Annotated in this window: 50 protein-coding genes, 1 tRNA gene and 1 pseudogene (2 of these 52 running past the window's edge); 32 read left to right on the top strand and 20 right to left on the bottom strand. The window is 69.8% G+C overall.

Features of this window, described 5'->3' with window-relative positions; translation table 11 throughout:
• The 11 genes in view from ACZ4S3_RS33365 to ACZ4S3_RS33315 are tightly spaced (at most 49 nt apart) and all read left to right on the top strand, a layout consistent with a single transcriptional unit that may run on beyond the window.
• Positions 1-433, top strand: partial view of a ketosynthase gene (locus ACZ4S3_RS33365; protein WP_467941128.1) — the 3' portion only. Its footprint begins 365 nt before the window's first position; 433 of the gene's 798 nt are visible here — the last part of the coding sequence; the start codon falls outside the window, past its left edge; the stop codon is at positions 431-433.
• Positions 434-456: 23 nt separating this feature from the next.
• A complete protein-coding gene (locus ACZ4S3_RS33360) occupies positions 457-2,004 on the top strand; it encodes an amino acid adenylation domain-containing protein (RefSeq protein WP_467941126.1) in 1,548 nt (515 codons plus the stop codon).
• Positions 2,001-3,188 (top strand): acyl-CoA dehydrogenase family protein, encoded by a 1,188-nt coding sequence (locus ACZ4S3_RS33355; RefSeq protein WP_467941123.1) that lies wholly within the window; start codon positions 2,001-2,003, stop codon positions 3,186-3,188. The genes ACZ4S3_RS33360 and ACZ4S3_RS33355 overlap by 4 nt, the downstream gene beginning before the upstream one ends.
• A 22-nt stretch (positions 3,189-3,210) precedes the next feature.
• Positions 3,211-3,636 (top strand): acyl-CoA thioesterase, encoded by a 426-nt coding sequence (locus ACZ4S3_RS33350; protein ID WP_467941120.1) that lies wholly within the window; start codon positions 3,211-3,213, stop codon positions 3,634-3,636.
• Between the two features lie 37 nt (positions 3,637-3,673).
• Positions 3,674-4,378 (top strand): 3-oxoacyl-ACP reductase FabG, encoded by a 705-nt coding sequence (gene fabG / locus ACZ4S3_RS33345; RefSeq protein ID WP_467941116.1) that lies wholly within the window; start codon positions 3,674-3,676, stop codon positions 4,376-4,378.
• A 15-nt stretch (positions 4,379-4,393) separates the two neighbouring features.
• Positions 4,394-5,173: an enoyl-ACP reductase FabI gene (gene fabI / locus ACZ4S3_RS33340; protein ID WP_467941112.1), complete on the top strand. Its 780-nt coding sequence runs from the start codon at positions 4,394-4,396 to the stop codon at positions 5,171-5,173.
• A 34-nt stretch (positions 5,174-5,207) separates the two neighbouring features.
• Positions 5,208-5,450 (top strand): acyl carrier protein, encoded by a 243-nt coding sequence (locus tag ACZ4S3_RS33335; protein WP_467941109.1) that lies wholly within the window; start codon positions 5,208-5,210, stop codon positions 5,448-5,450.
• Positions 5,447-6,673 carry a beta-ketoacyl-[acyl-carrier-protein] synthase family protein gene (locus ACZ4S3_RS33330; protein ID WP_467941105.1) on the top strand — a complete coding sequence of 409 codons (1,227 nt, stop codon included), beginning with the start codon at positions 5,447-5,449 and terminating at the stop codon, positions 6,671-6,673. The genes ACZ4S3_RS33335 and ACZ4S3_RS33330 overlap by 4 nt, the downstream gene beginning before the upstream one ends.
• A complete protein-coding gene (locus ACZ4S3_RS33325) occupies positions 6,670-7,650 on the top strand; it encodes a beta-ketoacyl synthase N-terminal-like domain-containing protein (RefSeq protein WP_467941102.1) in 981 nt (326 codons plus the stop codon). The genes ACZ4S3_RS33330 and ACZ4S3_RS33325 overlap by 4 nt, the downstream gene beginning before the upstream one ends.
• A complete protein-coding gene (locus ACZ4S3_RS33320; RefSeq protein WP_467941098.1) occupies positions 7,640-8,452 on the top strand; it encodes an acyl-CoA thioesterase domain-containing protein in 813 nt (270 codons plus the stop codon). The genes ACZ4S3_RS33325 and ACZ4S3_RS33320 overlap by 11 nt, the downstream gene beginning before the upstream one ends.
• A gap of 49 nt (positions 8,453-8,501) precedes the next feature.
• Positions 8,502-9,401 carry a TIGR03854 family LLM class F420-dependent oxidoreductase gene (locus tag ACZ4S3_RS33315; protein WP_467941094.1) on the top strand — a complete coding sequence of 300 codons (900 nt, stop codon included), beginning with the start codon at positions 8,502-8,504 and terminating at the stop codon, positions 9,399-9,401.
• Positions 9,402-9,509: 108 nt separating this feature from the next.
• On the opposite strand, the gene ACZ4S3_RS33310 is transcribed toward ACZ4S3_RS33315, so the two are convergent.
• The 3 genes from ACZ4S3_RS33310 to ACZ4S3_RS33300 form a co-directional block, all read right to left on the bottom strand.
• The gene (locus tag ACZ4S3_RS33310; RefSeq protein WP_467941091.1) at positions 9,510-10,637 is read right to left on the bottom strand and encodes an aminotransferase class V-fold PLP-dependent enzyme; all 1,128 of its coding nucleotides are present in this window, start codon (positions 10,635-10,637) and stop codon (positions 9,510-9,512) included.
• Between the two features lie 120 nt (positions 10,638-10,757).
• The gene (locus ACZ4S3_RS33305; protein ID WP_467941088.1) at positions 10,758-11,756 is read right to left on the bottom strand and encodes a proline dehydrogenase family protein; all 999 of its coding nucleotides are present in this window, start codon (positions 11,754-11,756) and stop codon (positions 10,758-10,760) included.
• Positions 11,757-11,815: 59 nt separating this feature from the next.
• A complete protein-coding gene (locus tag ACZ4S3_RS33300) occupies positions 11,816-12,931 on the bottom strand; it encodes a fatty acid desaturase (RefSeq protein ID WP_467941085.1) in 1,116 nt (371 codons plus the stop codon).
• A 670-nt stretch (positions 12,932-13,601) separates the two neighbouring features.
• Between ACZ4S3_RS33300 and ACZ4S3_RS33295 the strand changes: the two genes are divergently transcribed.
• The 4 genes from ACZ4S3_RS33295 (at position 13,602) to ACZ4S3_RS33280 (ending at position 17,791) form a co-directional block, all read left to right on the top strand.
• Positions 13,602-14,489 (top strand): LysR family transcriptional regulator, encoded by an 888-nt coding sequence (locus ACZ4S3_RS33295; RefSeq protein ID WP_467941082.1) that lies wholly within the window; start codon positions 13,602-13,604, stop codon positions 14,487-14,489.
• 512 nt (positions 14,490-15,001) lie between these two features.
• Positions 15,002-16,246 (top strand): ATP-grasp domain-containing protein, encoded by a 1,245-nt coding sequence (locus ACZ4S3_RS33290; RefSeq protein WP_467941077.1) that lies wholly within the window; start codon positions 15,002-15,004, stop codon positions 16,244-16,246.
• Complete coding sequence (locus ACZ4S3_RS33285) at positions 16,243-17,490, top strand: MFS transporter (protein ID WP_467941073.1); 1,248 nt, start codon at positions 16,243-16,245, stop codon at positions 17,488-17,490. The genes ACZ4S3_RS33290 and ACZ4S3_RS33285 overlap by 4 nt, the downstream gene beginning before the upstream one ends.
• A gap of 228 nt (positions 17,491-17,718) precedes the next feature.
• Positions 17,719-17,791: transfer RNA gene (locus ACZ4S3_RS33280), tRNA-Arg, on the top strand.
• A gap of 268 nt (positions 17,792-18,059) precedes the next feature.
• Here ACZ4S3_RS33280 and ACZ4S3_RS33275 read toward each other — a convergent pair.
• Positions 18,060-19,052 (bottom strand): GlxA family transcriptional regulator, encoded by a 993-nt coding sequence (locus ACZ4S3_RS33275; RefSeq protein ID WP_467941069.1) that lies wholly within the window; start codon positions 19,050-19,052, stop codon positions 18,060-18,062.
• Positions 19,053-19,217: 165 nt separating this feature from the next.
• Here ACZ4S3_RS33275 and ACZ4S3_RS33270 point away from each other — a divergent pair, with 165 nt between their 5' ends.
• Together ACZ4S3_RS33270 and ACZ4S3_RS33265 are read left to right on the top strand one after the other, a co-directional pair.
• Entirely contained in the window at positions 19,218-19,808 is a 591-nt protein-coding gene (locus tag ACZ4S3_RS33270) for a cysteine hydrolase family protein (protein ID WP_467941065.1), read from the top strand.
• A gap of 118 nt (positions 19,809-19,926) precedes the next feature.
• On the top strand, positions 19,927-20,187 hold the full coding sequence (locus tag ACZ4S3_RS33265) for a DUF7683 domain-containing protein (RefSeq protein WP_467941061.1): 261 nt from the start codon (positions 19,927-19,929) through the stop codon (positions 20,185-20,187).
• An 83-nt stretch (positions 20,188-20,270) separates the two neighbouring features.
• Here ACZ4S3_RS33265 and ACZ4S3_RS33260 read toward each other — a convergent pair whose 3' ends face one another.
• The 3 genes and pseudogenes from ACZ4S3_RS33260 to ACZ4S3_RS33250 form a co-directional block, all read right to left on the bottom strand.
• Entirely contained in the window at positions 20,271-20,432 is a 162-nt protein-coding gene (locus ACZ4S3_RS33260; protein WP_467941057.1) for a hypothetical protein, read from the bottom strand.
• Positions 20,433-20,554: 122 nt separating this feature from the next.
• Positions 20,555-21,046 (bottom strand): annotated as a pseudogene (locus ACZ4S3_RS33255) (M24 family metallopeptidase); the annotation flags it as partial.
• Positions 21,047-21,064: 18 nt separating this feature from the next.
• Positions 21,065-21,499 (bottom strand): pyrophosphohydrolase domain-containing protein, encoded by a 435-nt coding sequence (locus tag ACZ4S3_RS33250; protein WP_467941053.1) that lies wholly within the window; start codon positions 21,497-21,499, stop codon positions 21,065-21,067.
• A 137-nt stretch (positions 21,500-21,636) separates the two neighbouring features.
• On the opposite strand from ACZ4S3_RS33250, the gene recQ reads away from it, so the two are divergent.
• The gene (gene recQ / locus ACZ4S3_RS33245) at positions 21,637-23,643 is read left to right on the top strand and encodes a DNA helicase RecQ (protein ID WP_467941051.1); all 2,007 of its coding nucleotides are present in this window, start codon (positions 21,637-21,639) and stop codon (positions 23,641-23,643) included.
• A gap of 125 nt (positions 23,644-23,768) precedes the next feature.
• Here recQ and ACZ4S3_RS33240 read toward each other — a convergent pair whose 3' ends face one another.
• Positions 23,769-25,190: a sensor histidine kinase gene (locus tag ACZ4S3_RS33240; RefSeq protein WP_467941047.1), complete on the bottom strand. Its 1,422-nt coding sequence runs from the start codon at positions 25,188-25,190 to the stop codon at positions 23,769-23,771.
• Entirely contained in the window at positions 25,187-25,912 is a 726-nt protein-coding gene (locus ACZ4S3_RS33235; RefSeq protein ID WP_467941043.1) for a hypothetical protein, read from the bottom strand. The genes ACZ4S3_RS33240 and ACZ4S3_RS33235 overlap by 4 nt, the downstream gene beginning before the upstream one ends.
• Before the next feature lie 277 nt (positions 25,913-26,189).
• On the opposite strand from ACZ4S3_RS33235, the gene ACZ4S3_RS33230 reads away from it, so the two are divergent.
• Positions 26,190-26,510: a hypothetical protein gene (locus tag ACZ4S3_RS33230; RefSeq protein WP_467941041.1), complete on the top strand. Its 321-nt coding sequence runs from the start codon at positions 26,190-26,192 to the stop codon at positions 26,508-26,510.
• Between the two features lie 76 nt (positions 26,511-26,586).
• Here the strand turns inward: ACZ4S3_RS33230 and ACZ4S3_RS33225 are convergent, their stop codons facing one another.
• On the bottom strand, positions 26,587-27,429 hold the full coding sequence (locus ACZ4S3_RS33225) for an isocitrate lyase/PEP mutase family protein (protein WP_467941037.1): 843 nt from the start codon (positions 27,427-27,429) through the stop codon (positions 26,587-26,589).
• A 64-nt stretch (positions 27,430-27,493) separates the two neighbouring features.
• Between ACZ4S3_RS33225 and ACZ4S3_RS33220 the strand changes: the two genes are divergently transcribed.
• The 3 genes from ACZ4S3_RS33220 to ACZ4S3_RS33210 are packed head-to-tail and all read left to right on the top strand — an operon-like array spanning position 27,494 to position 29,572.
• The gene (locus ACZ4S3_RS33220; protein WP_467941034.1) at positions 27,494-28,249 is read left to right on the top strand and encodes an ArsR/SmtB family transcription factor; all 756 of its coding nucleotides are present in this window, start codon (positions 27,494-27,496) and stop codon (positions 28,247-28,249) included.
• 43 nt (positions 28,250-28,292) lie between these two features.
• The gene (locus tag ACZ4S3_RS33215; protein WP_467941033.1) at positions 28,293-28,748 is read left to right on the top strand and encodes an ADP-ribosylation/crystallin J1; all 456 of its coding nucleotides are present in this window, start codon (positions 28,293-28,295) and stop codon (positions 28,746-28,748) included.
• Complete coding sequence (locus ACZ4S3_RS33210; protein WP_467941029.1) at positions 28,745-29,572, top strand: ATP-grasp domain-containing protein; 828 nt, start codon at positions 28,745-28,747, stop codon at positions 29,570-29,572. The genes ACZ4S3_RS33215 and ACZ4S3_RS33210 overlap by 4 nt, the downstream gene beginning before the upstream one ends.
• Here the strand turns inward: ACZ4S3_RS33210 and ACZ4S3_RS33205 are convergent.
• Together ACZ4S3_RS33205 and ACZ4S3_RS33200 are read right to left on the bottom strand one after the other, a co-directional pair.
• Positions 29,489-31,126, bottom strand: coding sequence for a glycosyltransferase family 39 protein (locus ACZ4S3_RS33205; RefSeq protein WP_467941025.1), 1,638 nt, complete (start codon positions 31,124-31,126; stop codon positions 29,489-29,491). The genes ACZ4S3_RS33210 and ACZ4S3_RS33205 overlap by 84 nt on opposite strands.
• Before the next feature lie 149 nt (positions 31,127-31,275).
• Complete coding sequence (locus tag ACZ4S3_RS33200; protein WP_467941021.1) at positions 31,276-34,134, bottom strand: D-alanyl-D-alanine carboxypeptidase family protein; 2,859 nt, start codon at positions 34,132-34,134, stop codon at positions 31,276-31,278.
• A 190-nt stretch (positions 34,135-34,324) separates the two neighbouring features.
• Here ACZ4S3_RS33200 and ACZ4S3_RS33195 point away from each other — a divergent pair, with 190 nt between their 5' ends.
• From ACZ4S3_RS33195 to ACZ4S3_RS33185, 3 genes are all read left to right on the top strand, one after another.
• Positions 34,325-35,065 (top strand): GOLPH3/VPS74 family protein, encoded by a 741-nt coding sequence (locus tag ACZ4S3_RS33195; protein ID WP_467941017.1) that lies wholly within the window; start codon positions 34,325-34,327, stop codon positions 35,063-35,065.
• A 269-nt stretch (positions 35,066-35,334) separates the two neighbouring features.
• Positions 35,335-36,201 (top strand): helix-turn-helix domain-containing protein, encoded by an 867-nt coding sequence (locus tag ACZ4S3_RS33190; RefSeq protein ID WP_467941013.1) that lies wholly within the window; start codon positions 35,335-35,337, stop codon positions 36,199-36,201.
• A 217-nt stretch (positions 36,202-36,418) separates the two neighbouring features.
• Complete coding sequence (locus ACZ4S3_RS33185; protein WP_467941010.1) at positions 36,419-36,628, top strand: DUF397 domain-containing protein; 210 nt, start codon at positions 36,419-36,421, stop codon at positions 36,626-36,628.
• Positions 36,629-36,820: 192 nt separating this feature from the next.
• On the opposite strand, the gene ACZ4S3_RS33180 is transcribed toward ACZ4S3_RS33185, so the two are convergent.
• Positions 36,821-37,645 carry a hypothetical protein gene (locus ACZ4S3_RS33180; protein ID WP_467941176.1) on the bottom strand — a complete coding sequence of 275 codons (825 nt, stop codon included), beginning with the start codon at positions 37,643-37,645 and terminating at the stop codon, positions 36,821-36,823.
• Positions 37,646-37,930: 285 nt separating this feature from the next.
• Between ACZ4S3_RS33180 and ACZ4S3_RS33175 the strand changes: the two genes are divergently transcribed.
• The 3 genes from ACZ4S3_RS33175 (at position 37,931) to ACZ4S3_RS33165 (ending at position 42,015) form a co-directional block, all read left to right on the top strand.
• Entirely contained in the window at positions 37,931-39,154 is a 1,224-nt protein-coding gene (locus ACZ4S3_RS33175) for an aminotransferase-like domain-containing protein (protein ID WP_467941006.1), read from the top strand.
• Between the two features lie 124 nt (positions 39,155-39,278).
• Positions 39,279-40,064, top strand: a complete 786-nt coding sequence (locus ACZ4S3_RS33170; protein WP_467941001.1) for an SDR family oxidoreductase — start codon at positions 39,279-39,281, stop codon at positions 40,062-40,064.
• A gap of 370 nt (positions 40,065-40,434) precedes the next feature.
• Positions 40,435-42,015 carry a sodium:solute symporter family protein gene (locus ACZ4S3_RS33165; protein ID WP_467940999.1) on the top strand — a complete coding sequence of 527 codons (1,581 nt, stop codon included), beginning with the start codon at positions 40,435-40,437 and terminating at the stop codon, positions 42,013-42,015.
• A gap of 58 nt (positions 42,016-42,073) precedes the next feature.
• Here ACZ4S3_RS33165 and ACZ4S3_RS33160 read toward each other — a convergent pair whose 3' ends face one another.
• Complete coding sequence (locus tag ACZ4S3_RS33160; protein WP_467940996.1) at positions 42,074-43,195, bottom strand: ADP-ribosylglycohydrolase family protein; 1,122 nt, start codon at positions 43,193-43,195, stop codon at positions 42,074-42,076.
• Positions 43,196-43,492: 297 nt separating this feature from the next.
• Between ACZ4S3_RS33160 and ACZ4S3_RS33155 the strand changes: the two genes are divergently transcribed.
• Both ACZ4S3_RS33155 and ACZ4S3_RS33150 read left to right on the top strand, forming a co-directional pair.
• Positions 43,493-44,452: a D-2-hydroxyacid dehydrogenase family protein gene (locus tag ACZ4S3_RS33155; RefSeq protein ID WP_467940991.1), complete on the top strand. Its 960-nt coding sequence runs from the start codon at positions 43,493-43,495 to the stop codon at positions 44,450-44,452.
• A 70-nt stretch (positions 44,453-44,522) separates the two neighbouring features.
• Entirely contained in the window at positions 44,523-44,780 is a 258-nt protein-coding gene (locus ACZ4S3_RS33150; RefSeq protein ID WP_467940988.1) for a hypothetical protein, read from the top strand.
• A 15-nt stretch (positions 44,781-44,795) separates the two neighbouring features.
• Here the strand turns inward: ACZ4S3_RS33150 and ACZ4S3_RS33145 are convergent, their stop codons facing one another.
• From ACZ4S3_RS33145 to ACZ4S3_RS33135, 3 genes are all read right to left on the bottom strand, one after another.
• Positions 44,796-47,504 (bottom strand): bifunctional FO biosynthesis protein CofGH, encoded by a 2,709-nt coding sequence (locus tag ACZ4S3_RS33145; RefSeq protein WP_467940984.1) that lies wholly within the window; start codon positions 47,502-47,504, stop codon positions 44,796-44,798.
• 102 nt (positions 47,505-47,606) lie between these two features.
• Positions 47,607-48,008, bottom strand: a complete 402-nt coding sequence (locus ACZ4S3_RS33140) for a VOC family protein (protein WP_467940982.1) — start codon at positions 48,006-48,008, stop codon at positions 47,607-47,609.
• Between the two features lie 248 nt (positions 48,009-48,256).
• On the bottom strand, positions 48,257-49,081 hold the full coding sequence (locus ACZ4S3_RS33135; protein WP_467940980.1) for a TIGR03619 family F420-dependent LLM class oxidoreductase: 825 nt from the start codon (positions 49,079-49,081) through the stop codon (positions 48,257-48,259).
• Positions 49,082-49,298: 217 nt separating this feature from the next.
• Here ACZ4S3_RS33135 and ACZ4S3_RS33130 point away from each other — a divergent pair, with 217 nt between their 5' ends.
• Together ACZ4S3_RS33130 and ACZ4S3_RS33125 are read left to right on the top strand one after the other, a co-directional pair.
• Positions 49,299-50,855, top strand: a complete 1,557-nt coding sequence (locus ACZ4S3_RS33130) for a CehA/McbA family metallohydrolase (protein ID WP_467940978.1) — start codon at positions 49,299-49,301, stop codon at positions 50,853-50,855.
• Positions 50,856-51,003: 148 nt separating this feature from the next.
• Positions 51,004-51,909: a zinc-binding dehydrogenase gene (locus ACZ4S3_RS33125; protein WP_467940976.1), complete on the top strand. Its 906-nt coding sequence runs from the start codon at positions 51,004-51,006 to the stop codon at positions 51,907-51,909.
• Between the two features lie 391 nt (positions 51,910-52,300).
• On the opposite strand, the gene ACZ4S3_RS33120 is transcribed toward ACZ4S3_RS33125, so the two are convergent.
• The 3 genes from ACZ4S3_RS33120 to ACZ4S3_RS33110 all read right to left on the bottom strand — a co-directional run.
• Positions 52,301-53,866: an APC family permease gene (locus tag ACZ4S3_RS33120; protein WP_467940975.1), complete on the bottom strand. Its 1,566-nt coding sequence runs from the start codon at positions 53,864-53,866 to the stop codon at positions 52,301-52,303.
• 301 nt (positions 53,867-54,167) lie between these two features.
• The gene (locus ACZ4S3_RS33115) at positions 54,168-55,646 is read right to left on the bottom strand and encodes an aldehyde dehydrogenase family protein (RefSeq protein WP_467940973.1); all 1,479 of its coding nucleotides are present in this window, start codon (positions 55,644-55,646) and stop codon (positions 54,168-54,170) included.
• Positions 55,643-56,202 carry the 3' end of an N-acyl-D-amino-acid deacylase family protein gene (locus ACZ4S3_RS33110; RefSeq protein ID WP_467940971.1) on the bottom strand. 1,180 nt of this gene lie beyond the right edge of the window, so the window shows 560 of its 1,740 coding nt (coding positions 1,181-1,740); the start codon falls outside the window, past its right edge — the gene reads right to left on this strand; its stop codon occupies positions 55,643-55,645. The genes ACZ4S3_RS33115 and ACZ4S3_RS33110 overlap by 4 nt, the downstream gene beginning before the upstream one ends.

Below are 56,202 nucleotides of genomic sequence, written 5' to 3'. Positions count from 1 at the left end.
CACCGGACCGACGACCTGCGTCGCTCTCCGCGGCGACCTGCGCTCCGAGGCCCTCGACCTCGTCGACACGATCCTCGACGATGACATGGACCAGGTGCTGCTCCTCGGCATCGACCTGGCGGCCGAGAGCAGGTCGCTCAGCGCCCACGCGGAGCTGACAGACGGCGGGCCGCACGTCGGCGCGGCACAGGTCGACGCCGCCGTCGCGTTCTTCGTACGCCGTGCCGGCTCCTCGTCCGAGACGGCGGAGGTCTCCGTGGCTCCCGTCGCCGACGAGCACCTGTCGCCCTTCGGGAGCCTGGCCGGTCTCGTTCAGCTCTACTTCACGGTCCGCGCGCGCCGTACGGCGGCCGCCCCCGGCACGGTCGCCGTCGACGTGGGTTCCGCACTGGGTGAGCGTCGGCTGCAGCTGCAACTGAGCGAGTCCGGATGACCGGATCAGCTGAGCTTGCGACGGTGAACACAGAAGAACGGCTGGACGGGCTCCTCGCCTGCGCGGCCGGCAGGTACCCGGATCGGCCGGCTCTCGTGGACGGCAACCGCGCCTGGACGTACCGGGAACTCGACGATGCGGTCAGCCGCCTGGCCGGACGACTGGCCGAACACGGAGTGAAGCCCGGCGACCGGGCCGGGGTCTTCATCTCCAAGTCGGCCGAAGCCGTCATCGCGGTCTATGCGGGGCTGCGAGCCGGGGCGGTCGTGGCACCACTCGACATCCGGAATCCGGTCGTCCGCACCAGCCACATGGTGCGTCAGGGCGGCCTGACCTGGTTGCTCACCGTTGCCGCGTCCGAGAACCTCGCTCGGCAGGCAGCGCGGGGCGATGAGATTCCCGAGGTCCGCGCCCTCGAAGGCGGCATCGGTCTGCTGCACACGCGGGAGACGACTCCTGTGGAGCCGCTTCCCGAACCCGCGCGCGACGGCGGCTATGTGCTGTTCACCTCGGGCAGCACGGGTGTGCCGAAGGGCGTGCTGCTGTCGCACTCCAACGTCGCGCACTTCGCCGTCTGGGCCGCCGCGGAAACGGGACTGCGTCCTGTTGACCGCATCGGGTCGCAGGCCGCCCTGACCTTCGACCTGAGCACGTTCGACCTGTTCGCCGCCGCTGTCGCCGGCGCGTGCACGGTGTTGATGCCGGAACGGCTGAAGGCGTTCCCCGCCGATGTCGTCGACTGGCTCACCGAACAGCGGATCAGCGTCCTGTACGCGGTGCCGTCCCTGTACGTCAACATGCTTGAACGGGGCGGCATCAGCGACGCATTCCCGTCCACCTTGCGGACGCTGCTGTATGCGGGAGAGCCGTTCCCCCCGCGTGCGCTGGAGGCGTGTCTGCGGCTCGCCGCCGACCGGCCGGTCTACAACTTCTACGGACCGACGGAGACGAACGTCTGTACGTTCACGCGTCTCCCGGCAACGTGGACGGCGGCGCAGGAGGCCACGATCGGTTCGGCTGTTCCCGGCGATGTCGTGGACGTCTTCGACGAGACCGGGGAGCTCACGTCCGATAGGGGCGAGATCCACGTCGCGGGCGCGACGGTCTTCCTGGGCTACCTGGTGGACGGCGCACTCCACGATCCGACCCGGCGGGTGCGCTTCCGTGACGGGGTCGTCCGCCGCGCCTATCCGACCGGAGACCTCGGCAGGCGCACGGGCGGCGGCGAGATCGTGCTGTTCGGCCGGAAGGATTCCCAGATCAAGCGGCACGGCTACCGCATCGACATCGGAGAGATCGAGAACGTGCTGCTCGACTCGCCCAAGATCCAGGCGGCCGCCGTCGTCGCCAAGACCGGCGCGCACGAAGGCGAGCTCTGGGCGTACGCGCAGGGCACGGCGAACGAACGGGAGATTCTCGGGCTGCTGCGCACGCAACTCCCGCTGTACATGGTGCCCGACCGGGCGGTTGTGGTCTCGGCCTTCCCGCTCAACGCCCGCGGAAAGACCGACCGCCTGACGCTCGCGGCGGAGGCGACGTCGAAGCCCTCGCCGCTGAAGGAGACACGATGACGCTCCCCGACGATTTCGACAAGATCCTCGACGCCGCGCACCAGGCCGGACGGGAGCTGGAGCCGCTGGCCACCGGCGTGGACGCCCGGACCGGCGACCTCCAGGAGCCTTACCGGATCCTCGCCGAGGCCGGTTTCCTGACGCTGCTGGTACCGCGCAGGGCGGGCGGTGCCGGTCTCGGGTTCGCCGACTACTGGCGGGTGTTGTCCGCCGTCGGGTTCCACAATGGTGCGGCGGCACTCGGGTTGAACATGCACAACGCCGTCATCGGACCGTTGTGCGAATCAGCGGACACGCCCTTGCCACCGATGGCCGAGGAGTTCCGCACCTGGCTCTTCGACGAGGTCGTCAACGGTCACAAGATCTTCGCGTCCGCCGCGTCCGAACCCGTGAGCGGAGCGAAGCTGCGCGGACTGCGGACCCGCTACCGGAGAACCGAGGACGGCAAAGGGTTCGTGATCACGGGCGAGAAGTCGTTCGTTTCGCTGGCCGGCATCGCGGACTACTACGCGGTCCCCGCCCGGCCCGAGGATTCCGACGATCCCGGACGCATCTCGCACTTCCTGGTGAGCAAGAACGACCCCGGGGTCTCGTTCGGGGACATCCACAACCTGACGGCGATGTACGGGACGAGCACCGCCAACATGACCCTGGATTCCGTCACCGTGCCCCGGTTCCGGCTGTTCCTCGGCATCGAAGGCCTGTCACTGCCCAAGGTGGTCCGCGAACCGCACTGGATGGTCGCCGGTTACACCGGTGCGTACCTGGGAATCGCCGAAGCCCTGCAGCAGGCCGTCGTGGACTACCTGTCGGCCTCGCCCCAGCGGACGGAATCGGCCGTCGTCCAGCGCAACGTCGGGCTGCTCGCCGCCCGCCTGCACGCGGCCCGCGCACTGGTCGAACGCGCGGGTGAAGCCGTCGATCTCGGACGCGGTGGTGTCAGGGCCAACACCCTGATCCACGCCGCCAAGTACACCGTGGGCGACCTCGGCGCGGAGCTCTCCCGCATCGTCGTCTCGATCTGCGGTTCAGCGGCCGTCAGCCGCTCCAGGCCGATCGAGCGGCTGCTGCGCGAACTCCAGTACGGGGCGGTGATGCCCGCCAAACCAGAAGAATGTCTGGAATACCTCGGCAAGGCCGCCTTTGGTGTCGACCTCCGCGACGAAAAATCATTCTCCTGGTGAAACAAACGAAGGCAGAGACTTCATGACACAGGACGACGCGGTGTTCGCGCACGCCGTCACGCCTCGCTTCTACGAGATCGACCGCCAGGGCGTCATGTTCAACATGTGGTACCTGGCACACGTCGACGAGGCGGTGGACGGCTTCTTCCTCGCGCGTGACCTGCCGTACGCCGCATGGTCCGAACTGGGCGTCGACGTACACGTCGCCCATGTCGAGATCGACTGGAAGGCGGCCATCAGGTACACCGATCGGCCGGAGGTGCTGGTCAGCACCGCACGGGTCGGGAAGAAGAGCTTCACACTCGATTTCGCCTTCCGCAGCGACGGTGCGGTCACCGCGACCGGCTGCATCGTCTATGTCGCGGTGGCCACTGATGGATCGGGCAGTACTCCGCTGCCCCCTCGGCTGATCGAGGCGCTGGACGGCGCATCGGTCGGCGGGAAATGAACCCGGCGGAAAATCAACCTCGTACTCAGGGGCAGGGATGACTAGATCGGTATTGGTGACCGGCGGGAACCGGGGCATCGGCCTCGCCATCGCCCGAGAAATGGCCGCCACCGGCGACGCCGTGGCTGTGACCTATCGGTCGGACAAGGCACCGGACGGACTGTTCGGCGTGAAGTGTGATGTCACGAAGACCACGGACGTGGACGCCGCCTTCGCCAAGGTCGAAGCGGAGCAGGGGCCCGTTGAGGTACTGGTCTCCAACGCCGGAATCACTCGGGACAAGCTCTTCGCGATGATGCGCGAAGAGGACTTCGACGCGGTGCTCGACACGAACCTGACGGGCGCATACCGAGTCGCGAAGCGTGCGGCGAAGAACATGATCCGCGCACGCGCCGGGAGGATCATCTTCATCTCCTCGGTGGTCGCGTTCTCCGGACAGATGGGTCAGGCCAATTACGCCGCGTCGAAGTCAGGACTGGTCGGACTGGCTCGCTCGCTCGCCCGTGAACTGGGTCCGCGGAACATCACCGTCAACGTGGTCGCACCCGGGTTCGTCGACACGGAGATGACTGCGGGACTCAGCGACCAGATCAAGGCGGCCGCCAAGGAGCGCACACCACTCGGCCGCATCGCCTCCCCGACGGAAGTCGCCAGGACCGTGCGGTTCCTGGCGAGCGCGGACGCCGGCTACGTCACCGGAGCCGTCATCCCGGTCGACGGCGGCCTGGCCATGGGACTTTGAGAGAGGAAGCCGCTCATGGGAATCCTTGAGGGGAAGAACATTCTGGTCACCGGAGTGCTCACCCAGCACTCCATAGCCTTCCACGTCGCGAAAATCGCGCAGGAAGAAGGGGCGCACGTCCTCCTTACCGCCTATCCCCGCCGCACGCTGACCGAGCGCATCGCCAAGCGGCTTCCGTCGGGACCGGACGCCTCGTTGCCCGTCATCGAACTCGACGTGACGAACGCGACGCAGTTGGAGGCACTGCCGGACCGGATACGCGAATTCGTACCCGGACTGGACGGCGTCGTGCACGCGATCGGAGCCGCTCCGCAGACGGCACTCGGCGGCAATTTCCTCAACGCCTCCTGGGAGGACGTGGGAGCGGCGATGCATGCCTCGACCTACTCCCTGAAGTCTCTGTCCGTGGCCTGCCTCCCCCTGATGAAGGACGGCGGCGGTTCCATCGTGGGCCTGGACTTCGACGCGTCCCAGGCGTGGCCGCTCTATGACTGGATGGGCGTCGCCAAGGCGGGACTCGAATCCTGCTCCCGCTACCTGGCGAGGTATGTCGGACCGCAGGGTGTCCGCGTCAACCTGGTGGCGGCCGGGCCACTGGACACTCCGGCCGCCCAGGGCATTCCCGGATTCCACGATGTGGCCGACGTCTGGGCCGAACGCGCCCCGCTGGGCTGGAACACCTCCGATCCCACTCCGGCGGCCAAGGCATGCGTAGCGCTCTTGTCGGACTGGTTTCCCGCGACCACCGGGGAAATCGTTCACGTCGACGGCGGCGTCAACGTGATCGGCGCTTGATTCATCGTCACGCAATACGAATAAGGAGATCGACATGGCAGAGATCACTGATGATGTTCGGGAACAGGTAGAGAAGATCGTCTACGACGTTCTGGAGGCCGAGCCCGGAGAACTGACGGAAAAGACGTTGTTCACCGAGGAGTTCGGCGCCGACTCGCTGGCGATCATCGAGATCATGACGGCCATCGAGGACAGTTGCGGCATCGCCATCGACCAGGCCGAGACCAAGCGCATGGTGAGCCTCGCCACCATCTACGAAGTCCTGGCCGAAGCATGACCGGTAGGCTCGAGCGGGTTGTCGTCACGGGCCGTGGCGTGGTGTCGAGCATCGGCATCGGCGTGGCGGAGTTCGCCGCGGGGCTGCGGGCCGGTCGAAACGAGGTCGCGCCCATCTCCGCGTTCGACACTGCGGGATTCGCCTACGCGAACGGATCCGAAGTCACGGGGTTCGATCCCGCTGACTGGATCACCCGGACCCCGGTGGAGACACTCGGCCGCGCGAGCGCCTTCGCCGTCGCCGCCGCCGGAATGGCCTTGGCCGACGCCGGACTGGCCGGCGAGGAGCTGCGGGACCGGCCGGGCCACATCGCCGTTGGCACCGCCGACGGCGAATCACAGGACATCGACACGCTCGCCGCCGAGACGGTCGCGCAGGGAGCGGATGCGGTGGACCCGGCGCTCGTCGAACGCGCCGGGACCCATCGGCTGTCCGCCTCCATCGCATGGGAGTTGGGGCTTGAGGACGTGGCCCCGATGACGTTCGCGACAGCCTGCTCGGCGGGCAACTATGCGATCGGAGACGGGTGCGACGCCATCCGGCTCGGCGACGCCGACTACGCCCTGGTCGGCGGCGCGGACGCCATCTGCCGCCGCTCGTTCGCCTCGTTCTACCGGCTGGGCATCATGTCCCCCGACCGGTGCCGCCCGTTCGACGCCGACCGCCAGGGCATCCTCAGCGGCGAAGGAGCGGGGATCCTGCTCCTGGAAAGCCTGACCTCGGCACGGGCGCGGGGAGCGCCCATCTACGCGGAGGTGCTCGGCTACGGGTTGAACTGCGACGCTCACCACGCGTTCGCTCCCGAGGAGAAGAGCATCCAGGCGTGTATGGAGAGCGCACTTCACGACGCCGGTGTGCGGCCCGGCGATGTGGACCTGATCTCGGCGCACGGGACCGGCACCAAGACCAACGATGTGACGGAGATTCGCGCGATCAAATCCGTCTATGGTGACCGGCCGCCACCCGTCATCTCACTGAAATCGATGCTCGGTCACACCATGGGCGCATCCAGCGCGCTCGGCGCGATCGCCTCTTCGATCGCCATTACCGAGGGCTTCATACCACCGACGGTCAACCACCGGACGCCGGACACGGAATGCGACATCAACTGCGTCCCCAATCAGTCGGTCTCCGCTGACCTGAGGATCGTGCAGAACAACGGCTTCGCCTTCAGCGGCAACAACGCCATCGTCCTGCTGGGCCGCTACGAGGAATCCCGATGATCATTACCGCTTGGTCGGCCATCTCTCCGCACGGCACGAACGACCGGGACTTCGCGCAGGGCACCGTGTCGGGCCGTCCGCTTCCCGACGGCCCCCGGCCGGTGCCGGACTTCGAACCGCGAGAGTTCCTTGGGCGTCAGGGCACCCGGACCATGAGCCGCGCCACGGCGCTCGCCGTAGCAACCGCCGCCCGTCTGCTCACCGATGACGACGATCCCGTACGTACAGGGCTGGTGCTGGGTACGACGCACGGCAGTGCGCAGAGCATTCTGGACGTCAACCGGGCCTCGCTGCTCCGCGGGAAGCCGTATCACATCCAGCCGTCCTCCATCCAGAACGCGGCCATGAACAGCATCGCCGGCCAAACCGCGATCTGGCACGGATTCCGGGGGCCGAACGCCACGCTCGCCGGGGGCAGGACAACCGGATTGCTGGCCCTCGGCTACTGCCGGCGCCTGCTGCTGACGGGCCGCGCGGACACCCTTCTCGCCGGTGCCGTCGAGGAGCTCACCGAAGCGCGTTCCTGGGTTCGTGACGACACCGCCCCGCTGGCGGAAGGCTGCGCCATGCTCCGTTTGGAGCGGAGTGCTCCCCACAGCTTGGCCAAAGTACTTGCCGTCACCTCATTGGTGGTGACGGACGGCGACACCGGTTCGGCGGTGCGCAAGGCAGCGAACAGGGTTCTGACCCGCACCTCGCCCGATCGCGTGTGGGCCGCTGTCAGCTCGGGAACGACGGATGACGTGGAGTCCAAGGCGCTGGCCACCGTGTGCCCGGAGGCGACGTTGCTGCCGCCGATCACGGAATCTCTTGGCCAGGTCCATTCCGCGTCAGGCTCCTTCCAGTTGGCGAGCGTCTTGAGCCATGCCGCCGCCTCAGGCCCCGCCGAACGCATCGCCTTGCTGACCTCGGTCGAACCCCAGGGCATCGCGGTCGCCGCTGTCCTTCGAATCAAGGGAGAAACCATTGTCACTTGAGACCGCCTTCGCCGTCACGCCGTCGAGCTCGGGCTTCCGAGGAACGGTCAGCGAAACATGGATATTCGCGGGTCGCGTCTTCGGCGGCTGCATAGCGGCGTTCGCGAGCGAGGTGGCCAGGGCCACCGCACCGCATCTCGTGCTGGCCGGAATCCAGGGCTCATATCCCCGAGCGGCATCACCCGGCCCCATCGAAGGCCGTGTCGAAACCGTCAGGAAGGGCAAGAGCAGCCAGCTGCTCCGCGTTGACCTGATCCAAGGGGACGAGCTGGTCTTCACTGCTGACGCCTGGATGCTCGACAGCCGGCTGGTACCGACGACCGACCAGACCGCCGGCGGCGCGGAACCCCCGGCATCGGCGCCCCTTGTGACGTGGCTGGAAGACGAGGTCGCCTTCTTCAAGAATCTTGAGGTCCGAGCGATCGACTACCCGCTCACCCCGGCCGGGCTGGGGGACGGTGTCCCCCGGTGCGAGGTCTGGGTAAGAGGCCGCCCGGACCTTATCGGTGAAGCGACGCACGGGGCCGCCGTCGACCTGCTGCTCTTTGACAGCTTCTTGCTGGAATGCGTGTTCCGCAGCGAAGGACTCGGCACCGTTCAGCCGATCACCCTGGATCTGGGAGTGCGCTGGACGCGGCACGTCCCCATACAGACGTGGCGTCGCCTCACCACGAAGGCGACCCTCACCGAGGGCCTCGCGCTGGCCGAGGGGACCAACCAGGCCGCCGACGGCACCGTTCTTTCGACGGCCACCACTCTGGGCAGGCTGCTCCGGCGAGCCGGCACCGAGGTGCCGTCATGACACCGTGGAGAACAGGGAATCTGATGCCGGTATGAAGGTGCGCATCGGTGTGGGGAACGTACCCGAGCGTGATGCGCCGCGCGGTGATGGCGATCTGGCCCGTCTGGTGACGGACCTGGAGACGCACGGGGTCGACTCGGTGTGGTTCTCGGACCTGGTCTCAGCGCCGGGCGTGATCGATCCGCTGGTCGGTGTCGCGTACGCGGCGGGTCTCACCGAGCGGCTGAAGCTGGGTATGAGCGTGCTGATCCTGCCCGGACGCAACCCGGCCGTGCTCGCGGCGCAACTCGCGAGCCTGGCAGCGCTCGCCCCGCGCCGCGTGCTGCCGGTCTTCGGCGTCCGCCCCGCCCGGCGCACCGACCGGACGATGTTCCCCGTGCCGGGTGGGCACCGTGCCGAGGTGTTCGAGGAGGCACTGTGCGTGGTACGGGCGCTGTTGACCGCGCCGGCCGTCACCCACCACGGCCGGTTCTTCCACCTGGACCAGGCCTCGGTCGAGCCGCTGCCCGCCAAGCCCCTGGACCTGTGGCTGAGCGGCCGGGTCCCTGCCGCCCTGGACCGGATCGGGCGGCTCGGTGACGGCTGGCTCGGCAGCAACATCACCCCGGCCGAGGCCGGGGACTGCCGCGCCTCGATCGTCCGCGCCGCCGACCGCGCGGACCGGACGATCGAGGAGGACCACTACGGCACCTACCTGACGATCGTCCAGGACGACGCCGACGAGCACGCCGTGGACGCCCTGCTGACCCGTCTGCGCCAGGACCGTCCCGACGTGGACGACCCGCGCGCCCTGCTCTGCTGGGGCTGGGACGACGCCCGCGACCACCTGCGCCGGTTCACCGACGCCGGCCTGTCGAAGTTCGTGGTGCGCCCGGCCGGCCCGGTCACATCCCGCCGCGCCTTCCTCGAAGCGTTCACGACCGAACTGATGCCACTCGAAAACCGGTGACACCGAACGGCGGCAGACACCCCGGATACCGGGCGGCGATCCCGTTCATGCCCCGTCGCCCGGCCCGACCACGCCCCTCGCGATCATCGACCGGACCGGACCGGACGGTCACTGCAGGACGTCGCGCAGAGCGTGGGCGAACGCTTCCACGTCGGCCGGGGAGTTGTAGTAGTGCGGAGAAACGCGCACGGCATGCTCAACGCCGACGGTGCGCATGTACAGGGGTGTGTGGTTGCCCTGGGCGATCCAGACGTTCACTCCCCGCTCGGCGAGCCCGGCGCGGATCTTGTCGGCGGGGACCCGTTCGTGGCAGAAGGTGATGATCCCGGCGCGTTCCTTCCCGGGGTCGACCAGCCGGGTTCCCGGCACCGTCTCGATGGCGGCGCGGACGGCCTCCCGCAGCGGCCGCGGGTCGGCGTCGTCGTCGCGCGCCAGGTGGTGGACGAGCGCGGCGTGCAGGCCGTAGAACGTCGCGTTGGAGCGCTCGGCCAGTTCGAAGCGGCGCGCACCCTCGGTCCGTACCTCGTAAGCGTCGTCGGACACCATGTCGGCGATGTGCAGGTCGTGGAAGGGCAGTTCGACGGCCGAGCGCAGCCGGGCGCCGATGGCGGCGAACCCGGTGCCGCGCGGCCCCCGCAGAAACTTGCGCCCCGCGCCGGTGAGCAGGTCGCAGCCGATGCCGGAGACGGAGACGGGCAGCTGCCCCACCGACTGGCAGGCGTCGACGGCGTAGAAGCACGGCCAAGGGGCGAGGATCTCGCCGATCGCGGCCACGGGATTGACGATGCCGCACCCGGAGGGCATGTGGGTCACCGACACCAGGGCGACGTCCTCGTCGATGGACCGGGACATCCAGTCGAGGTCGAGGTCACCGTCCGCCAGGGCCGGGACGACCTCGATCCGCAGGCCGTGGCGGCGGCGCAGCTCGGTGAGCATGATGAGGTTGCCGGCGTATTCGTACGGTGTGACCCAGACGCGTGCCCCGGGGCGGAACGGGAGGTTGGCGACGACCGAGGTCCAGGCGCGGGTGGCGCTGTCGAAGAGCGCCATGTCGTCCACAGGCGCGTCGAAGGTCCGGGCCAGGGCGGCGTACACACCGCTTTCGAGGACATCGGCGTGCCGCTGCTCGGTCTCGTACGCCCCGCCGCGCGCTTCTTCCTCCAGGTAGCCGGTCACCGCCTCCACCACCGGGGGTGGCATGAGACCGCTGCCTGCGGTGTTCAGGTGCACGGGCATGGAACGTTGCTCCTTCCGATTCTTCGTCACCGCGCCACGGGCGTGCCGCGAGGGTCCGTCGGCCGGGGCGGTCGCGGGGCCCGAGGGTGGGCCGGGCCCCGCGACCTTGACCGCGAAGGGTCAGTACTCCACGCCGAACCGGACGCGGTCCGGCTGGTGGAGGTCGGCGAGCGCCGTCAGGATCACGGGCGGGTATTCGGCGATCCGGTGCAGCACGTGCAGCCACCAGTTCACTCCGTACACGGTCGCCACACGGCACGCGATACCGCGGTCCTTGTACGACTTCAGGAGCGGGGGCTGGACCCCGTGGAGCATCTCTATCTCGTCCGCCCGCTCCAACAGGCCTCGCTGGTCGAGGAGTTCGAGGAGCGAGGGGTCCTGGCTCGCGACGGCCACCGGGTTGCCGTGGTCCAGGATGCGCTCGAGGAGGTGGGCGTAGCGCTCGTTGAGTTCCGGGCCGCGCGGCAGGGCGACGTCCGCGGCCTCGTTGTACACGCCCTTCACGAGGCGGACCTTCCGGCCGAGCGGCAGGATCCGGGCCAGGTCGCTCTCGGTGCGGTGGAGGTGGGCCTGGAGCGTCAGCGCCACGTTGTCGTGCTCCCGGGCCAGGCCCTCGAACACATCGAGGATGCCGTCGACCAACGACGAGCGCTCCATGCTGATGAGGATGCCGATGTTCTGGGGCCGGGCGGCGCGCAGCAGCGCGGCGGTGTTGTCGGCGGCCGTCTGCGCGGAGATGAGGGAGCCGACGTTCGACAGGTCGAAGCCGAGCTGCACGGGCTGCTGGGGGGCGGCCTTCTCGTGCCGGTCGATGAGCTGGAGGTACTCGTCGACGACCTCTTGCACCTCGGACGCGTCGCGGGCCTCCTCGCCGACGAACTCGGCGCCGGTCCGGTAGCCCTTGCCCTCCAGTACGGCGAGCCGTTCGAAGAGCTGATCCCGGTCGGGGGCCACGATGTAGCGGTTCGCGGCGGGGGCGAGCACGGAGGCCAGCAGCGGGTCGTCGACGAAGGCCGAGCGGAGCCGGGGGTCGGCGGCGAGCTGCTTGAGCCCGTTGGTGGCCTGCCGCAGGAGGTGCGGGTCCAGGGCGGCGGCTTGCGGATCGAGCGTGGATGTCATCCCGGTGAAGTCCTCTCAGGGAAGGTCACGTCAAAGGGTCGGTGCAGAAGGGGTGTTGCTCACATGGCGCGGGCCAGCGCGGCCGCCTCGGCGAAGGTGCCGCCGCCGTCGATCTGGGACGGGTCGCTGCCGCTGCGGCGCCATTCGCGGTACTTGGAGGCGTAGCTGATCAGCGTCTCCTGGTTCTGCCGGCCGCGGGTGCGGGTGAGGACACCGGCCCACAGCGCGTCCCAGCGGGCGTACGCGGAGTCCGTGAGCAGGACCTTGTGGGCGCGCTTCATGTTCCAGAAGGGAACCCCGGTGTTGAGGTGGTGCACCAGGTGGTAGTTGTCGTGGTGGCGGCCCAGCAGGTAGCGCTCGATGCCCCAGCCATGGCGGTTGCGGGTCATGAGGATCTGCTTGCTCTCGCTCTCCGGGAGCGGGTAGTGCTCGGCGAGTTCGGAGAGCCAGCCGATGGCGATGGCCACCGTGAACAGCGGCACGAACCAGAAGAGGAGCAGTTCGGGCAGCCAGCCGAACCAGGCGCACACGCCGATGATGGCGGCCCACTGCGCGGCCATGACGACCCGCTCGGTGGTGAGGCGGATGGGCATGGACACCGTGACGTCCTGCGGCTTGAAGAGGATGCGGTCCCGTATCACGTACCCGACGTACTCAAGGGTCCGGAACCCCAGCAGGGCCAGGGCGATGTTCTTCAGGAAGAACTTCTTGTCCGAGACCTCGTGGTCGTAGATCCCGATGCCCACGTGGAAGTTGTAGTCGGGGTCCTTCTCCGGATCACCGAGGAAGCGGTGGTGGAACCCTATGTGTGAGTTCCGGTAGGGGTTGTACATGTGCAGGACCAGGTATCCGGAGAAGAAGGTCCCGAGTGTCACGTTCAGGCGGCCGCTCTTGGTGAGCACCTTGTGCGAGGACTCATGGAGCAGATTGACGAACGCCCGCTGGGTCGACCCGATGAGGACAAGGGCGACCGGGTAGAACAGGTATGAGACGCCGACGCACAGGTATATGGACAGGGCCACGACGGCGTAGTCCGCCAGAATGGCGACCGGAGCGTGGTAGTTGTCGAGCTTGCACAGCTCTCTCAGTCGCTTGCGGACCTCGCGGTCCAATTTGGCGAAATCGAGCGTGGCGTTCTTCTCGATATTTCCTTCGGCGTACGCGGAAACAGACATGGTTCACCCATTTCAGTAGGGCTGTCCAATGAATTCTGAGCCGTACACGAAAGAGGACATGCGGATTCCGCAAAGGCGGACCATGAGGCGCGGAGACGCGCCTGCATGCACTCTGATAATGATCAATTACTTTTTGGCAGCCAGTCGATGAATGACGACATGCGAGAAGTGATCAATTCTCTTGGGCTGCCTTCCTAAGCCCTCCCCCGTTCGATCGAATGCAGTCAAACATGACCCATGGCCCCGATCAAGGGGAAATGAAACTGGCCAATGTCATCCCCGGCGAGGTGTGGCCAAATCTATCTTCCGGGATTACCGCAAAGCGTAAGAAATGTCCTATAACGCCGCCCCGTGAGCGGCCAGGATGGCTTGAAGCGGGCCCCTCGACGGCCGCACCGGGGTCCGCACGGCCGACCGGCAGCCTGGAACCGGTCAGGCCGACCGGGTTGCTCCGAAACGGCCAACTACACCTCTTGCCAACAGAGTTGCCCTCCGGATCGCGCCGAGGCACGGGCCGCATCGCGCCCCTCCGGGGCGGCCCGCCACGCGCCACCGGCCCACCGCGCCGCCGCGAGGAGGGCCACGCTGGCAAGTCGCCCCTCATCGCGCGCCATAAACGAAGGGGTTCGCCATAAAGGATGCTTATCCAGGGGACGGTTAAGCTCCACTTGTGACGATCACGCTTTCCGTATTACGGGCCTTCGTCGGGGTGGCCCGCACCGGCTCGTTCCAGAAGGCCGCAGAACTGCTCGGAGTCCGCCAGCCCGCCGTGAGCGACGCGATCCGCCGGCTGGAGGCCGAGGCCGGGGGACCCGTGTTCCACCGCGCCGCGACCGGCACTCTCCTCACCGACCTGGGATCGAGATTGCTCCCCGACGCGCTGGCCGCCGTGGACGCGGCGGACCAGGTGGACCGGCTGCTCCAGGGCTGCCACCAGCCCCTCACCATCGGCTTCATGGGGGAGGCCGCGGGTCGTCTGACCACCGCGCTCCTGGAACTGGCCCAGGCCGAGACGGGCGCCGAGATCGTCCTGCGCCGCTACGACTACGCCGATCCCACCTGCGGTCTCGCCTCCGGCCAGACCGACCTCGCCATCGTCTGGCCCCCGCTGACCGCCCCCTCGCTCGGCATCCAGCAGCTGGGCAGCGACCGCCGGGCCGTCGCGGTGCCGGTCGGCGATCCGCTGGCACGGCACGCCCGGCTCGATCCCCGGACGGTCGCCGACCGCACCTGGATCGTCCCGCAATCAGCCGACCGCGTCTGGCGCCAGTTCCGCCACCCCCGGCAGGTGGGCGTGATCGACGTAGGCCTCACCGTGGCCTCGCGCTCCATCGAGGAGACCCTCGAACTGGTCGCCATGGGCAGGGGGATCGCCCTGGTGTCGGAGAGCACCGACCAGCACTACGCGCGCACCAACGTCGCCGTCGTGCCCCTCGCCGCGGGCCTGCGCTGTTCGACCGCGCTCGCGTGGCGGTCCGCCGATCGCCGGCCGGCCGTCGAACGGATCGTCCGCGTCTCCCATGCCCTGGCCGGTCCGGCGGCCGCCCACATTTCGTGACGCGGCCGGACGGGTGGCAGTGCAGGCAGGCGCGTTCGTTCGCCACCAAGGCGCACTTCACGGCAGAAAGAGCCACGCACTCCGGCCAAAACCTGTGGGGGTGGGGTGCGGGCCCGATCCGCGCCGGCACCGAATACCACCCGCCCCCGCGCGAAGCCCGTTACTGCAGGACCCCAACACAGCCAACTTGTCCGCCCGGATTCCCGCCCCTTACGGACCGAACCCGTGCGGGGAACGAACACACCACTCCCGTAAGGCGAATTCGCCGCGCCGGCGCACCCGCCCGGCCACCGCCCAGGAATCAGACGTTCCGCTAAATCCGAGTCAACCAGAACCTGTTGACTCGGATGGTCCCCTCGGAGATGCTGTACCGAGTGTGTCTGCCAAGTCCCGCCTCGACGCGTTCCCTTCGGAAGTGACGTACTGGATTCGCCAGTAGGTGCACCGGAGTTGTGAACACCCGGTCAACTTCCAGTAGTCGCATGCACGCTGTAACGACATGAGGAGTTTCCTTGTCCCCCACCACCCCTGTTGTCGCGATCGTCGACGGATACGCCTCCGGCAATTTCCTGCCGCCCGCGTTCGCCAAACTCGGCGCCCGCGTCGTGCATGTGCAGAGCACGCCCGAGCTGATGACTTCGATGCTGCTTCCGGACATGGCACAGTACGAGGCCAATATCGTTGGTGACGAGGACGAACTGGTCCGTCAGCTCGGAGAATTGAATCCGGTCGCGATTGTCGCCGGGCAGGAGCCTGGCGTCCCGATGGCAGACCGCCTGAGCGAGCGCCTTGGGGTGCCTTCCAACGGGTCGCGGCTGTCCCTGGCCCGCCGCGACAAGTACGAGATGATCGAGGCGCTTCGGGCCGCCGACGTCAACTGTGCCCAGCAGATGAAGAGTTCCTCCCCGCAGGCCCTGGTCGACTGGGCCGTGGAGCGCGGCGAGTACCCCGTGGTGGTGAAGCCGCTCAGCTCGGCCTCCACGGACAACGTTTACATTTGCGACGACGCCGATGCGGTGCGGACCGCCGCGGAGAAGGTGCTCGCCGCGCGCGACATCTTCAACCTCCCGAACGAGGAGGCGCTGATCCAGTCCTACCTGGACGGCGTCGAGTACGCGGTCGACACCGTGAGCCACGACGGCCACCGGTTCGTCGTCGCCGTGTGGCGGTACGAGAAGGACCTCGTCAACGGCAAGATGATCTACGACAAGGACGTTCTGGTACCGACCGACCAGTCTCCGATCCCCGAGCTGATCGCCTATGTCGACAGCGTGCACGAGGCCCTGAACATCCGGTACGGGCCGACGCACACCGAGGTGAAGATGACCTCCAACGGCCCCGCCCTGGTCGAGATCGGCGCCCGCATCAACGGCGGCCTCAACCCCGGCTTCCAGGACGAGTGCCTGGGGCACAACCAGGTCGACCTGTACGCGCTGTCGTACCTCGACCCGGAGAAGTTCCTCAAGGAGTACGGCGACCGGACCTACGAGTACCGGCAGCCCGCCACGCTGTTCACCTGCCCCACCTCGCTGACGGGGACCGTGGTAGCGATCAACCAGGAGGTCCTCCAGGAGATCAACTCGCTGCCTACGGTGTTCCTCAGCGTCGTCAAGGTCCAGCCGGGCGGGCGCGTACGCCGCACCACCGACCTGCTGTCCAGCCCGCTGCGGGTCTTCCTCACCGGAGACACCGAGAGCGCCATCCTTGAGGACTACGCCCGAGTGAAGGAACTCAAGGACAAGGTCTTCGAGCTTTGATACTGCGTGGCACCTTCGACACGGTTCGCCGGCTGAAGCCGGAGCTCAGGGTCCTGTTCATCACAACCCTGCTGTTCCGCACCGGCACGATGGCGTTCCCCTTCCTCGCGGCCTTTCTCGTGGGGCGTGGCGACTACTCCGGCAGCGAGATCGGCGTGATCGTCGCGGCCTACGGGGTGGGCGCGCTGGTCGCCGACCTGTCGGCGGGCCCGCTGCTGCGAGCCGTGTCCGGCCGCACCGTGATGATTGCCGGCCTGGTCGGCAACGCGTTGCTGGTGGCGGTCCTCCCCTTGGCGAACGAGGCGAGCCTGCTTATGGCCGCCTCGTTCGTCTGGGGCTTCTTGTACGAAGTGTTCACGCCGGCCTCGTACCAGGAGACCATCAGCCACTCCACCGAGGAGGAGCGCAAGGTCGCCTTCTCCTGCAACCGCCTCGCGATCAACCTTGGCGGCGGCGTCGGCCCGGCGGTCGGCGGCATCGTCTTCACCTGGCAGCCGACCGCGCTGTTCTTCATCAACGCTGCCGTCGTGCTCGTCGCAGCGGCGCATCTGGCCCTGCGCATGCGCGGCGGTTCGCGGCGCGCGGTGGCCGCGGCACAGCGCTCCGGCCGCGCCGGACTGATGTCGCAGTCGCTGAAGAACGAAACGCGCTTCTGGTCGGTCTTCGTGCTCGCCCTCCCGATCCATCTCGCGTTCGCGCTGCCTCCGACGTTCCTCAGTACGTACGTCATCAACGAACGTGGCATGTCGAGCATCTGGGCCGGCGTCATCTTCACGGTGAACGCCCTCTGCGTCGTGCTGTTCGAGGTACCGCTGAACACCGCGATGCGCGAGGTGAGCCACTTCTGGTCCCTGGCCTCCGGCTATCTGCTGGCGGCAGCGGGCTTCGTGCTGATGGGATTCGTGAACTCCGGGCCGGCACTCCTCGGCGCTACGCTGCTGTGGACGGCCGCGGAGATGATCGTCTTCCCGAGCCTCCTGCACTACGTGAGCTCGGTGTCCGAGCCCGCCGTCTCCGCCCGCAACATGGGTCTGTACGCGGCGGGCGTCAACGTGGGGCTCATCGCCGTCCCCCAGGTCAGCCTCCTGCTCGTCGCCCACGGCGGCGGCCAGAGCCCGTGGTACCTGTCCGGCGCCCTCGTCGGGGTGGCCCTGCTACTCATCGTGGCCATCCGCCGCAGCACCTACTTGTGGCTCCCCGAGACCACCTCCGACAGCACCAGCGAGGCCGCCCCTGTGACGTGATCCCGCATCCGTGGTCACCTCCTCGGCCCCGAGCCGGCCTCGGCGGGTGGGCCGAGGCAAGTGGACACGCTGCCGTCCTCCCAGCGAGCCACGCCCCGAGCCCCACCCGCTACACTGTCCGCGGTGGCGCAGGCCTTGGTGTCCGCGAGCACCACAACTCTGCCGGAAAAGAAACTGCACGGATGCGCCCACCTTCGGGGCATGTCCACCACACTTTCCGACAGGCCCGCCTCCGTAGCTCAGGGGATAGAGCACCGCTCTCCTAAAGCGGGTGTCGCAGGTTCGAATCCTGCCGGGGGCACACGGCTAAGGGCCAGTTCAGAGGCTTGATTCTCTCGAACTGGCCCTTAGGCATGATCACAGCCATGCCCTACCCGTGCCACAGAGGCCGCTAAGCGGCCGCATCACCCCGTGTGTGCCGGCCGCGCGGGGCGTGCTGCGGCCTCTGATCCGGTCGTCCCGAACGATGCTCCGCCACAGTCGACCACCTGGTGGCCAAGGAAGACGTGACCATCGGGGCAAGCAGGGGGCATTGCCGGCGCTCGGAGAGAGCCTGCCGAGCCTGCCCGCTAAACGGAAGACCGGAATCGATTTCGGTATTCCGTCGGTGTCGTATCGAGTTTCCGGCGGAAGGCGCGGATGAGGGTGTCGGTCGTGTTGAAGCCGCAGGTGGACGCGACGCGTTCGAGGGCGTCATCCGTGGATTCAAGTTGATTGCGCGCCACTTCGACGCGGGCTGATTCCACGTAGGCAGCTGGGGTCATGCCGAGTTCCGTCTTGAAGATTCTGGTGAGCTGTCGTTCGCTTACATGGGCTTGCCGGGCGAGATCGGCGACGGTGAGATATTCGGCGACGTTTCGCGTGATGTAGTGGCGGAGATCGTCCATGCGTCGCGTGGTCGAGACGGGCTCGAGCGGAACGCTGAACTGGCTTTGACCACTGGGCCGTTTCAGATACATCACGAGCTGCCGAGCGACGCAAAGCGCGACGGCCTCGCCGAAGTCATCGGCAACGAGGGCAAGTGACAGGTCAAGACAGGCACTGATGCCCGCGCCGGTCCACACGTCGTGATCACGAATGAAGATCGGGTCGGCGTCGACCTCGATCGACGGGTGATCGGCGGCGAGTTGCTGCGCGGTCGACCAGTGGGTCGTGGCGCGCTTGCCGTCCAATAGCCCGGCGGCAGCGAGGATATGTGCTCCCACGCAGACGGATGCGACGCGCCGTGTGCTGCCGGCGAGCTTCTTCACCCAGGCGACCACGGTGGGGTCGGTGAGGGCGTGAACGCGGCGTTGGTCGTCGACTTCGACCGAGCCGGGAACCATGAGGGTGTCGATACTCCTCCCCGATATCTCCTGGAAGGTGGCGTCAGGGAGGACGCGGACCCCGGCTGAGGTGATTACGGGGTCCATGGTTTCGGCGGCCAGAACGACGTGGTAACCCGTCGCGTCGCCCATCTCCCGTTGCAGCAGGGAGAACACCTCCGCGGGGCCGGTGACGTCCAGCAGGTCGACGCCGTCGAAGAGGATGACGACGATGAACCGTTGGATGCTGCTGCTCAATGGGGCTCCGTCCGGTCGGCGGCGCGTCATGTGGTGACTCGTCAGATGTCTGTATCTGCAAGTTACATGACATTGCGGCCACACGTGGCGGCTCTTAAGTTTGGAGACAGCCATCGAATGATGGCCCGGAACTTTCGACGATATGTAGCCCGGGAAGGTGCAGTAATGCCCACGACAACACTGCGTGAACTCAACGGTTTCGATCAGACTCCGGCATCGCTTGCCGATGCGACGCTGATACTGATCGACTACCAGAACACCTACACCGATGGCGTGATGGAATTGACGGGATGGAAGCCTGCCCTCGACTCTGCCGCCGAATTGCTGGCAAAAGCCAGGAACGTCGGCACGAAGGTCATCCACGTCATCAACGACGGCGGCGAGGGAACTCCGTACGATATCCGCGCTGAAATCGGCCAGATTCACCCGAGTGTGGCGCCCATCGACGGCGAACCGGTCGTCGTCAAGACCGTTCCCAATGCGTTCGTCGACACCGACCTGGGCGAACACCTCGATGCCGCCGGCAACAAGGACGTCATCATCGCCGGATTCATGACCAACATGTGCGTGGCCTTCACCGCATCAGGCGCGTTCCTGCGCGGCAACCGGTCCACCGTAATCGCCGATGCCTGCGCGACCCGGCCTCTGCAGACGGCGGTTGCTGACCTTTCCGCCGAGCAGATCCACCACAGCGCACTCGCAACAATCGCCGATCTCTACGGAGTCGTCGTCCCGTCCGGCTCATCCTTGAGCTGAGCGTCGGGTCGAATGGAATTGGCTGCGGAGAACGGCTGGGCAGCGGCACGATCGACATGGTCCGCGCGGCGATGTCTGGGGCGTTCCGTGGTCATATGGCACCCCTTACGCTGAGTTCATGATCGCGGAAGAGCCATACGTCGTTTGGTCCTTGGATGGCTTCAGCAGGCGGGACGAGTTCTTGGTCACGCAGCGCGTCATCAGCCGGGAGCACATCATCAAGCTTCGCGAGGTGATCATCCCGGATGCAGACGATCCTTGGATGATCTACTGCTACGACGTGCCTCTCGACATCTGGCCCACGGTGGAAGAGATCTTGCAATGCGGCCCGCTTGATCCATGCCTTGATTACCAGACCTCCGCCGGCGCTGCCGAATGACCGACGGATTCGGCAGTCACCGTGCTCCCGAATGTCGCATCCTGACCGAGCCCGAGCCCGAGCCGTTGGGGGCGGTCGTTTGCCTACGCCTGTCGGCGGCGGCGCAGCAGCAGCGTGGCCGTGGCTGCTGCGCCGCCGATGGCAACGGTGGCCGCTCCGGCGATAAGCCAGGCGGTGGCGGGGCCGCCGCCGACGGTGGCGGGGGCAGCGGTGGCGGGGGCGTCGATCCTGAAGGTGGCTTTCATTGTGGCCGTGCCGTTGTGGCTGACCACCTTGGCCTGCGCCCCGCCCGGCTGGGTGGTCCGGTTGAGCGCCCCCAGGCACCTTGGGAGTGTTCGGCGTTATGGCCGGGTACTCGGCCGGGGCCTCAGCCGAGGTCGAGCAGTTCCTCGTAGAAGCCGCCGAAGCCCCGTTCCGCGTCGATGAGATGGATCTCCTGGATCCAGTGGCAGCGCCGCCCTGCAGTGTCGGTGCGGCGCAGCGGGGTGTCGTTGCCCGGGGCGGTGTACGACTCGATGTCGGCGCCGTCGATCTTCTCGTGCGGGAACTCGCCGACCAGATGGCCCGCGTGCCAGCCGCCCAGGGTCCAGCCGGCGTCGGCCGCCAGGGCCTGGATCCGTCCGTAGAGCTGCTTGCCGGTGATGTCCGGGTCGGCCTCGAAGGCCTGCCGGCCGGCCGCGAAGACCTTCGGCAGATCGTTCCGCAGCCGGTGCTTGACCGGGTCGTCGCCCAGGACATAGGTGCGCCCGAAGTCGGCTTCGAACTCCTCGAAGACCGGGCCGAAGTCGGCAAACGCGATGTCGTCCGTGCCGATCGTCCTGTTGGGCGGATTCTCCCGGTACGGCATCAGCTCGGGCGGCCGGGTCGGCCGGCGGAATCAGCAGGGTTCGCCGGCCGTGTGGACCCGTCCCCCGTCCGGGGCCACCCACCCCTGGCGCCGCAGTACCCCCGGGACATCCGGGGCGCGGTAGTGGTCGCCCTTGAGGACCTTGCCGTCCGCCCGCCGGGCGACCTGACCGTCCGGTCCCCGCTTCGACAGGTTGGCCCGGTGGATCTCGGCGATCACCTCGTCCAGGTCGATGCCGTGCGTCAGCGCGGTGCCGTACGCCACGTAGACCAGGTCGGCCAATTCGTGCGCGAGACGGTCGAGCGGACCGTTCACCGACACTTCGGCGACCTCCTGGGCCTCTTCGACCAGCAGGTCACGGCGGTGAGCGGCCTGACCGGAGGAGATCTCGGTGGGCGTGGTGTGCACATCGAGCCCGAAGGCCCGGTGGAACTCGCGGACCAGGGCGGCGGGTGAAGGCTGCATATCCCGACCGTATCGGCTCGCACTGCTGCCTGCCGGGGCAGCGGCCGGTGCCCCGGAAGCCCCCGGCCATATCCTGGCCATGTCCGAGTTATCCACAGGCTCAGCGGGCGCACCCGCGAAGCTCGTACGCTTCTGGGATGGCACTGGCGGACGTGGAAGTGGTCGTGGACATGGATGCGGAAGGCGTTTCGGACGTGAGCGAGGCGGTGCAGGTACTGCGCCGGGTGTTCGGGTATGACGCGTTCCGTGGCAGTCAGCAGGAGATCATCGAGCACGTCATAGGGGGCGGGGACGCCGTTGTCCTGATGCCGACCGGCGGCGGCAAATCGCTGTGCTATCAGATTCCCTCGCTGGTCAGAAGCGGGGTGGGAGTCGTCATCTCGCCGCTGATCGCGTTGATGCAGGACCAGGTGGACGCGCTGCGGGCGCTGGGGGTGCGGGCCGGGTTCCTGAATTCGACGCAGGATCTGGAGGAGCGTCGGCTGGTCGAGGCCGAGTTTCTCGCCGGGGAGCTGGATCTGCTGTATCTGGCGCCGGAGCGGCTGCGGGTGGCGCAGACGCTGAGCCTGCTGGACCGGGGGAAGGTCTCGCTCTTCGCGATCGACGAGGCACACTGCGTTGCCCAGTGGGGGCACGACTTCCGGCCGGACTATCTGGCGCTGTCGATGCTGCACGAGCGCTGGCCGGAGGTGCCGCGGATCGCGCTGACCGCGACGGCGACGGACGCGACGCACAAGGAGATCACCTCCCGGCTGCGGATGGAGGGCGCCCGGCACTTCGTCGCGAGCTTCGACCGGCCCAATATCCAGTACCGGATCGCGGCGAAGAGCGAGCCGAAGAAGCAGCTGCTGGAGCTGCTGCGGAGCGAGCACGCCGGGGACGCGGGGATCGTGTACTGCCTCTCGCGGGCGTCGGTGGAGAAGACCGCGCAGTTCCTGGTGGACAGCGGGATTGCCGCGGTCCCGTATCACGCGGGGCTCGATTCCCGTACACGCGCGGAGAATCAGGCCCGGTTCCTGCGCGAGGACGGGCTGGTGGTCGTCGCCACCATCGCGTTCGGGATGGGGATCGACAAGCCGGATGTGCGGTTCGTGGCGCATCTGGATCTGCCGAAGTCGGTGGAGGGGTATTACCAGGAGACGGGGCGCGCGGGGCGGGACGGCCAACCGTCGACGGCCTGGTTGGCGTATGGGCTGCAGGATGTGGTGCAGCAGCGCAAGATGATCGACGGGTCGGAGGGGGACGACGCGCACCGCCGCCGGCTGGCCGTCCATCTCGATGCGATGCTCGCGCTCTGCGAGACGGTGCAGTGCCGGCGGGTCCGGCTGCTGGAGTACTTCGGGCAGGAGAGCGGCCCGTGCGGCAACTGCGACACCTGCCTCGCCCCGCCGCAGACCTGGGACGGCACGGTGCCGGCGCAGAAGCTGATGTCGACGATCGTGCGGTTGCAGCGCGAGCGGCGGCAGAAGTTCGGGGCGGGGCAGATCATCGACATCCTGATGGGGAAGAAGACCGCGAAGGTCATTCAGTTCGATCATGACGGGCTGAGCGTGTTCGGCGTGGGAGACGACCTCCGCGAGGCCGAATGGCGTGGTGTCGTACGCCAGTTGCTGGCACAGGGGCTGCTCGCCGTCGAGGGCGAGTACGGGACGCTGGTGCTGACGGAGGCGAGCGGCGAGGTGCTGCGCGGCGGGCGCGAGGTGCCGATGCGGCGGGAGCCGGAGAAGGCGGCGCGGGCGGCGAAGGCCAAGACGAAGGGCAAGCGGGCGCCGGTGGATCTGCCCGCGGAGGCGCTGGAGGTGTTCGAGGCGCTGCGGGCCTGGCGGGGCCGTACGGCCAAGGAGCAGGGCGTGCCCGCGTATGTGATCTTCCACGACGCCACCCTGCGGGAGATCGCGCTGGCCCGGCCGGCGACGACGGCTGCGCTGGGGACGGTCAACGGCGTCGGCGAGAACAAGCTCGCCAAGTACGGCGAACCGATTCTGGAGGTGTTGGCGGAAGGCGGCGAGGCACCGGCGGAGGCCGGATCCGTGGCGGCAGGTGGCACGGCGCGCGCGGACGAGCCGGCGTGGGAGGAGCCGCCGGTGGAGGACCGGGAGGCGCCCGAGCCGGACGCCGAGGAGTACGCGGAGATCGACTGGTGAGGCGGCGGGGATTGATGCGCGGATAGCGACTGGCGAGCGGCGAGCGGCGACGGGAGGGAGCCGAGGAGGGGCCGTCAGCGGCTGCCAGTGGCCGTCAGTGGCCGGGCCGGCAGTCGTCAGTGGCGTCAGTGGCTGTCCTGCGGGGTTCGCGGCAGGTGCAGCGTCGCGCGGGCACCGCCGTCGGGGACGTTGGCGAAGCGCAGGTCGATGCCGAGGACGGCGGCCTGGCCGACCGCGATGGTCAGGCCGAGGCCGTGGCCCTTGCCGCGGTCGGGGGCGTCGGTGCGAAAGCGCTGCGGGCCGTGATGGAGCAGCTCGTCGGGGTAGCCCGGACCGTGGTCGCGTACCTCCACGGTCGGGGTGCTGTCGGGGGGCGCGTGGACGGTGACCACGACGGGGGGCCGGCCGTGCCGGTGGGCATTGGTGACGAGGTTGCTGATGATGCGGTCGAGGCGGCGGCGGTCCGTCTCGACAACCGTGCCCGCGCCCGTGGTGTCCCCGGCCGTGGTGTCCCCGGCCGTGGTGTCCCCGGCCGTGGTGTCCCCGGCCGTGGTGTCCCCGGCCGTGGTGTCCCCGGCCGGGGTGACGGTGCCCGTGGGGACTGTGCCCTTCGGAACCGCGTCCGCGCCCGTGATGATCCGCACCGCGGTGTCGAGGCCGGTGGCGCGCACCGAGCGGGTGACCAGCGCGCCGAGTTCGCATGCGGCGAGGTCGGCGTGCTCGGCGCCGGAGTCCAGCCGGGAGATCTCCAGCAGGTCCTCGGTCAGACGGTGCAGCGCCCGCAGCCGGTCGTTGATCATCTCCTTCGGGCGCCCCTCCGGCAGCAGATCGGCCGAGGCGAGGATGCCGGTGAGGGGCGTACGGAGTTCATGGGCGACGTCGGCGGTGAAGCGCTGTTCGGCTTGGAGGCGGCTCTGCAGGGAACCGGCCACCGAGTCCAGCGCCGCAGCCACCGCCGCCACTTCGTCATGTCCCGCGGGACCGCGCCCCGGTTTCCAGCCCCGGCTGTCGCCGACCCGCGCGTCGAGATCGCCTGCGGTGATCCGGCGGGCCACCGCCGCGGTCGTGCCGAGCCGGCGGCTGATGCGGTGCGCGAGGAACAGCCCGGCGAGCGCGACGGCCGCGGCGGCAAGGACGGCCGAGCCGAGGATCGCCGTATCGAACTCCTCCAGGGAGCGCCGGGTGCTCCCGTACGGCGACCACACCGCCATGATGTGGTCGCCCGCGGGCGCCGCCGCCCACATCACCGACCGCCCGTGATACATCCCGACCATGCTGCCGCGTTGGCCACTGCGCACCAACTTGCCGAGTTCCGCCGGGAGTTCGGGGGGATCGATGACGGAGTTGATGCCTTCGCGCGAGGTGCCGTACTCGAAGAGGACGAGGGCGGTGTCGAGGTCCCTACGGGTCTCCTTGCGGACCTGACCGACGGTCTGATGGGCCACCGCGTTGTGGACGAGCACGCCGAGAACGGCGGCGACCGCACAGCACACCGCCGTGACGGTCAGCGCGATCTGCCAGCGGAGGGAGACCGACGGGCGCCTCACTGCCCGGCTCCGGGCGTCGGAACAGGCGACGTTGCCGTGGGAGTGGGAGTGGCCGTGGGCGTCGAAGTGGGCGTCAACGCGGCCGTGGGCGTCGGGTGCTGCGAGGGCGTCTGCGGCGTACGGGCATCGTCGAGGGTGAGGTCCCACAGCCCCATCTCGCCGTTGTCCCATGCGTAGTCGGTGACACTGACGTAGCGCGGGTCCTTGGTGGGCTCCCGGATGACGAGATGCCCCGCCGCCAGCTCGACACCGGCCAGCACCCCGCGCAGCACCAGCACCCGGGTCACGATCTGCTTCTGGACGCTGTAGACGCGCAGCTCGCTGTTCCGGCGGTCGAGGTCGACGGCCATGATCAGATCGGGCTTGCCGTCGCCGGTGAGGTCATGCAGGACGGGACGGCGGACCGCCTTCGCAGCGGGCGGGGCGGCGCCGCCTGCGGCGATGTCGGCGTCGAGGACGGTGAGCGGGTCCGCGGCCGCCATGGTGCCGCTGGGGATGTGCGCGAGACCCGGTACGGGCCGGCGCGCGGCCGGGTTCTCCTCCCGGCGGAGCGGTGCGGGTGAATACTCCGACCACAGGGCGACCGGCGCCTTCACGTCCCGCGCCTCCCCGTCGCTCTTGAGTCTCCCCAGGCCCGCACAGCCGGCGAGGAGGGTGAGCAGCGGCGCCAGTGCGGCGAGGGAGGTCAGGGCGGCGCGGGCCCGCCTCGGCAACCGCGGCATGTCACCACCACCCTTCGCCTCCACCTGCGACCGGATACGCCGGACAGCCGACACCCGGATCCGGTATATACCGGTCCATAGCGTGACCAAGCTACCCAACGCGGCGGGGCGAGGAATCTCCAGGAGGGCCATCTGTCGGCCGTTCCGTCACACGACCTACAGCAGAGATCTTGGTGACTGTTACACAACGTATGGGTCACCGTTAAGGACGCTCCGTAACGTGCTGCCTCAGGCCACATCCCCAGGGCGGCCCAGCCGCCCACGACGAGGAGTACCCATGCCGGCCCAGCGCCGCTCCGTGTTCCGCACCGCCGCCGTCGTGACCGGCGCGCTGACCGTCCTGGTGCTTCCCGCCGGGGCCGCCTTCGCCGCCGACTCCACCGCGCCCGCAGGCAGCCGGACCGAGATCATGCTGCCGGACGACGGGCTGGCCGGAGTCGCCACGAGGATCGGCCATCTGCCCAAGGCAGGGCTCATCGGCGGCGCGGGCGCGCTCGGCGCCGCGGGCGCGGGCATCGTCGCACTCCGCCGCCGCCACGAGGGCCACCCGGCCCGGACCGCCGGCGCACGACGGGCCGGCCGAGCACAGCGCGCCTGAGCGCCACCCCCGGTAGCGCCCCTCGGCCCCTCGGCCCCTCCCGGCTCCCCGCGCCCTCCCGCTCACGTCTTCCCCCTCACCTCTCCCCCATCAGCCGCTGCACCTCCGCATACCCCGGAACCCCGTCACCCGGCGGCCGCCCCGTAAGCACGGACTCCGCCGCCGCGAGGGTGGCTCCCAGGGCCGTACGGAAGAGCAGCGAGCCGGTGCTGATGCGGCGTACGCCGAGATCCGCCAGTCGGCTGACGGTGTGCCGCCCTGGGGCGAAGAGGATGTTCAGCGGGGCGGGGACGGCGGCCACCAGGGCCGACACCTCCCCGTCCGCCACGACGCCCGGTACGAAGATGCCGTCCGCGCCCGCGGCCAGATAGGTCTCGGCGCGGTCGAGCGTGACCGCCAGGGGTGGCGGGGAGTCGGCCGGCCAGTGGGTGTCGATCCGGGCGTTGAGGAACAGGTCCGGGGTGCGTTCCTTCACCGCGGCGATCAACTCGGCCTGACGCACCGGGAGTTGCAGCCCTTCGCCGCCGGGCAGCCCGTCCTCCAGGTTGATTCCGGCGGCTCCGGCGGCCGCCAGTTCCGCGGCCAGGCCGGCCACCCGGTCGGCCGCCCGGTCCCCTCCACCGCCGTATCCGCCCTCAATGTCGACGGTGTACGGGCACGGCAGCCGGCCCTCGAGCCGCCGCGCCAGGGCCGTCGTCGCGTCCCGCACCTCGGCGAGGCCCCGGCCGTCGGGGTATCCGTGAGCCGCGGCGATACCCAGGCTCGTGGTGCCGATCGCCGCGTATCCGGCGTCGGCGAGTGCGACGGCCGAGGCGACGTCCCAGGCGTTGGGCAGCAGCAGCGGCGCGTCGGCGTGGTGCAGGGCGCGGAAGGCGGCGGCGGACAAGGCGGCGGGGCTCGGGCGGCTGGTAGGGCTCATACCGCGACCGTAGGAGCGGATCGTTTCGGCGGGTGCCGAAGTATCGCGGCGGACAATGGATGACATGACCCCGATCCCGACTCCCGCTCCGGCGAACGGCTGCGACGGCCCCGCATACGGCGCCGAGCTCGCCCGGCTGGCCGCGCTGCTGGCGGACCGTACCCGGGCCGCGTTCTGCCTGGCGCTGCTCGACGGGCGGGCCTGGACGGCCGGTGAGCTGGCGGCATACGCCCAGGTCGCGCCCTCGACCGCGAGCGAACATCTGACCCGGCTGACGGAGGGCGGACTGCTGGTCGAGCGGCGTCAGGGCCGCCACCGGTACGTCCAGCTCGCGGGCCCGCGCGTCGCCGAACTCCTCGAATCCCTCACCGCCCACCTGGACCCGCCGACCGCCCCGCCCCGTGGGCTGCGCGCCGCCGGTGCGTCCGCGGCGCTGGCCCGGGGCCGCACCTGTTACGACCACCTGGCCGGGCGGCTCGGCGTGGCCATCACGGACGCCATGACGGAGCGCGGACTTCTCGACCAGGACGGCGGTTTCGCAATCACCGGCGCCGGACGGGACTGGCTCACCGACACCCTGGGGATCGAGGCGGCCGCCCTGCGCAGCGGGCGCCGCCCACAGGCCCGCGGCTGCCTGGACTGGACCGAGCGCCGCCCGCATCTCGCGGGCACGGCCGGCGCCCGCCTCTGCGACCGTCTGCTGGAACGCCGCTGGGTCCGCCGGATCGGCAGCGGCCGGGCGGTACGCCTCACCCCTGACGGCGCGGCCGCGCTGCACGACCTGCTCGGCATCGATGACGCGGCGGCGCGGCTGGTGTGAAAAGGGAGGGCCGGGACCCCGCGGCCCCCCGTACCGTACGGCCATGATCGCCACACCCGAGCCGCCCCGCCCCGAGGCCACCCCCGCCCACCGGGAGCCCGCCACCCCCTCAACGACGCCCTCCGGGCGGCCTGCGCCCACTCGCACTCTCTGGCGCCCCACCGGCCCCGAGGAGCTCGCCCTGGTCGAGGCGTCCGGCTGGCGCGCCTGGCCGCCGCGGCTGCCCGACCAGCCGATCTTCTATCCCGTACTGAACGAGGACTACGCGATACGGATCGCCCGCGACTGGAACGTCCCGGCCTCCGGGGTCGGCCATGTCACCCGCTTCGAGGTCGATGCGGCCTTCCTCGACCGCTATCCGGTACGCCAGGCGGGCGGCGAAACCATCCTCGAACTCTGGGTCCCTGCAGAGGAGTTGGAGGAGTTCAACCACCACATCGTCGGCCGTATCGAACTCGTCCGCAGCTTCCACCCGCCACAGCCGACGCACCGGCCGTGAGCGCCCCCGAACCGGCCCCCACTCTGCTGATCTCGGCGCAGCGCACCAGCACCGCCCTGCTGCTGACCGAGGCGGCCGCCCGGCGCGGCCTGGAGACGGCGGCGCTGACCGGCCCGGCCACCGTACGCGCGCTGACCGGGCGGACGGTGCACTGGTACGGCGGCCCCCGCCTCGCCGACCGCATCGCCGAGCCGCTGCGCCTGGGCCTGCTGGAGCCGCCCGACGACTGGCTGCCCCGCCTGCCCCGCCAACTCACGCACCGGCACATCGAGTTGACGACGTACGCGGAGGCGGCGCGGCGTCGCTCCGGCCGCCCGTTCTTCGCCAAGCCGCCGAGCGACAAGTCCTTCCCGCCAGGCGTGTATAGGGACGGAGCGCGGCTGCCCGCGGCCACGCCGCAGACCCCGGTCCTGGTCTCGGACGCCGTCTCCTTCACCGCCGAGTACCGGCTGTTCCTCCTGGACGGCGCCCTCGCCGCCGCCACCCGCTACGCCGTCCACGGCCGCCTGGACCCCGCGCCGCTCCACCAGGACCCGCATGCGTCCGGCGTCCACGCCTTCGCGGCCCGGCTGCTCGGCCTCGCCCCGCTGCCCACCGCGGCGGCGGTCGACGTGGGCCTGCTGGACGACGGTCGCTGGGCAGTGGTGGAGGCCAACATGCCCTGGTTCGCGCACAGTTACGCCGCCGATCCGAGCGCCGTACTGGACGTGGTGCTGCGCGCGGCAGGCCCGTACGACCGCCTACGGGACGGCGACCGCGGGTACCTGCGTCGCACCTGCCCGAGCCCGACAACCTCGGCACGCCCTGGCGGCGGAGCCGGGTGAGCCGGGCAATGTACGCCCAGGCAGAGCGCAGCCGCACGCGTCACCGCGCCCCGGCGCCCCGGCCACCGCCTCGCCCTCCCCGCACGCCCCCGGCCGCCGGTACAGCGAGATCCGGGCGCCGCGGACCTCGGTACTGGCGCACACCTCGAACGCCTCCCGCAGCGTGGCCCGTTTGGCGATTTCCTGGTCGTTGAGGTCGGCCGGCTGGCCGTCCGGGTCACCGGCGACGACGATCCGGCGAGTGGCGAGTATCCGGGCGCGGATGGTGTCGCCGGAGTGCTCGGTGCCGTAGAGGGTGTGCGAGGCCACCGGGCTCCTGGCCAGGGCGAGATCGTTCAGGCCGCGGAACTCGTGCGGATGCGGCGCGCTCCAGATCCGGCGCCGGGCGGGCATGAACAGCAGCCCGTCGCCGGGAACGGCCATCTCGCGTACGGCCCGGCCCGCCGCGGTGGCGTCGTCGACCCGGCTGTCCGGGCTGCGCAGATGGGCGTCGACGGGCAGCAGCGCCGCCACCACGAGCACCGGCACCGCCGTCCGCCGCAGCCACCGCGCGCGGGTCTGGCCGTCTTCGCCGACCGGCCGCAGCAACCGGGCCAGCGCGGCGCCGGCGAGCAGCGCGAAGCCGGCGACGTAGTAGAGGACGTAGCGGTCGACGTAGGCCGGTTCGGCGTAGGAGAGGAGGAAGAGGAAGAGGGTGGGCAGCAGAAGCAGGGGGATGCCGACGGCGCGCAGGCCGATCGGCCCGCGGGAGCGCACCCGGACCCGGGCGCAGCCGGCACCCAGCACCGCCAGCACCGCGAACGTCAGCAGCTGAACGGGGTCCGGCCACATGAGCCAGCCGATCTGCGCCGACTGCCGGGTGCTGAAGACCGCGAGCGGGGCGAGTCCGGCGAGAACGGTGACGGCGGCCAGGGCCCAGGCCCGCAGCACCCGGCGGGGCAGCCGCGCCAGGACGAGGGCGGCGCCGTGCGCGGGCAGCGCCAGCACGGCGAACTCGTGCAGCAGACCGGCGCACAGCATCAGTGCCGCATAGGCGCACCACAGCGTGCGGCGCGGGTGGGTGGCGGCCGACACCAGGACGTACGTCGCCCAGACGACCACGGCGCAGACCATCGCGTACGAGCGGCCCTCCTGCGCGTACTGCTGCACGACGGGGATCAGCGCGAAGGTGACGCCGGCGAACAGGCCCGCGCGGCGCCCCACCAGGCGCTGCCCCAGCAGCGCGACGCCGGCCGCGGCGGCGGTCATGGCGGTGACGGACGGCAGCCGCAGGCCGATCACCTCGCCGAGGGCGCCGTCGAGCATCGCGTCGTAGCCGGCGAACCAGAGGTGCATCAGCGCGTAGTAGAGGCCGTGTACGGCATCTACGTGCTGCAGCGTCAGCCACAGGTCGGCCAGGCTGCGGTGCGCCATGTCGTAAGTGGCCGCCTCGTCGCGCCAGATGGCGTCCTGTCGGCGGATGCCCCAGGCCCCCAGGAGCAGTATCAGCCCGGAGGGCGTCAGCACCACCGCCCGCTGCGCCGCCCGGTCACCACGGGCGGCCAGGGCGGACACGAACGTCGTCTTCTGTGCTTGCGCTGCGTCGATGACGGGCTCCGGTCATTCGTACGGACGCATGGGGGATGACGCCGCCGGGGCTCAAAAAGCGGCGGGGCCCCCGAATCTAGCAGCGCTAGATCCGGGAGCCCCGCTCCACACTCGCCTCAGCCGATGCGCGTCAGCTTCGACCCGAACGTCGGCTCGGTGAGGTCCTTCTGCAGGGCCACCGGAACCTTCTGCACGCTCGCGCCGTTGCCCACGGTCAACGTGCCGACCGTGGTCCCTGCCTTCGCGGTGTGCGGGACGGTCTTGCCGCCGTCGCCGATGCTCAACTTCAGCTTCTGGCCCGGAACTCCGGCCGCCTTGAGGTCCTTGGTGGCGACGACCGGCGTCTGCCCGCCCAGGCCGTCGTCGACGTAGCCTACGATCTGGCCCCTCTTCACCGCCGTGGCCGAGGTCAGCGCGTTGCGTACCGTCTCGATGACCTTCTTGCTGTTGTCCTTGACCATGGTGAGGCTGTTGGAGGCGTTGGGGTCCAGACCCTTGAAGTGCTGGTCCATCATCGTGCCGAGGATCATCCGGTCCTTGCCGTCCACGGTCTTGTAGGCCGCCCAGGACAGCGTGCCGCCGGCCGCTGTGCTGGAACCGGTCTTGATGCCCTTGATGCTCAGCCCGGCCAGCAGCAGATTGTCGTTGTTGTTGTTGATCCGCCCCGGCAGTCCGTGGATCTCGGCATTGGTCATGGCCACGATCGGCCGGAAGGCATCGAACTTCATGACGGCCTCGGCCAGCTTGAGCTGGTCGACGGCGGTGCTCACGGTCTTGGGGTCCAGGCCGCTGGGGTCGGTGTAGGTGGTCTTCTTCATGCCCAGGTCCTTGGCGGCATCGTTCATCTTCTTGACGAACGCCGCCACATTGTCGGACTTGCTGTCCCAACGGGCCAGCAGCCGGGCGATGTTGTTGCCGGACGGGATCATCAGCATCTTGAGCATGTCCTGCTCGCTGAACCGCTGTCCCGCCTTGAGCCCCTCGATCCGCGACTCGTCCGTGGAACCGCCCTCGGCCACCGCCGTGGCGTCGACCTCGATGTCCGGACCCTTGTCGTCCTTCTTGAGCGGGTGGCCCTTGAGGATGACGTAGGCCGTCATGATCTTGGCGACGCTCGCGGTCGGTACCGGCTTCTGCTCGCCGAACGACCCCAGCTCGCCGGAGCCCACAACCTTGACCGCCGCCTGCCCGTGCTCGGGCCACGGGATGGAGAGCTTGCCGCCCTCGAAGGTGAACGAGGACTTGGCGTCACCAAGGACCAGCGTCGGGTTGGGCAGCGGCCGCACCGCCTGGACGACCACGAAGATGATCGCCAGCAGCGCCGCCAGCGGCGTCCAGATCTTGAACCGGCGGACGACCGTGCGCAGCGTGGTCTCGGGCGGCGGCGGGGTGTTGGTGAGCTTGGCCAGGAGGTCGAGCGGCGGCAGCGGCTCCTGCCGGGTCCGCTCGGACTCGGGCAGCGCGCCGGGCTCGTGACGCGGTGGGGCGGGCGTGGCGGCCGGCGCGGCGGCCGGCGCCGCGGGGGCCTCGGGGGGCAGCTCGCCGGGGCCCTTCGCGGGGGCGGCCTTGTCGAGCGCCTTGCCGGGGGTACGGGCCGGGGTACGGTCCGCCGTCTTGCCGAGGGACTTCCCCGCCGCACCGTCGTCCGCCGACTTCAGCGCCACGAACTGACTGGTCCGCTCCGCGTCCCGCTCGTCGGACTTGCCCTTGGGCGCTTCCTTGCCCTTGGGGGCGGCCTTGCCGCCGTCCTTGCCGCCGTCCGTGCCCTTGGGCTCGCCCTCGCCCTTGCCCTTGCCCTCGCCCTTCGGCTTGCCCTTGTCCTTCGGCTTGTCCTCGTCCTGGGGCTTGTCCTTGCCGGGCGGCGTGATCTTGAACGCGGTGGTCGGCTGGTCGACGGTCTGACCGGCCGCGGCCTTCCCCTTGTTCTTCGCGATGGCAAACGTCCGGGTCGCCTCGTCGACGGGCGCCCCGTCGCCCCCGGCCTCGCCGCCGTCCGCCTTTCCGTCCTTCTTGCCGTCCGTCTCGACGCCCTTGCCGCCGCCCTTGCCGCCGCCCTTGCGCTTCTGGGGGCCGACCATCTTGAACACGGCCGTGGGCTGGTCGACGACCTTGGGCTTGCGCTCGGACTCGGCCTCAGGCTCGGCGTCGGCCTCGCACTTGGGGGCGTCGGCTTCCTTGGCGTCAGCGTCCTTCGCCTCAGGCTCGGCGTCGGCAGCGTCCTTCGCCTCAGGCTCAGCGTCGGCCTTAGCCGCAGGCTTGGCCTTGGCCGCAGGCTTGCCCTCCGCCTTCGCCTTCGCGTCGGCCTTCGCCGCAGGCTTGGCCTCGTCCGCGTCCGTCACGTCCGGCTTTGCTACCGACTTTGCGCCGTCGCCACCGCCGGCGTCCGCGACGTCACCCTCGGCGCCGTCATCGCCGTCATCGCCGTCATCGCCGTCATCGTCGTCATCGCCAGCGTCGTCGGCATCCGCATCGTCGTCCGCAGCGCCCTTGGCACCCGAGGCCTTCTCCGAGGCCTTCCCCGCGTCCCCGTCCGCGCCCCCGTCCTCATCGCCCGTCTCCGCGACCCAAGCCGCCACAGCGGCCCGCAGACGGTCATCGCCACCCCCGGCGTCCCCGTCCCCCGCCGCGGCCGCCTGTGCCGCCTCAGAGCCCTTCCCGGACGCAGGCTCCGCCTCCGGGTCCGACTCCGGGTCCGCCTCCGGCTCGGACTGCGCATCGGCCTCCGCGGCCGTCACCGACTCCGCCGCCTCGCCGGAAGGCTCCACCGAGGCCTCATCCGACGCCTCCGGCTCCGCCTTCTCCACGGCCGCGTCCGCCGCGTCCGATTCCCCGCGGAAGACCGACAGGCGCGGATCGCGTTCGCTCCGCGCCGTCTCCCCCGACGACTGCTTCTTGTCCGACTTGCCGGGGGACTCGCCCGCCACCGATGTCTCCTTCACTACGTCGCACCGCTCCACCACAGCCAGTGTTTCCAAGTCTCCTGTGTCCGCGCGGCGCCATCCCGCCGCCACGCGAACCAGCACGCGCCGCACCCCACGGAAGATGTCGCCGACGTGCTAGACGAGAACGACATACCTACCGGTTCCCTACCGAACCCCCCACGCACCCTCGACAGATGAATGTGAGAGGGGTCACCCTGTCATTCATCCACGCGGGGAGGCATGGATGGGCAGGAGCCGCAGAACAATTCCGGAGGAGCTTCTGCTGCTCGCTTTGGACCCGACCACGGGCACCACAGCGCAGCCGCAGTCGCTCGACCTCGGCCTGGCCGGGGCCCAGCTAGTAGAGCTGGCTCTGGCAGGACGGATAGCCCCAGACGGGGATCGTATCGCCGTGGTGATGCCACGGCCGACAGGAGATCCGACTCTGGACTCCGCGCTCGAACTGCTGCGCCGACGCGGCAGTCCGGTGCGTGCGGTCCATTGGATCGGCGGGCCCCGACTGGGGCTGCGCCAGACGTATCTCACGCATCTGGAACGGTGCGGCATGGTGCATGCCGTAGCAGGTCAGATGTGCGGGGTGCTGCCGACGACGCGCTACCAGGCGACGGAGTCGGCCGTCAGCCGGGAAATCAGGGTCCGGCTGGACAATGCGATCCGCACCGGCGTACCACCGGACCCGCGGACCGCGGCGCTCGCCGCGCTGGCCCATGCGGTCGGACTCGGCAAGCACCTCTACCCGGGGAACGAAGGGCGCTCATCACGCTCCCGTCTCCGGGATCTGATCCGGCACGACCCCATGGGCGGGCTGGTCGCACACGCCGTCATGGATGTGCAGAACGGTGCCGCGGTACAGCCCCGGCGGGCGCAGGCCGCAGGACCGGGAGCCGTACGGCAGCCGGCGGCCGGTGTGCCGGTGCAGTCGCGGCACGCTCACAGCAGCATGGCCCGCGTCGGCGCTCGCTGACGCGGCAGGGCAGTACCAGTACCCGCACTACTCGCATCACCCGCACCACCACCCCTCAACACCCACATCCCATATCCCGCAGAACCGTTCGGGAGCCGCAGCAGGAAGGCGTGGGGTGGCGGTCCGGCCGTTCTGGACGACGGCCCGACCGCCACCCCACGCGCATGCCCGCTCGCCTTCTGTGTCCATTCGACTGCGCGGCGTGGCATCGGAGTGGCACCCTGCTGGACAGAACACATCAGCAGTACGGAGCCGGAGGTGCACTACCCGTGGCGTCCACTATCAACCCCACCGTCAGGCGACGCCGGTTGGGCCAGGAGCTGCGCAGGCTGCGCGAGGAAAAGGGCATGACGGCCGAGCAGGTGGCCGAGCGGCTGTTGGTCTCCCAATCGAAGATCAGCAGACTCGAGAACGGCCGCCGCAGCATCAGCCAGCGCGATGTCCGCGATCTGTGCGGGGTCTACGAAGTGGACGATCACCGCATAGTCGATTCACTGATGCAGATGGCCAAGGATTCGCGCCAGCAAGGCTGGTGGCACGCCTTCGGTGACATCCCGTACAGCGTCTACATCGGTCTGGAGACCGAGGCGGCCTCGCTGCGGGTCTACGAATCGCTGCTGGTGCCCGGCCTGCTGCAGACGCCCGGCTATGCCGAGGCGGTGATTCCCGGCGCGGTTCCCGAGCTCGCGCCCGAGAATCTGGAGAAGCGCATCCAGGTGCGGATGCGCCGCCAGGAACGGGTCAACGACCCCAAGCGCCCGCTGCGACTGTGGGTGGTGCTGGACGAGAGCGCGCTGCGGCGGGTGGTCGGCAGCCATCTGATCATGCGCGAGCAGCTGGAGCACCTCGTCGAGATGAGCCATCTGCCGCATGTGACGGTGCAGGTGCTGCCGTACGACACGGGTGCGCACGCCGGCATGTCGGGGACGTTCTCCATCCTCGAATTCGACGACGCCTCCGATTCGAGTGTGGTGTACATCGAGGGCGTCACCAGTGATCTGTATCTGGAGAAAACCAACGATGTGCACAAATATACGATCATGTATGAGCACCTGCGTGCACAGGCGCTGAACGCCGACCAGAGCCGGGAGTTCATCGCCGCCGCGGCCAAGGAACACGCGGACGCCATGGGGTGAATGGGACGGGCGGGCACCAAGGGGGAAAGGGGGTCGCGAGGTGCGGAATATCGCATTCCGAATAACGGGATCGCACGGTACACCGGCACCCCTCACCATGAAAAGAGATCAAGGAATATGACATTCGGAAGGGTGAACGGCCTCTGCGGCTCGTGATGTTGGCGCGTAGCGTCAGCACTACCGAATCCGCGGTAACTCAGAGTGAGTTGGAGTGAAAATGGCTGTTCAGCCCAATTCCGCGTTCTCCTGGACGAAGTCCTCGTACTCCGGTGGCAACGGCGCCTGTGTGGAGATGGCCGTGCCGACCTCGGCAGCCATCGCGGTGCGCGACTCCAAGGACCCCGAGGGTCCGCGCCTCACGTTCGACAACTCCGCCTGGAGCAGCTTTGTGTCGGACGTGGCCGGCGGCTCGTTCGACCTGGCATGAGTTGAGCCTCATGCATCCCGGTCCGCACGAATACGCGCGGACACGAGCCCTCTCGACTGGATCGCCGTCCCGGCCGAGGGGGCTCGGCCATGCCCGGACAGCACGGGCACCGCAGGCAGACCCGGCAGCGCAGGTAGACCCGGCAGCGCAGGCGGACCCGCCGGCTCAGGTACCGGCGAACCGCCTCTCGTCTCAGCGCAGTTCGCTCACATACCGATCCGTCCCGGGGACGGTCGGAAGGAACGGCGCCACCAGCTCCACCCGGCCCAGCCCGGACTCCGCGACCGCCGCCTCCCGGTCGGCGAAGTGTGCCGCAAAGGCCGCACGCGGGTCCTCCTGGAGGAACCACAACAGCGTCAGCCGGGTGTCGACGCCCTCGACCTGCCGCACATACGACATCCGGTCACCCGGCAGCGGTGTCGGCCGGAAGACGGTGACCATCGCGGCCGGTGAGCCCGCCAGCCGCCGCGGCAGATGCCGGGTGCGCAGCCACTCCAGCAGCTCCGCCCGCCGCTCCGGGCCGTCCGCGTCAATCACCTCCAGGATCAGCCCGGCGTACGGGTGGTCCAGCGCATGGAAGTCGCGAGGGCCCGCCGCGCCGTCCCGGTAGACCGTCGCCGCGTGGTCCTGGAAGGCCGTAAAGACATGCGTGCGGTCCTGGTAGACGCGGCCGTCCCGGTTGAGGCGCCTGTTGATGCCGACGGTCCACTTCATGTGCTCGTCGTAGCGGCCTTCGGTGAGCCAGTACGTGGAGAGATAGCAGCCGGCGGTGACCGGCTGGGCGACGGCGGACTTCGCGGGGTAGCGCAGCAGTTGGAGTTCGCGGGTGGCGACCCAGCGGCGGCCGGCGAAGATCCAGGGCATCGCCATCGCGCCAGCGATGTAGTGGTCGTCCTCGTACCAGCGGTTGTAGGCGTATTCATGGCCCGGATGCGGTTCGACCATGGTGATCAGCGCATGTCCGGGGTGCACCCCGTAGGGGCCGACGGCGGCCAGTTCGGCGTAGGTCTCGTTCATGGTGGCGCGTGCGGCGTCCTCGACGGGCGCGACGGGTTCGATGTGCTCACTGTGTTCGCGGTCCTCGGTCATGACAGACAGGTGTAGCTGACGTTGCGTCAGAACGGGAGGGGCGGGGCAGGGCGCACAGCGATACGGCGGCATACCGGTCGAGCTGCCCACGATGCGGGCGGATCTGCGCACCGGCCACCCGGCCGCTTAAGCTCACCGCCCTCTGCAGCTAACGCCGGTTAACGCTGGGTACGGCGGCCGGCGCAGCCCGCGATCCGAGCGATTGGAGCCGTTATGCCGAACGCGATCCTTGCCGACGCCACCGCGCCCGTCCCCGCACTCGCCGCCCGCGTGGCGCGGACCGGCAGCTCCCCCGTACGCGACATCCTGGCGCTCACCGCCCGGCCCGAGGTCATCTCGTTCGCCGGCGGGCTGCCCGCGCCGGAGCTGTTCGACGCGACGGGCATATCGGCGGCCTTCCGGCATGTGCTGAGCGAGGAGCCGCGGCGGGCGCTGCAGTACTCCACCAGCGAGGGCGATCCGGCGCTGCGCGCGGCCGTCGCGGCGCGCACCACGGCGCGCGGGCTGCCCACGGATGCCGACGACCTGCTGGTGACCACCGGCTCCCAGCAGGGGCTGTCCCTGCTGGCCGGCGCCCTGCTGGAGCCGGGCGATGTGGTGCTGGTCGAGGACCCCTGCTATCTCGCGGCCCTGCAGATCTTCTCCCTCGCCGGGGCCCGGGTGGTGCCGGTGCCGACCGACGACGAGGGCCTGGACCCGGCCGCGCTGGACGAGATCGCCGCGCGCGAGAACCCCAAGCTGCTCTACGTCATCCCGACGTTCCAGAACCCGACGGGCCGCACCCTGTCCGCCGAGCGGCGGGCCGCGGTCGCGCAGGTCGCCGCCCGGCGCGGGCTGTGGCTCGCCGAGGACGACCCGTACGGCGAGCTGCGCTTCGAGGGCGAGCCGCAGCCGTGGGTGGCGTCGTTCCCGGGCGCCGAGGACCGTACGGTGCTGCTCGGCTCGTTCTCCAAGGTGATGGCGCCCGGCCTGCGGCTGGGCACACTGCGCGCCCCGGCGGCGCTGCGGCGCGCCTGCACCGTCGTCAAGCAGGCCGCCGATCTGCACACCTCGACGGTCGACCAGGCCGCCGCGGCACGGTACTTGACGGTCGCGGACCTGGACGCGCACCTGGCGCGGGTGCGCGGCGCCTACCGTGAGCGGCGGAACGCGCTGGTGGACGGGTTGTCCGCGGCGCTGCCGGAGGGATCGCGGTGGAACCGTCCGGCGGGCGGGATGTTCGTATGGGCGACGCTGCCTGCGGGGTATGACGCGACGGCGCTGCTGCCGGAGGTCGTCCGGCATGACGTGGCGTATGTCCCCGGGGCGCCGTTCTTCGCCGGGGCGCCGGACCCCGCGGCGGTCCGGCTGTCCTTCGTCACGCACTCACCGGAGGAGATCCGGGAGGGCCTGGCCCGGCTGCAGCAGGCGCTGGAGGGTGCGCGCCGGGACGGGTGAGGCACGATGCGGCGCCGTAGCTGACGGAACCGCCCCTCCCTTCTGGCCATTCCGGCTCCCCGGCCCTACCCTGACGACCTGCCTGACGCATCGTCAGGGATTGGCCCGGGGCCGGGAGGCGCGCATGCTGCTCCAGAACAAGACCGTCGTCGTCTCGGGCGTAGGGGCCGGGCTCGGCCATCAGGTCGCGGCGGCCTGCGTACGGGACGGGGCATCGGTGGTCCTGGGGGCCCGCACGGAGGAGAACCTCGCCAAATCGGCGGCGGACATCGACCCCTCGGGGGAGCGTACGGCCTGGCGGGCGACGGACATCGCCGACGAGGCACAGTGCGAGGCGCTGGCCGCGCTCGCCGTGGAGCGGTTCGGGGGCATCGACGCGGTGATCCACGTCGCCGCACTGGACTCGCTGTTCGGCGGCCTGAAGGACGCCGACTTCGACTCCTGGCGCCGCGTCGTCGACGTCAACCTCTTCGGCACCCTGCGGATGACCCGCGCCTGCCTGCCGTCGCTCACGGCGCGCGGCGGCGGGTCGGTGGTGATGATCGGCACCCAGTCGTCGGTCGCCGCGCCGTCGCAGGTGCAGCAGGCGGCGTACGCGGCATCCAAGGGCGGGCTGGTCTCGGCGATGTACTCGCTGGCGCGCGAGCTGGGGCCGGACCGGATACGGGTGAACACCGTGCAGCCGGGGTGGATGTGGGGCCCGCCGGTTCAGGCGTACGTACGGTTCACGGCGCACAACGAGGGCGTACCGGAGCCGGAGGTACTGGGCCGGCTCACCGAGCGGATGGCACTGCCCGAACTGGCGACGGACGCCGATGTTGCCGACACCGCGGTCTTCTTGGCCTCCGACCGGGCCCGCGCCATCACGGGCCAGTCGCTGCTGGTCAACGCGGGCGAGCTGATGCGCTAGGCGGCGACCGTCGCCCCCTCCCCTTCCCTGCTTCCTCCCCTTCCCTCCTTCCTCCCCTTCCCTGCTTCCTCCCCTTTCCGTTCCCGGTGACTGTTGTCGGACCGTGCGTTCGGGCAAGCGGCGCCCGGCGAAGTGTGCGTTCATCGTGTGTTCGGCAGCGCACCCGAGACAACGCCCCCAAAGGTCAAGGAGAAGTAAAATCGTTCTCTTTGTTGACCGTGGTTCACATTCATGACCATCGGTGCCCTTGACCGGTCCGCTCGCCGGACGGTTCAATCCCCCCAAGTCCCCGGCCTTGCGCGGAGACGCCGCCCCACAGGACGTCACGGCGAAGTGATCCCTGTTCACAAGGCGGACCCCTGGAGGGGGCATGAACAGTCTCGACTGGGCCGTACTCGTCGGCTACTTCGGCGTGATGGTCGCGATCGGCGTGTGGTCGCACAAGCGGGTGGACGACGTCAGCGACTTCTTCACCGCGGGCGGCAAGATGCCCTGGTGGCTGTCCGGCATCTCGCACCACATGTCCGGCTACAGCGCCGTGATGTTCACCGGGTACGCCGGCATCGCCTACCAGTACGGCGTCACCTCCTACGTCACCTGGTCCTTCCCCATCGCCATCGGCATCGCCATCGGGGCCCAGCTGTTCGCGGGGCGGCTCAACCGGCTGCGGTCGCGGCTCGGCGTCGCCTCACCGCTGGAATACCTCAAGAGCCGCTACAACCTGCCGACGCAGCAGGCGCTCGCCTGGTCCGGCGTCCTGCTCAAGATCGTGGACGTGGGCGCCAAGTGGGCCGCCATCGCCACCCTGCTGTCCGTCTTCACCGGCATGTCCCTCAACCAGGGCATTCTCATCACCGGCGTGATCACCGGCGTCTACTGCACGGTCGGCGGCCTGTGGGCGGATGCGCTCACCGAGCTGGGGCAGTTCGTCATCCAGCTGCTGGCCGGGGTCGCCATGCTGGTCACCGTCATGGACGAGCTGGGCGGCGTCAGCTCACTGTGGGCCGTATGGGACAAGCTGCCGGACAGCCACACCCAGCCGACCGTCGGCCCGTACACCCTCACCTTCCTGCTCGCCTACCTCTTCATCAAGACCTTCGAGTACAGCGGCGGCATGTGGAACCAGGCCCAGCGCTTCATGGCCACCCGCAACGCCCGGCAGGCCAAGCGCTCGGCACAGCTGTCGGCGGCGCTGTGGTTCGTCTGGCCCGCGGTCCTCTTCTTCCCGATGTGGGTCGCACCGCTGCTGGTCAAGGCCCAGAAGCCGGACGCCTCCGACTCGTACGCGCTGCTGACCGAACGGCTGCTGCCGCACGGGCTGTTGGGACTCGTCATCGTCGGCTTCTTCTCCCACACGATGGCCATGTGCTCGTCGGACGCCAACGCCATCTCTGCGGTCTTCACCCGCGATATCGCGCCTGCGATGTCGGTCAGGGCCCGGGGCTGGAGCCACCGGGCGGGGCTGCTGGCGGCGCGGCTGTCGACGGTGTCGTTCCTCGCGCTGTCGATGGCGATCGCGACACAGGTCAACTCGCCGGCGTTCAAGGACATCATCACCGTCGTCATCAAATGGGTGGCCGGGCTCGTCGGGCCGATCTCCATCCCGTTCCTGCTCGGCATGCTGCCGGTGTTCCGCAAGTCGGGCCCGACGGCGGCGCTCACGTCCTGGGCGGCGGGACTGTTCGCCTTCTGGCTGACGAACTACGGCGTGAGTGACGTGCAGTTGCAGGTGCAGATCGTGTCACCGGTCGCGACGTCGCTGGTGCTGTTCCTGGTGGTGGGACTCATCAGGCCGGAGGGGACGGCGGAGCGGGATGCGCTGCTGGCGCGGATCAACTCGGGGGGCGACGGGGAGGCGGCCGCGCCGCTGCCGGTTCCGGAGCAAGGGATGCCGTATGCGGAGGAAGAAGCACCGCATACGGAGGAGGGGGACGCGCCCAGGTCCGTATGACGGTGGCCGTCAGAAGGCCCCGGGGCGGCCGGCGGCACCACGCACGCGGCGCACGGCACTACGCACGCGGATAGCGGGCGAGCCACCCCGGGGCCGAGCCCGCCGGCCCGTGCAGCGCGGGCCCCTGCGTCATCTCCATGGAGAAGTCGTCGGCCAGCTGGAGGATCGTCTCCCGGCCCTCCAGCTCGACCAGCAGGTCGGGCGGCAGCGCCGTCTCGCCGTGCAGGGTGCCCAGCAGGTTTCCGCAGAGGGCGCCGGTCGAGTCGCTGTCGCCGCCGTGGTTGACGGCGAGCAGCAGACCGTGCCGGATGTCCTCGGCCACCAGTGCGCAGTACACGCCGATCGCCAGCGCCTCCTCGGCCGTCCAGCCCTCCCCCAGCGCCTCCACCCGGGCGGGTGTCGGCATTCCCTGCCGTACGGCGCCGAGCGCGCGCTTGAGGGCGTCGGTGGTCTCCTCGTGGCCGGGGCGGGTGGCCAGATGGGCCAGGGCCTTTTGGACGGCGCCGTCGAGATCCTCGCCGCGGGCCAGCGAATGGCTGATGACGGCGAACGCGCCGGCCGCCAGATAGCCGGTGGGGTGCCCATGGGTCTGCGCCGCGCATTCGACGGCCAGCTGGAAGACCAGCTGCGGCTCCCAGCCCACCAGCAGCCCGAACGGCGCGGAGCGCATCACCGCGCCGCAGCCCTTGGAGTCGGGGTTCTTGGGCTTGTCCAGGGTGCCCATCACCTCGTCGCCGAGGCCGCTCAGGCAGGCCCGGCCGGGCGCCCGCCGGGAGTAGAGCCACTCCTCGCGGGCGAGCCAGCCGTCGTCCTTCTTGCGTTCGTCCGGGCCCCAGTCGCGCTGGGTGGCGGCCCAGCGCAGGTAGGCGCGGTGGACGTCGGTGGGCGGATGCCAGGCGCCGGTGTCGCGGCGCACCTGGGCCCGTATCAGGCCGTCCACCGTGAACAGGGTCATCTGGGTGTCATCGGTGACCGCGCCGCGCCGCCCGTAGGCGGACACGAAGTCCGTCACACCCTCCTGGCCGTGCGCCTCGCGGATCGTGTCCAGGGAATCGAATTCGATCCCCGCGCCGAGCGCATCGCCGATGGCGCCGCCGAGCAGGCAGCCACGCACCCGACTGCGGAAGTCCTGCTGTTCGGCGCGGCCCCAGATCGCGGTGCTGCCTGCCCCTGCACTCACGCCGAAACTCCCCCAACCCTCGGCCGGGGGGACCCCCACGCCCGCCCGGCCTCGCATGCGCGCGGCGCGCACCCTTCAGGGGCTCGCTCGCTGCGTTCGCTCACTGCGCCCCTCCAGAAAATCACTACGTCCAGGGGCCTTGCAGGCTCCCCGCCGCAGCACTGTAATCGACCAGGAATGATCAAATTAGGCCCGGGATCGTAATGTGAGCAGTCCCCCACGGCCGCTGTGACGGCTCACGGAGATTGCCAGGATTGCGCCCCCCACACGCCCCCGACCACGCCGGGAGAATCCCCGATGACTCCGCGCTGCGCCGTACTCGACGACTACCAGGGCGTCGCCCTCTCCATGGCCGACTGGACCCCACTGGACGGCATCGTGGACGTCCGTACGCTGCGCCGGCCCTTCGGCTCCGAGGACGAGGTGGTCGAGACGATCGCCGACTGCGAGATCGTCGTCGCGATGCGCGAACGCACCCCGTTCCCCGCCTCGCTCCTCGCCCGGCTGCCGCGCCTGCGGCTGCTGATCACGTCCGGAATGCGCAACGCCTCGATCGACCTGGCGGCCGCCGCCCGGCACGGCGTCACCGTCTGCGGTACGGCCAGCAACACCGAACCGCCCGTCGAGCTGACCTGGGCGCTGATCCTGGGCCTCGCCCGCAACGTCGTCACCGAGAACACCGCGATGCGCGCGGACGGCCCCTGGCAGAGCACGCTGGGCGCCGATCTGCACGGCCGCCGGCTGGGTCTGCTCGGCCTGGGCAAGATCGGCACCCGGGTCGCCCGGGTCGGCCAGGCCTTCGGCATGGACGTGGTCGCCTGGAGCCAGAACCTGACCGCGGAGCGCGCCGCGGAGGCCGGGGTACGCGCCACCGCCACCAAGGACGAACTCCTGGAGACCAGCGACTTCGTCTCCGTCCACCTCGTCCTCGGCGACCGTACCCGCGGCCTGATCGGCGCCCCCGAACTCCGCCGGATGCGCCGCACCGCCTACCTCATCAACACCTCCCGCGCCGCCATCGTCGACCAGCCCGCCCTGCTCGAGGCCCTCCGCGAGGAACGCATCGCCGGCGCCGGCCTCGACGTCTTCGACCACGAACCACTGCCCGCCGACCACCCGCTGCGCACCCTCCCGAACGTCCTCGCCCTGCCCCACCTCGGCTACGTCACCCGGCGCAACTACGCGGCGTACTTCCAGCAGGCGGTGGAGAACATCGTGGGGTTCGTGGACGGGAGGGTTCTGCGGGAGCTGAGGTGAGGCGGGCCGCTCCGGCCGCGGGCTCATCCGTTCGACCATGGCGGCGCCGCATGCTGGGCATGCTCCCCCCATGTCCGAGTACGAGTGGGATCGCACCACCATGGCCGTCGTCGCCTCCGCCCTCTCCGGCGACAGCGACGGCGCGGTGGAACTCCTCCGGCCGCTCCCCCAGCGCGACGTCTGCCATATCGCCGTACGGCTGGCCGCCATGGCCGCCGACGCGCTGATCGTCGCCGCCCAGGACACCGGAGGCGACCGCGAGGAGGCGCTGTCGCAATGGCAGCAGTGCATCCTGCAGCACGAGTCGGAGTACGACGGGGAGCAGTAAGGAGCAGTAAGACAGCTACTCCACCACCGGCAACAGCTCCGGCAGATGCCCGTCCGACGCCAGCGCCGCGGCCTGCCGCTCCTCCGTCACCGGGCCGTAGGTCGTCGTACGCGGCCTGGCCGGGCGTCCCGCGGCGTCGGCGATGGTGACCAGGTCCTGGATGGAGCGGTATGAGCCGTAACTCGAGCCCGCCATACGGGAGATGGTCTCCTCCATCAGGGTGCCGCCGAGGTCGTTGGCGCCCGAGCGGAGCATCTCGGCGGCGCCTTCGGTGCCGAGCTTGACCCAGCTGGTCTGGATGTTGGTGATGTGCGGGTGGAGGAGGACCCGGGCCATCGCCGTCACGGCGCGGTTGTCGCGGGTGGTGGGGCCGGGCCGGGCGATGCCGGCCAGATAGACGGGGGCGTTGGTGTGGATGAAGGGGAGGGTGACGAATTCGGTGAAGCCACCGGTCTCCTGCTGGATCTCGGCCAGGAGGCGGAGGTGGCCGAGCCAGTGGCGGGGCTGGTCGACATGGCCGTACATCATCGTCGACGAGGAGCGGATGCCCAGCTCATGGGCGGTCTTGATGACCTCGACCCAGGTGGCGGTGGGCAGCTTGCCCTTGGTCAGGACCCAGCGGACCTCGTCGTCGAGGATCTCGGCGGCGGTGCCGGGGATGGTGTCCAGGCCGGCGGCCTTGGCCTCGCTGAGCCACTCGCGGAGGGAGAGGCCCGTGCGCGTCGCTCCGTTGACGACTTCCATCGGCGAGAAGGCGTGCACATGCATGCCCGGGACGCGTTCCTTGACGGCGCGGGCGATGTCGAAATAGGCCGTACCGGGCAGGTCGGGGTGGATGCCGCCCTGCATGCAGACCTCCACCGCGCCGACGTCCCAGGCCTGTTGGGCACGGTCGGCCACCTGGGAGAGGGACAGGGTGTACGCGTCGGCGTCGGTGCGGCGCTGGGCGAAGGCGCAGAAGCGGCAGCCGGTGTAGCAGACGTTGGTGAAGTTGATGTTGCGCGTGACGATGTACGTGACGTCGTCGCCCACGGTGGCGCGGCGCAGGTCGTCGGCGATACGGCAGAGCGCGTCCAGAGCGGGCCCATCGGCGTGCAGCAGAGCCAGCGCCTCGGCGTCGGTGAGCCTGGTGGGGTCATCGGCGGCCTGCGACAGGGCCTGCCGTACGTCCGCGTCGATGCGGGAGGGCACCATCCCGGGGGCGGCGGCCTCGCGCAGCGCCTCCCAGTCGCCGTAGACCTCGTCGAAGTCGTCGCGGCGGTCGGCTGTGCGGCCTTCGGTGTCGATGGTGTGGTGCAGGTCCGTACGGCCCGAGGCGGCCATCGAGAAGCCTTCATCGGGCTCCTGCCAGGGCAGGCCGACCACGGGGGCGTCCTCGACGGCCAGGCCCGTCTCCGGGTCGGCGAGGGCCCGGACGTGCGGCAGCAGACGCGGGTCCAGCCAGGGCTCGCCCCGCTGGATGAACTCGGGGTAGATGGGCAGCCGTTCGCGCAGCGCGAAGCCGGAGGCGGCGCAGCGCTCGGTCAGCTCGTCGATCTGCGGCCAGGGGCGCTCGGGGTTGACGTGATCGAGGGTCAGCGGGGAGACCCCGCCCCAGTCGTCGATCCCGGCGTCGATGAGCATCGCGTACTCCCCGTCGACCAGATTGGGCGGCGCCTGGATCCGGGTCGAGGGGCCCATGATGTGCCGGGCCACCGCGATCGTCGCGGCCAGCTCTTCCAGTTCGGCGTCCGGCATTCCGCGCATGGCCGTGTCCGGCTTGGCGCGGAAGTTCTGCATGATCAGTTCCTGGATGCCGTGATACGCGCGCTGGACGCGGCGCAGCGCGAAGATCGACTCGGCGCGCTCCTCGTAGGTCTCGCCGATGCCGATCAGCAGTCCCGTGGTGAAGGGGACGTTGGAGCGGCCGGCGTCCTCCAGGACGCGCAGCCGGACGGCGGGCTCCTTGTCGGGCGAGCCGTAGTGCGGGCCGCCGGGCTCGCTCCACAGCCGCTCGGCGGTGGTCTCCAGCATCATGCCCAGGGACGGAGCCACGGGCTTGAGGCGCTGGAAGTCCGTCCAGGACAGCACTCCGGGGTTGAGGTGCGGCAGCAGGCCGGTCTCTTCCAGGACGCGGATGGCCATGGCCCGTACGTAGGAGAGCGTGTCGTCGTAGCCGTGCGCCTCCAGCCATTCGCGGGCCTCGGGCCAGCGGTCCTCCGGCTTGTCGCCGAGCGTGAACAGGGCTTCCTTGCAGCCCATTTCGGCACCGCGGCGGGCGATGTCGAGCACCTCGTCGGGCGACATGAACATCCCGTGGCCGTCGCGGCGCAGCTTGCCGGGGACGGTGACGAAGGTGCAGTAGTGGCATTTGTCCCGGCACAGGCGCGTCAGGGGGATGAACACACCGCGCGAGTAGGTGATGACGCCGGGGCGCCCGGCGGCCTCCAGGCCCGCGTCCCGCACCCGGGCCGCGGAGGCGCACAGGTCCCTGAGGTCCTCGCCGCGGGCCTGCAGCAGTACCGCCGCCTCGACGACATCCAGCGCCACGCCGTCGCGGGCCCGCTTGAGCGCGCGGCGCATGGCGTTCGCCGTCGGACGCTCCGGACGGCCCGCGGCGGCGCTCGTCGCCGTCGCCGTCACCCCGTCGACCGCTCGGTCGGATGCCTGGCCGTCTTGCCGGTCGGATCCCTGACGGTGCCGCTGGTCAGATCCCTGGTCAGGTCCCTGCGCGCTGGAAGTCATCCTCCGAGCATACGAGCGCCCGCTGACACTGCCGCCGCCCGACAACCGCCCGTTGATGTGCCGCTGATCACGTCAGACGGAGGTTCCCTCCGCGCGGGTGGGTTACAGACCGGCCAGCAGCTCGTCCGAATACGTCCGGGTCAGGAACTCCATGTTGTGGCCGTCGGGGTCGTCGAGGTACAGACCGCGGCCGCCGTCGTGGGTGTTGATCTGCTGTGCCCGGGTGTGCATGGGGTCGGCCCAGTACGAGAGATCCCGCTTCTCTATCCGCGCCAGGATGGCGTCGAACTCGCCCTCCGTCACCAGGAACGCGTAGTGCGTCGGAACGAACTCCTTGCCGGAAGCAACCGCCTCGGCGTAGTCGAGGGTCACCCCGTTGTCCATCTTGACGGCGGCGAACGGGCCGAACGCCTTGGGCTCCGGAGCGTCCAGGAGGCCGGCCAGGAAACGTGCGGAGGCGAAACGGTCGGTGCTGTGCACGATCGTGTGGTCGAGGCTGGGCATGTGCATCTCCTTGGACCGTTGATCTGCGAATACTGCTCTGTGGCAGGCCGGCCTGCAGAGGCTGCCACCGGTCCGTGGCGCTCTGCGGATCCGTCACCATCAACGCTACGACCGTCCGGAGCGGACGCGGATCGGTCTTCGGTACCGACCCGCGCCAGGTGGCCGTACTCCAATGGTCCTAGGCAGCCGCCCTTGGCCTCACAGAGCAGCCGCCCTTGGCCTCACAGATCTGGCCTCCCGGGTACGCCTCACAGGTACTGCGCGAAGTCGTCCAGTGTCCGCAGCACCTCCGCCTCCCCGGCCGGCGGCAGTTGCAGCACCACCTCCTGGAGGCCCAGCTCGCGGTAGTACGCCAGCTTCCCGGGCGAGGGGCGGACCGCGTACGGCACCACTACGGGCTCACCCGCGCGCCCGGCGTCCGCCCAGGCCTGACGCAGCACGGGAAGGGTTTCGGTCAGGCCCCGCCCGCCGATCGGCAGCCAGCCGTCCGCGTACTCGGCGATCTGCCCGAAGAGCTTGGGTCCGGCCGCCCCGCCGAGCAGGGTGCGTGGCGCACCGTTGGCCGGTTTGGGGTGTGCGAGGGATGCCCGTACGGACCCGAACTCGCCCTTGTAGGCGGTGGGCTCCTCGGCCCACAGTGCCCGCATCAGCGCCACCCGGTCGCGCGTCAGCTCGCGCCGGGTCGACCACTCCACGCCGTGGTCGGCGGCCTCCTCGACGTTCCAGCCGTAGCCGATGCCGAAGGTGAAACGACCGCCGGAGAGGAAGTCGAGCGTCGCGATCTGCTTGGCGAGGTCCACCGGGTCGTGCTGGGCGACCAGGGTGATGCCGGTGCCCAGGCCCAGCCGCTCGGTGACGGCTGCGGCCTGGCCGAGCGCGATGAACGGGTCGAAGGTGCGGCCGTATTCGCGGGGCAGTGGCTCGCCCATGGGGGCGGGGGTGTCGCGGCTGGCGGGGATGTGGGTGTGCTCGGGGAGATAGAGCCCGGCGAACCCGCGTTGTTCCAGCTCGCGGGCCAGCCGGTCGGGCCGGATCGTCTCGTCTGTCAGGAAGATCGTGGTCGCGATCCGCATGCTGGGACACCTCCGTCAGGCGGGTGGGTGACCGAATGTTGCCTTACCGCCCGCCGGTTATCCACAGCCCTTTCCCTTCGTGTCACACCCGCGTACAACAGTTTTCACACGGCGATACGCGGCGACAGCGAGCCGATATGCAGCGATACGGAGCGAGACGAAGCGGCATACGCAGCGATATGCGAAGCGGCGTCATGAGGCGGCACGGGGGGCGGGGATGGAACGACGCGATGTTCTGAGGCTTTCGGCGGTTGCGGGTGCGGCGGGCGCGCTTACGCTCGGCACTGTGAGCTTCGCCGACGCGGCGCCCGGGGCCGGGCGCACCGAGCGGGCCGATGGGGCCGCAGGGTCCGGTGGGCCCGATGGATCCGAGGGGGCCGAGCAGACGCGCCGGGTCACCGGGCATCTGCCCACCGGGGCGCCGGACTTCGTCTACCTCCCCGTGGAAGTCCCGCACGGTGTACGGGAGATCGCCGTCGCCTACCGCTACGACAAACCCACCGTCCCCGAAGGCACGGCCGGCAACGCCTGCGACATCGGCATTTTCGACGAGCACGGGACGGATCTCGGCGGCGCCGGATTCCGCGGCTGGTCGGGCGGGGCGCGTACGGAATTCTTCCTGCGCGCCGACGACGCCACCCCCGGCTACCTCCCGGGCCCCGTCAACGCCGGGACCTGGCATATCGCCCTCGGCCCGTACACCGTCGCCCCGCAGGGGCTGGCCTACGACGTCACCATCACCCTCCGGTACGGCGCCCCGGGCCACACGCCCGCCCCGGTCTACCCTCCCGAACGTGCCCGCGGCCGCGGCCGCGCCTGGTACCGAGGCGACAACCATCTGCACTCCGTCTACTCCGACGGCAAGCGCACACCGTCCGAGATCGCGGCGCTGGCCCGCGCCGCCGGGCTGGACTTCATCACCACCTCCGAGCACAACACCACCGCGGCGCACCGCGCCTGGGACGGCCTGTGGGGCGATGACCTGCTCATCCTGACCGGTGAGGAGATCACCACCCGCAATGGCCATGTGGTGGCGATGGGCACCGATCCCGGTGTCTTCATCGACTGGCGCTACCGCGCCCGCGACAACGCCTTCGGCAAGTACGCACGCGCCATCCGCCGGGCCGGCGGGCTGGTCATCCCGGCGCATCCGCACGCCACGTGCATCGGCTGCAACTGGAAGTTCGGCCTGAACGACGCCGATGCGGTGGAGGTCTGGAACGGCCCGTACACCCCCGATGACGAGGTCACCCTCGCCGAGTGGGACAACACCCTGGTCGCCCACACCCGCGGCCGCGCGGCCTGGCTCCCGGCCGTCGGCCACAGCGACGCGCACCGCGACCCGGACGTGGTGGGCCTGCCGCAGACCGTTGTCCTGGCCGAGGACCTTTCGCGGCGCGCCGTCCAGGACGGCATCCGGGCGGGCCGGGTCTGGATCGCCGAGTCCTCGAAGATCGACCTCGCCTTCACGGTCACCGGCGAACGAGGCGAACACGCCGGCATCGCCGACCGCCTGGAGGTCTCCCGCACGGCCAGGGTCACCGCCCGGCTGAAGGTCTCCGGCGCCCCAGGCTGCACGGTTTCCTTCGTCACCGACCAGGGGCGCCTGTACTCGTCCCCGCTCCCGCCCTCCGGCGCCGGGACCGTGAACTGGCAGACCACACCCGACTACGCCGCCTATATACGCGCCGAGGTCCGCCACCCGGCCACCACGGCGGGGCTTCCTGGGCCCATGGCGGCGATGACCAATCCGGTCTTCCTGGGGCGGGACTGAGGGGGTACAGAGGCGTGCGACTGGCGGCCGGCGGGGGAAGGCGGGGCGTGCGGACGGTGTCGGAATAACCGGAGTTACCAACCGGTTACGCAGCACAGTTCCCCCCGCACCGGCTCAGCCCTGCAGAGCCCCGTCAGAAGGAGCCTCCATGCGCGCCCTCGTCGTCGACCACTCCGCCCCCGGCCGTCTCGCCATCGGTACCGTCGCCGACCCGGTTCCCGGACCCGACGAGGTCCTGGTCAAGGTGGCCGCGGTTTCGCTCAATTACGGTGAGCTGCCCAAATCCGACGACGTGGCAGCCGGGACCGTACCGGGCTGGGACGCCGCCGGCGTGGTCGAGGTGGCCGCCGCCGGCGGCCGTGGACCCAAGGCGGGTGACCGCGTCGTCACCCGGGGCCGGGCCGCCGGCTGGGCCGAGCTGCGTGCCGTCCATGTCGACGAACTCGCCGTGCTGCCCGACACGGTGGACTTCACCACCGCCGCCGCGCTCCCCGTCGCGGGTCTGACGGCCCTGCTTGCGCTGCGTACGGCGGGCGTGCTGCCCGGACAGCGCGTCGCCATCACCGGCGCTTCCGGCGGCGTCGGACGCTTCGCGGTCCAGCTCGCCCATCAGGCGGGCGCCGAGGTATATGCGTTCGTCGGCAGCCAGGCACGCGGTGAAGGCCTGGCCGCGCTCGGCGCGGATCATGTGCTGACCGGGCCTGCCGATCTCGACGCCCCGGTGGACGTCGTCCTGGACAACGTCGGCGGCTCACTGCTCGCCGGGCTGCTCGGCCATACAGCCCCGGGCGGCAAGGTCATCTCCATCGGTGCCACGTCCGGCGAGCCGACCCCGATCCAGCCGTACGAGCTGGTCCTGAATCAGCTGACGCTCATCGGCTTCCGGATCGTCGGCAGCACCGGCGCCGATCTGGCCCATCTCGTACGCCTCGTCGCCGAGGGCCGCCTCCAGGCGAGCGTGGACCGGGTGGCCGACTGGGAGCTGGCCGGAGAGACCGCCACGGCCCTGGTGAACCGCGAGGTACGCGGCAAGGCGGTCCTGACGCTCAGCTGACCCGGCGAAGGCGAAGACGCCGGAGGCGAAGAGGAACCCGAAGACGAGGCGGCGGGCGAAGACGAGGGCGAGGGCGAGGGCCCGCGCAGAGCGTTGACGGCCGGGCTCGGAACCCCGGGCCCGGCCGTCAACAGCGGGCCCGGCCCGCAGTCGGCGAGCCCCCGCGGCTGTCTAAGGGCTGTCCCGTAATGCCTGGTGGATCAGCGCACGGCGTCAGATGCACTGCGTTCGCTGCGCTCACTACGTCTCGGCTCTCCCGTTGCCATACGGATGCCGAGCTGCATCGCAAGGCGGAGGGACGTCCGGATACTGGGCGTATCCGGATGTTCCGACAACGCGGCGAGGTGCCGTAGCTGTCGTCGTGCGCCCGCCAGGGATTACGGGACAGCCCTTAGTCCTCCACCACCATCGCCGGCGTCGCCTGCGTCAGCACCTCGCCGCGGAAGAACGCCGGGCTGCGGCGCTGCATCACCAGCATGACGACGACACCTATCAGCAGCAGGCCGACGCCGATGACGAAGACCGAGCCGATGCCGAAGACCGAGCTGCCGGAACCGTAGGACGGGTTCCACATGTCGATCAGCGTCTTGAAGAAGACTCCCGCGAGGAGGACGCCGCCGAGCACCGGGAAGACGCCCTTGAACAGCAGGTCGCGGACCGAGTGGCGCAGGTCGCGGCGGAAGAACCAGGCGCAGGCGAAGGCCGTGATCGAGTAGTAGAAGCAGATCATGAGGCCGAGCGCGTAGATGGTGTCGATGAGGACGTTCTCGCTCAGGAAGCTCATCACCGCGTAGAAGACGCCGGTGGCCGTGCCCGCCGCGATGGTCGCCTTGCCCGGGGAGCGGAACCGCGGGTGGATCTTGGCGAAGGAGGCCGGCAGGGCCTCGTACGTGCTCATCGCCAGGACGGTGCGGGCCACCGGGATGAAGGTGGTCTGGAGGCTGGCGGCGGCCGAGGCGAGGACGGCGACGAAGAGCAGTACGCCGAGCACGGTGCCCATGACGGGGTCGGCGAGAGCGGCGAAGACGTTGTCGGCGGTGCCGGGATTGCCCAGGCCCAGCCCCTTGTGGCCGACGCCGGAGAACATCTGCGAGGCGACGGCGGTCAGCAGGTAGGAGCCGATCAGCACGACCATGGCCAGCAGGGCGGCGCGGCCGGGGGTTTTCTCGCTGCCCGCGGTCTCCTCGTTCACGGTCAGGCAGGTGTCCCAGCCCCAGAACATGAAGATCGAGAGGGAGAGCCCGGCGGTGAAGGCGGAGAAGGACCGGACGGCGAACGGGTCGAGCCAGGTCCAGGAAAAGTGAAGGGAGCCGGCCAAGTCCCCGGACTGCGCCTTGACGACAGCCATCACGACGAAGACGGCGAGTACGGCGAGCTGCAGGCCGACCAGGGTGTACTGAACGCCCTTGGTGGCGGTCATCCCGCGGTAGCTGATGGCTGTTGCGGCGGCGATGAAGGCCAGACAGGTCAGGACGTGGGCGGCTTTGTTGCCGTCCAGGCCGGCGATGGTCTGGCTGCCGGTGAGTTCGCCGAGCAGGAGATAGAAGAACGAGGTGGCCACGCCGGCCAGGTTGGAGAGCACGATGATCGTCGCGATCACCAGTCCCCAGCCGCACATCCAGCCGACGCGCGGGCCGAAGGCCTTGACCGTCCAGGTGAAGGACGTGCCGCAGTCGGGGACCGCCTTGTTGAGCTCGCGGTAGGCGAAGGCGACGAGGAGCATCGGCAGGAAGCCCGCGAGGAAGACGGCGGGCATCTGCACACCGACCTCGCCGACGGTGGGGCCGAGTGTGGAGGTGAGGCAGTAGACGGGTGCGACGGTCGAAATGCCGATGACCGCGCTGCCGAGCAGGCCTACGGAGTTGCCACTGAGGCCTTTGCTGCGGGTGTCGCTGCCACTTCCGCCGACGCTCGTTACCGCGTCTCCGGTCTGTGGCCGGGGGTCTACCTGAACCATGAACAGGACGTTAAAGCCTTCTGTTTCCGTATCCGGAAGGCGATCCTCCGCCTCAGATGCCTTCACTGTGCAGGCACATGAGCACCAGAAGCCTGCCAATCCTAGGGAGATTGCGATGTTGCGCCTTCAACTTACTGGGCGTAACTCAACTCTTCCGCGATGCGGGAACCGCAGCAGTGTCCGTTTTAAGCTAATTCAAAATTTTCCCATCCGTTCTCTGGAAATTTTCCGCCGGTCGTGCAAGGGGGGCCGCACTTCGGCTCCACGACCGGCCTCCCGTCCCAGCCGTGTGAGCCGTCTCTCACCCCGGCCACACAATCGACTGCAGCTCGCTGTAGGCATGCAGTGCGTATGAGCCGACATCGCGGCCGATACCGCTGCGCTTGAAGCCGCCGAACGGCGCCTCCATGTTGCGGCCGACGGTGTTGATGCCGACGCCGCCCGCCCGCAGCCGCCCCGCGACCCGGAAGGCGCGGGCCACATCGCCGGACCAGACGTAGTCCAGCAGCCCGTAGTCGCTGTCGTTGGCCAGCGCGATGCCCTCCTCCTCGTCGCCGAAGGGGACGACCACGACCACCGGGCCGAAGATCTCCTCCCGCACCACCCGCATGTCGTTCGTACCGTCCGCGAACAGCGTCGGCGCCACATAGAACCCGCGCTCCATCGCCGGGCGCTCACCGCCGGCCACCAGCCGCGCGCCCTCCTTCACGCCCAGCTCGACATACGACTCGATCCGGTCGCGGTGCGCGGCGGAGATCACCGGGCCGACGACCGTGCCCGGGTCCGCCGGATCCCCGACCTTCAGCCGCCCGGCGTAGGCGGCCAGCCCGGCCACCAGGCGGTCGTGGATACCGCGCTGCGCCAGCACCCGCGTCGGTGCCGTACATATCTGACCGCTGTAGAAGGAGAAGGTGGTGCCGATACCGGCCACCGCGCTCTCCAGATCGGCGTCGTCGAAGACCAGCGCCGCGCCTTTGCCGCCCAGCTCCATCAGCTGCCGCTTCATGCCGCGGCCGCACTCCTCGGCGATCTTCCGGCCGACGGCCGTGGACCCGGTGAAACTGACCATGTCCACGCCGTCCGCCGCGACCGCCGCCGCGCCGACCTCCGGTCGCGCACCGGTGACGACATTGACCACGCCCGGCGGCACCCCGGCCTCCGCCAGCGCCTCGGCCATCCGGTACACCGACAGCGGATCCTGCGGCGCCGGCTTGATCACGACCGTGTTGCCCATCGCCAGTGCGGGTGCCACCTTGCCCGCCGGGTTCGCCCAGGGGTTGTTGTACGAGGTGATGCAGGTGACGACACCGACCGGGCGGCGCACCGCGAGCGCGCCGAAGATGCCCGCCTTGCCCATCGGCCCGGCGTCATTGACCTGCGGCGGCAGCCCGGTCTCCACCGGCTCCAGGGCGCCGCGCGCATAGCGCTTGAAGCGGGAGACCGAGACTCCTACCTGCATTCCGCGCGCGGTGCCGGTCGTCGCGCCGCTTTCCGCCTGCGCCAGCGCCGCGTACCCAACGAGCTCGCGGCGCATCACCCCGGCGGCCCGGTCCAGGATGGCCGAGCGCTCCTCGGGCGCGGTGCGCGACCAGCCCTCGAACGCCTCGCCGGCCGCCGCCACGGCCGCCTCCACCTGCGCCCGGCTCGCCTCCGGGGCCCGCCCGACGACGTCCTCGGTCGCCGGGTTGATCACGTCGTAGTGGCCACCGTCCGGCGCCACCCACTCCCCGCCGATGAACAGCCGCTCGGCGCCGCCCGCCCTCGCATCCGCTCCGCTCACTTGGTGCTCACCGTCCTCGTGTCCCGCCCCGACCGCAGCACCGTCCCCGGCACCGCCCCGGTCACCACGTCTTCCCGGATCGTCTCCACGCCATTGACCCGTACGCTCACCACCCCGATCGCCTTCGAGTCCAGTCGCGGGCTGTCCCCGGGCAGGTCGTGCACGAGCGTGGCGGGCCCGGCATCGATCCTTTCGGGGTCGAACAGCACCAGGTCGGCGTGGTAGCCCTCGGCTATCCGGCCCCGCTCGCGCAGCCCGAACAGCCGGGCCGGGTCATCGGTCAGCATCTGCACGGCCCGCTCCAGGCCGACGAGCTTGCGGCCGCGCAGACAGTCCCCGAGGAAGCGGGTGGTGTACGGGGCGCCGCACATCCGGTCCAGATGTGCGCCCGCGTCGGAGCCGCCCAGCATCACGTCCTCGTGCTGCCAGGTCTCCTGCCGCAGCGCCCAGCTGTCCGGGTCGTTGTCGGTCGGCATCGGCCACAGGACCGTTCGGAGAGCGTCGTTGGCGCAGATCTCCACCAGGCAGTGGAAGGCGTCCTGACCGCGCTCGGCGG

It is taken from the genome of Streptomyces sp. NPDC028368 (assembly GCF_055565615.1).
Note: the sequence above shows the minus strand (reverse complement) of the source record. Positions and strands in the feature narration are given on the sequence as shown.

Coding starts and splice junctions, on each gene's coding strand:
- ACZ4S3_RS33355 (WP_467941123.1), top strand. CDS start 2,001: ATGACGCTCCCCGACGATTTCGACAAGATCCTCGACGCCGCGCACCAG.
- ACZ4S3_RS33350 (WP_467941120.1), top strand. CDS start 3,211: ATGACACAGGACGACGCGGTGTTCGCGCACGCCGTCACGCCTCGCTTC.
- fabG (WP_467941116.1), top strand. CDS start 3,674: ATGACTAGATCGGTATTGGTGACCGGCGGGAACCGGGGCATCGGCCTC.
- fabI (WP_467941112.1), top strand. CDS start 4,394: ATGGGAATCCTTGAGGGGAAGAACATTCTGGTCACCGGAGTGCTCACC.
- ACZ4S3_RS33335 (WP_467941109.1), top strand. CDS start 5,208: ATGGCAGAGATCACTGATGATGTTCGGGAACAGGTAGAGAAGATCGTC.
- ACZ4S3_RS33330 (WP_467941105.1), top strand. CDS start 5,447: ATGACCGGTAGGCTCGAGCGGGTTGTCGTCACGGGCCGTGGCGTGGTG.
- ACZ4S3_RS33325 (WP_467941102.1), top strand. CDS start 6,670: ATGATCATTACCGCTTGGTCGGCCATCTCTCCGCACGGCACGAACGAC.
- ACZ4S3_RS33310 (WP_467941091.1), bottom strand. CDS start 10,637: ATGCCCGTGCACCTGAACACCGCAGGCAGCGGTCTCATGCCACCCCCG.
- ACZ4S3_RS33305 (WP_467941088.1), bottom strand. CDS start 11,756: ATGACATCCACGCTCGATCCGCAAGCCGCCGCCCTGGACCCGCACCTC.
- ACZ4S3_RS33300 (WP_467941085.1), bottom strand. CDS start 12,931: ATGTCTGTTTCCGCGTACGCCGAAGGAAATATCGAGAAGAACGCCACG.
- ACZ4S3_RS33270 (WP_467941065.1), top strand. CDS start 19,218: ATGCCCACGACAACACTGCGTGAACTCAACGGTTTCGATCAGACTCCG.
- ACZ4S3_RS33265 (WP_467941061.1), top strand. CDS start 19,927: ATGATCGCGGAAGAGCCATACGTCGTTTGGTCCTTGGATGGCTTCAGC.
- ACZ4S3_RS33260 (WP_467941057.1), bottom strand. CDS start 20,432: ATGAAAGCCACCTTCAGGATCGACGCCCCCGCCACCGCTGCCCCCGCC.
- ACZ4S3_RS33250 (WP_467941053.1), bottom strand. CDS start 21,499: ATGCAGCCTTCACCCGCCGCCCTGGTCCGCGAGTTCCACCGGGCCTTC.
- recQ (WP_467941051.1), top strand. CDS start 21,637: ATGGCACTGGCGGACGTGGAAGTGGTCGTGGACATGGATGCGGAAGGC.
- ACZ4S3_RS33235 (WP_467941043.1), bottom strand. CDS start 25,912: ATGCCGCGGTTGCCGAGGCGGGCCCGCGCCGCCCTGACCTCCCTCGCC.
- ACZ4S3_RS33230 (WP_467941041.1), top strand. CDS start 26,190: ATGCCGGCCCAGCGCCGCTCCGTGTTCCGCACCGCCGCCGTCGTGACC.
- ACZ4S3_RS33225 (WP_467941037.1), bottom strand. CDS start 27,429: ATGAGCCCTACCAGCCGCCCGAGCCCCGCCGCCTTGTCCGCCGCCGCC.
- ACZ4S3_RS33220 (WP_467941034.1), top strand. CDS start 27,494: ATGACCCCGATCCCGACTCCCGCTCCGGCGAACGGCTGCGACGGCCCC.
- ACZ4S3_RS33215 (WP_467941033.1), top strand. CDS start 28,293: ATGATCGCCACACCCGAGCCGCCCCGCCCCGAGGCCACCCCCGCCCAC.
- ACZ4S3_RS33195 (WP_467941017.1), top strand. CDS start 34,325: ATGGGCAGGAGCCGCAGAACAATTCCGGAGGAGCTTCTGCTGCTCGCT.
- ACZ4S3_RS33185 (WP_467941010.1), top strand. CDS start 36,419: ATGGCTGTTCAGCCCAATTCCGCGTTCTCCTGGACGAAGTCCTCGTAC.
- ACZ4S3_RS33180 (WP_467941176.1), bottom strand. CDS start 37,645: ATGAACGAGACCTACGCCGAACTGGCCGCCGTCGGCCCCTACGGGGTG.
- ACZ4S3_RS33175 (WP_467941006.1), top strand. CDS start 37,931: ATGCCGAACGCGATCCTTGCCGACGCCACCGCGCCCGTCCCCGCACTC.
- ACZ4S3_RS33170 (WP_467941001.1), top strand. CDS start 39,279: ATGCTGCTCCAGAACAAGACCGTCGTCGTCTCGGGCGTAGGGGCCGGG.
- ACZ4S3_RS33165 (WP_467940999.1), top strand. CDS start 40,435: ATGAACAGTCTCGACTGGGCCGTACTCGTCGGCTACTTCGGCGTGATG.
- ACZ4S3_RS33155 (WP_467940991.1), top strand. CDS start 43,493: ATGACTCCGCGCTGCGCCGTACTCGACGACTACCAGGGCGTCGCCCTC.
- ACZ4S3_RS33150 (WP_467940988.1), top strand. CDS start 44,523: ATGTCCGAGTACGAGTGGGATCGCACCACCATGGCCGTCGTCGCCTCC.
- ACZ4S3_RS33145 (WP_467940984.1), bottom strand. CDS start 47,504: ATGACTTCCAGCGCGCAGGGACCTGACCAGGGATCTGACCAGCGGCAC.
- ACZ4S3_RS33140 (WP_467940982.1), bottom strand. CDS start 48,008: ATGCCCAGCCTCGACCACACGATCGTGCACAGCACCGACCGTTTCGCC.
- ACZ4S3_RS33135 (WP_467940980.1), bottom strand. CDS start 49,081: ATGCGGATCGCGACCACGATCTTCCTGACAGACGAGACGATCCGGCCC.
- ACZ4S3_RS33130 (WP_467940978.1), top strand. CDS start 49,299: ATGGAACGACGCGATGTTCTGAGGCTTTCGGCGGTTGCGGGTGCGGCG.
- ACZ4S3_RS33125 (WP_467940976.1), top strand. CDS start 51,004: ATGCGCGCCCTCGTCGTCGACCACTCCGCCCCCGGCCGTCTCGCCATC.
- ACZ4S3_RS33120 (WP_467940975.1), bottom strand. CDS start 53,866: ATGGTTCAGGTAGACCCCCGGCCACAGACCGGAGACGCGGTAACGAGC.